46 protein-coding genes, 4 tRNA genes, 3 rRNA genes and 1 riboswitch (2 of these 54 only partly in view) are annotated in these 57,671 nt (G+C 55.7%); of the genes, 11 read left to right on the top strand and 42 right to left on the bottom strand.

Going from position 1 to position 57,671, the window contains the following annotated elements:
- The 11 genes from wzyE to trxA form a co-directional block, all read right to left on the bottom strand.
- On the bottom strand, positions 1–1,315 hold the 5' portion of the coding sequence (gene wzyE, locus U9O48_RS22010) for an ECA oligosaccharide polymerase (protein ID WP_285148780.1). 35 nt of this gene lie to the left of the window's left edge; 1,315 of the gene's 1,350 nt are visible here — the first part of the coding sequence; its start codon is at positions 1,313–1,315; its stop codon lies beyond the left edge, outside the window.
- Positions 1,312–2,391, bottom strand: coding sequence for a TDP-N-acetylfucosamine:lipid II N-acetylfucosaminyltransferase (locus U9O48_RS22015; RefSeq protein ID WP_324723207.1), 1,080 nt, complete (start codon positions 2,389–2,391; stop codon positions 1,312–1,314). The genes wzyE and U9O48_RS22015 overlap by 4 nt, the downstream gene beginning before the upstream one ends.
- Positions 2,388–3,638, bottom strand: a complete 1,251-nt coding sequence (wzxE, locus tag U9O48_RS22020; RefSeq protein ID WP_324723208.1) for a lipid III flippase WzxE — start codon at positions 3,636–3,638, stop codon at positions 2,388–2,390. Before wzxE ends, U9O48_RS22015 begins: the two co-directional genes overlap by 4 nt.
- Position 3,639: 1 nt before the next feature.
- Positions 3,640–4,770 (bottom strand): dTDP-4-amino-4,6-dideoxygalactose transaminase, encoded by a 1,131-nt coding sequence (rffA, locus tag U9O48_RS22025; protein WP_282493902.1) that lies wholly within the window; start codon positions 4,768–4,770, stop codon positions 3,640–3,642.
- A gap of 4 nt (positions 4,771–4,774) precedes the next feature.
- Complete coding sequence (rffC, locus tag U9O48_RS22030) at positions 4,775–5,452, bottom strand: dTDP-4-amino-4,6-dideoxy-D-galactose acyltransferase (RefSeq protein WP_324723209.1); 678 nt, start codon at positions 5,450–5,452, stop codon at positions 4,775–4,777.
- On the bottom strand, positions 5,449–6,711 hold the full coding sequence (gene wecC, locus U9O48_RS22035) for a UDP-N-acetyl-D-mannosamine dehydrogenase (RefSeq protein WP_324723210.1): 1,263 nt from the start codon (positions 6,709–6,711) through the stop codon (positions 5,449–5,451). Before wecC ends, rffC begins: the two co-directional genes overlap by 4 nt.
- Positions 6,708–7,838, bottom strand: coding sequence for a non-hydrolyzing UDP-N-acetylglucosamine 2-epimerase (gene wecB, locus U9O48_RS22040; protein WP_282493897.1), 1,131 nt, complete (start codon positions 7,836–7,838; stop codon positions 6,708–6,710). Before wecB ends, wecC begins: the two co-directional genes overlap by 4 nt.
- 56 nt (positions 7,839–7,894) lie before the next feature.
- The gene (gene wzzE, locus U9O48_RS22045) at positions 7,895–8,941 is read right to left on the bottom strand and encodes an ECA polysaccharide chain length modulation protein (RefSeq protein ID WP_282493896.1); all 1,047 of its coding nucleotides are present in this window, start codon (positions 8,939–8,941) and stop codon (positions 7,895–7,897) included.
- Between the two features lie 13 nt (positions 8,942–8,954).
- Positions 8,955–10,058, bottom strand: coding sequence for a UDP-N-acetylglucosamine--undecaprenyl-phosphate N-acetylglucosaminephosphotransferase (gene wecA, locus U9O48_RS22050; RefSeq protein WP_282493895.1), 1,104 nt, complete (start codon positions 10,056–10,058; stop codon positions 8,955–8,957).
- Positions 10,059–10,298: 240 nt separating this feature from the next.
- The gene (gene rho / locus U9O48_RS22055; RefSeq protein ID WP_061706582.1) at positions 10,299–11,558 is read right to left on the bottom strand and encodes a transcription termination factor Rho; all 1,260 of its coding nucleotides are present in this window, start codon (positions 11,556–11,558) and stop codon (positions 10,299–10,301) included.
- A gap of 331 nt (positions 11,559–11,889) precedes the next feature.
- A complete protein-coding gene (gene trxA, locus U9O48_RS22060) occupies positions 11,890–12,219 on the bottom strand; it encodes a thioredoxin TrxA (protein ID WP_002437994.1) in 330 nt (109 codons plus the stop codon).
- Positions 12,220–12,363: 144 nt separating this feature from the next.
- On the opposite strand from trxA, the gene rhlB reads away from it, so the two are divergent.
- Complete coding sequence (gene rhlB, locus U9O48_RS22065) at positions 12,364–13,632, top strand: ATP-dependent RNA helicase RhlB (protein ID WP_282493894.1); 1,269 nt, start codon at positions 12,364–12,366, stop codon at positions 13,630–13,632.
- A gap of 5 nt (positions 13,633–13,637) precedes the next feature.
- Positions 13,638–15,122: a guanosine-5'-triphosphate,3'-diphosphate diphosphatase gene (gene gppA / locus U9O48_RS22070; RefSeq protein ID WP_285148787.1), complete on the top strand. Its 1,485-nt coding sequence runs from the start codon at positions 13,638–13,640 to the stop codon at positions 15,120–15,122.
- Between the two features lie 8 nt (positions 15,123–15,130).
- On the opposite strand, the gene rep is transcribed toward gppA, so the two are convergent.
- Positions 15,131–17,152 (bottom strand): DNA helicase Rep, encoded by a 2,022-nt coding sequence (gene rep / locus U9O48_RS22075; RefSeq protein WP_285145531.1) that lies wholly within the window; start codon positions 17,150–17,152, stop codon positions 15,131–15,133.
- Positions 17,153–17,246: 94 nt separating this feature from the next.
- On the opposite strand from rep, the gene ppiC reads away from it, so the two are divergent.
- Positions 17,247–17,528 carry a peptidylprolyl isomerase PpiC gene (ppiC, locus tag U9O48_RS22080; protein WP_015960967.1) on the top strand — a complete coding sequence of 94 codons (282 nt, stop codon included), beginning with the start codon at positions 17,247–17,249 and terminating at the stop codon, positions 17,526–17,528.
- A gap of 185 nt (positions 17,529–17,713) precedes the next feature.
- Here ppiC and ilvC read toward each other — a convergent pair whose 3' ends face one another.
- Positions 17,714–19,189 carry a ketol-acid reductoisomerase gene (gene ilvC / locus U9O48_RS22085; protein ID WP_282493891.1) on the bottom strand — a complete coding sequence of 492 codons (1,476 nt, stop codon included), beginning with the start codon at positions 19,187–19,189 and terminating at the stop codon, positions 17,714–17,716.
- A gap of 148 nt (positions 19,190–19,337) precedes the next feature.
- Here ilvC and ilvY point away from each other — a divergent pair, with 148 nt between their 5' ends.
- Entirely contained in the window at positions 19,338–20,228 is an 891-nt protein-coding gene (gene ilvY, locus U9O48_RS22090) for an HTH-type transcriptional activator IlvY (protein WP_285148788.1), read from the top strand.
- 57 nt (positions 20,229–20,285) lie between these two features.
- Here ilvY and ilvA read toward each other — a convergent pair whose 3' ends face one another.
- The 7 genes from ilvA to ilvL all read right to left on the bottom strand — a co-directional run bounded on the left by ilvA (position 20,286) and on the right by ilvL (position 26,836).
- A complete protein-coding gene (gene ilvA, locus U9O48_RS22095; protein WP_282493951.1) occupies positions 20,286–21,830 on the bottom strand; it encodes a threonine ammonia-lyase, biosynthetic in 1,545 nt (514 codons plus the stop codon).
- A gap of 2 nt (positions 21,831–21,832) precedes the next feature.
- The gene (ilvD, locus tag U9O48_RS22100; protein WP_285145532.1) at positions 21,833–23,683 is read right to left on the bottom strand and encodes a dihydroxy-acid dehydratase; all 1,851 of its coding nucleotides are present in this window, start codon (positions 23,681–23,683) and stop codon (positions 21,833–21,835) included.
- A gap of 60 nt (positions 23,684–23,743) precedes the next feature.
- The gene (ilvE, locus tag U9O48_RS22105; protein WP_282493888.1) at positions 23,744–24,673 is read right to left on the bottom strand and encodes a branched-chain-amino-acid transaminase; all 930 of its coding nucleotides are present in this window, start codon (positions 24,671–24,673) and stop codon (positions 23,744–23,746) included.
- An 18-nt stretch (positions 24,674–24,691) separates the two neighbouring features.
- Complete coding sequence (gene ilvM, locus U9O48_RS22110; RefSeq protein ID WP_095283916.1) at positions 24,692–24,955, bottom strand: acetolactate synthase 2 small subunit; 264 nt, start codon at positions 24,953–24,955, stop codon at positions 24,692–24,694.
- Positions 24,952–26,598 (bottom strand): acetolactate synthase 2 catalytic subunit, encoded by a 1,647-nt coding sequence (ilvG, locus tag U9O48_RS22115; RefSeq protein WP_285145533.1) that lies wholly within the window; start codon positions 26,596–26,598, stop codon positions 24,952–24,954. Before ilvG ends, ilvM begins: the two co-directional genes overlap by 4 nt.
- Positions 26,595–26,651: a peptide IlvX gene (ilvX, locus tag U9O48_RS22120; RefSeq protein WP_194514210.1), complete on the bottom strand. Its 57-nt coding sequence runs from the start codon at positions 26,649–26,651 to the stop codon at positions 26,595–26,597. Before ilvX ends, ilvG begins: the two co-directional genes overlap by 4 nt.
- An 86-nt stretch (positions 26,652–26,737) precedes the next feature.
- Positions 26,738–26,836: an ilv operon leader peptide gene (gene ilvL, locus U9O48_RS22125; protein ID WP_023620831.1), complete on the bottom strand. Its 99-nt coding sequence runs from the start codon at positions 26,834–26,836 to the stop codon at positions 26,738–26,740.
- A 343-nt stretch (positions 26,837–27,179) separates the two neighbouring features.
- Between ilvL and U9O48_RS22130 the strand changes: the two genes are divergently transcribed.
- The gene (locus U9O48_RS22130) at positions 27,180–28,700 is read left to right on the top strand and encodes a YifB family Mg chelatase-like AAA ATPase (RefSeq protein ID WP_285145534.1); all 1,521 of its coding nucleotides are present in this window, start codon (positions 27,180–27,182) and stop codon (positions 28,698–28,700) included.
- Between the two features lie 31 nt (positions 28,701–28,731).
- Here U9O48_RS22130 and U9O48_RS22135 read toward each other — a convergent pair whose 3' ends face one another.
- Positions 28,732–29,070 carry a DUF413 domain-containing protein gene (locus U9O48_RS22135; RefSeq protein ID WP_100778408.1) on the bottom strand — a complete coding sequence of 113 codons (339 nt, stop codon included), beginning with the start codon at positions 29,068–29,070 and terminating at the stop codon, positions 28,732–28,734.
- A gap of 118 nt (positions 29,071–29,188) precedes the next feature.
- Here U9O48_RS22135 and hdfR point away from each other — a divergent pair, with 118 nt between their 5' ends.
- Entirely contained in the window at positions 29,189–30,010 is an 822-nt protein-coding gene (gene hdfR / locus U9O48_RS22140; protein WP_282493885.1) for an HTH-type transcriptional regulator HdfR, read from the top strand.
- An 89-nt stretch (positions 30,011–30,099) separates the two neighbouring features.
- Here the strand turns inward: hdfR and U9O48_RS22145 are convergent.
- The 9 genes from U9O48_RS22145 to btuB form a co-directional block, all read right to left on the bottom strand.
- Positions 30,100–30,175, bottom strand: a tRNA-Trp gene (locus tag U9O48_RS22145).
- Positions 30,176–30,228: 53 nt separating this feature from the next.
- A tRNA-Asp gene (locus U9O48_RS22150) sits at positions 30,229–30,305 on the bottom strand.
- A 55-nt stretch (positions 30,306–30,360) separates the two neighbouring features.
- Positions 30,361–30,476 (bottom strand): 5S ribosomal RNA (gene rrf / locus U9O48_RS22155).
- A 98-nt stretch (positions 30,477–30,574) separates the two neighbouring features.
- Positions 30,575–33,480, bottom strand: a 23S ribosomal RNA gene (locus U9O48_RS22160).
- A gap of 208 nt (positions 33,481–33,688) precedes the next feature.
- A tRNA-Ala gene (locus tag U9O48_RS22165) sits at positions 33,689–33,764 on the bottom strand.
- A 110-nt stretch (positions 33,765–33,874) separates the two neighbouring features.
- Positions 33,875–33,951 (bottom strand) — tRNA-Ile (locus U9O48_RS22170).
- Between the two features lie 71 nt (positions 33,952–34,022).
- Positions 34,023–35,562, bottom strand: a 16S ribosomal RNA gene (locus tag U9O48_RS22175).
- The 16S, 23S and 5S rRNA genes sit together here with 4 tRNA genes alongside, the layout of an rRNA operon.
- 383 nt (positions 35,563–35,945) lie before the next feature.
- Positions 35,946–36,797 carry a glutamate racemase gene (murI, locus tag U9O48_RS22180; RefSeq protein ID WP_285148515.1) on the bottom strand — a complete coding sequence of 284 codons (852 nt, stop codon included), beginning with the start codon at positions 36,795–36,797 and terminating at the stop codon, positions 35,946–35,948.
- Positions 36,742–38,589, bottom strand: coding sequence for a TonB-dependent vitamin B12 receptor BtuB (gene btuB, locus U9O48_RS22185; protein WP_282492121.1), 1,848 nt, complete (start codon positions 38,587–38,589; stop codon positions 36,742–36,744). Before btuB ends, murI begins: the two co-directional genes overlap by 56 nt.
- Positions 38,590–38,654: 65 nt before the next feature.
- Positions 38,655–38,832, bottom strand: a riboswitch (cobalamin riboswitch).
- 104 nt (positions 38,833–38,936) lie between these two features.
- Here btuB and trmA point away from each other — a divergent pair.
- A complete protein-coding gene (trmA, locus tag U9O48_RS22190) occupies positions 38,937–40,037 on the top strand; it encodes a tRNA (uridine(54)-C5)-methyltransferase TrmA (protein ID WP_282492122.1) in 1,101 nt (366 codons plus the stop codon).
- A 107-nt stretch (positions 40,038–40,144) separates the two neighbouring features.
- On the opposite strand, the gene U9O48_RS22195 is transcribed toward trmA, so the two are convergent.
- Both U9O48_RS22195 and fabR read right to left on the bottom strand, forming a co-directional pair.
- Positions 40,145–40,504 (bottom strand): YijD family membrane protein, encoded by a 360-nt coding sequence (locus tag U9O48_RS22195; protein WP_095283924.1) that lies wholly within the window; start codon positions 40,502–40,504, stop codon positions 40,145–40,147.
- A gap of 3 nt (positions 40,505–40,507) precedes the next feature.
- A complete protein-coding gene (gene fabR / locus U9O48_RS22200; protein ID WP_282492123.1) occupies positions 40,508–41,152 on the bottom strand; it encodes an HTH-type transcriptional repressor FabR in 645 nt (214 codons plus the stop codon).
- Positions 41,153–41,348: 196 nt separating this feature from the next.
- Between fabR and sthA the strand changes: the two genes are divergently transcribed.
- Positions 41,349–42,749 (top strand): Si-specific NAD(P)(+) transhydrogenase, encoded by a 1,401-nt coding sequence (gene sthA, locus U9O48_RS22205; RefSeq protein WP_282492124.1) that lies wholly within the window; start codon positions 41,349–41,351, stop codon positions 42,747–42,749.
- On the opposite strand, the gene oxyR is transcribed toward sthA, so the two are convergent.
- The 5 genes from oxyR to argC form a co-directional block, all read right to left on the bottom strand.
- Complete coding sequence (gene oxyR, locus U9O48_RS22210; protein WP_095283927.1) at positions 42,732–43,649, bottom strand: DNA-binding transcriptional regulator OxyR; 918 nt, start codon at positions 43,647–43,649, stop codon at positions 42,732–42,734. The two genes, sthA and oxyR, sit on opposite strands and share 18 nt — an antisense overlap.
- A gap of 288 nt (positions 43,650–43,937) precedes the next feature.
- Positions 43,938–44,900, bottom strand: coding sequence for an IS110 family transposase (locus tag U9O48_RS22215; RefSeq protein WP_285143723.1), 963 nt, complete (start codon positions 44,898–44,900; stop codon positions 43,938–43,940).
- A 253-nt stretch (positions 44,901–45,153) separates the two neighbouring features.
- On the bottom strand, positions 45,154–46,527 hold the full coding sequence (argH, locus tag U9O48_RS22220) for an argininosuccinate lyase (RefSeq protein ID WP_285148560.1): 1,374 nt from the start codon (positions 46,525–46,527) through the stop codon (positions 45,154–45,156).
- A 146-nt stretch (positions 46,528–46,673) separates the two neighbouring features.
- Positions 46,674–47,450, bottom strand: a complete 777-nt coding sequence (gene argB, locus U9O48_RS22225; RefSeq protein ID WP_095283929.1) for an acetylglutamate kinase — start codon at positions 47,448–47,450, stop codon at positions 46,674–46,676.
- A gap of 6 nt (positions 47,451–47,456) precedes the next feature.
- Positions 47,457–48,461 carry an N-acetyl-gamma-glutamyl-phosphate reductase gene (gene argC / locus U9O48_RS22230; RefSeq protein ID WP_285148561.1) on the bottom strand — a complete coding sequence of 335 codons (1,005 nt, stop codon included), beginning with the start codon at positions 48,459–48,461 and terminating at the stop codon, positions 47,457–47,459.
- An 88-nt stretch (positions 48,462–48,549) separates the two neighbouring features.
- On the opposite strand from argC, the gene argE reads away from it, so the two are divergent.
- The 3 genes from argE to U9O48_RS22245 all read left to right on the top strand — a co-directional run bounded on the left by argE (position 48,550) and on the right by U9O48_RS22245 (position 53,567).
- The gene (gene argE / locus U9O48_RS22235; protein WP_100778398.1) at positions 48,550–49,701 is read left to right on the top strand and encodes an acetylornithine deacetylase; all 1,152 of its coding nucleotides are present in this window, start codon (positions 48,550–48,552) and stop codon (positions 49,699–49,701) included.
- 271 nt (positions 49,702–49,972) lie between these two features.
- The gene (gene ppc / locus U9O48_RS22240; RefSeq protein ID WP_282492129.1) at positions 49,973–52,624 is read left to right on the top strand and encodes a phosphoenolpyruvate carboxylase; all 2,652 of its coding nucleotides are present in this window, start codon (positions 49,973–49,975) and stop codon (positions 52,622–52,624) included.
- Between the two features lie 94 nt (positions 52,625–52,718).
- Complete coding sequence (locus U9O48_RS22245; RefSeq protein ID WP_285146542.1) at positions 52,719–53,567, top strand: helix-turn-helix transcriptional regulator; 849 nt, start codon at positions 52,719–52,721, stop codon at positions 53,565–53,567.
- Here U9O48_RS22245 and U9O48_RS22250 read toward each other — a convergent pair.
- The 5 genes in view from U9O48_RS22250 to U9O48_RS22270 are tightly spaced (at most 51 nt apart) and all read right to left on the bottom strand, a layout consistent with a single transcriptional unit that may run on beyond the window.
- Positions 53,554–53,910: a PTS fructose-like transporter subunit IIB gene (locus tag U9O48_RS22250; protein ID WP_285146541.1), complete on the bottom strand. Its 357-nt coding sequence runs from the start codon at positions 53,908–53,910 to the stop codon at positions 53,554–53,556. The two genes, U9O48_RS22245 and U9O48_RS22250, sit on opposite strands and share 14 nt — an antisense overlap.
- Before the next feature lies 1 nt (position 53,911).
- Positions 53,912–54,787 carry a [formate-C-acetyltransferase]-activating enzyme gene (locus U9O48_RS22255; RefSeq protein WP_285146540.1) on the bottom strand — a complete coding sequence of 292 codons (876 nt, stop codon included), beginning with the start codon at positions 54,785–54,787 and terminating at the stop codon, positions 53,912–53,914.
- Positions 54,753–57,047 (bottom strand): formate C-acetyltransferase, encoded by a 2,295-nt coding sequence (locus U9O48_RS22260; protein ID WP_324723215.1) that lies wholly within the window; start codon positions 57,045–57,047, stop codon positions 54,753–54,755. The genes U9O48_RS22255 and U9O48_RS22260 overlap by 35 nt, the downstream gene beginning before the upstream one ends.
- 51 nt (positions 57,048–57,098) lie before the next feature.
- A complete protein-coding gene (locus U9O48_RS22265) occupies positions 57,099–57,419 on the bottom strand; it encodes a PTS fructose-like transporter subunit IIB (RefSeq protein ID WP_023326311.1) in 321 nt (106 codons plus the stop codon).
- A gap of 14 nt (positions 57,420–57,433) precedes the next feature.
- On the bottom strand, positions 57,434–57,671 hold the final stretch of the coding sequence (locus U9O48_RS22270; protein WP_285146538.1) for a PTS fructose transporter subunit EIIC. 842 nt of this gene lie beyond the right edge of the window; the window shows 238 of its 1,080 coding nt (coding positions 843–1,080); its start codon lies beyond the right edge, outside the window; it ends in the stop codon at positions 57,434–57,436.

Raw genomic sequence — 57,671 nt, forward strand, 5'->3', positions numbered from 1 at the left:
GGCGACGGTGAATCAGGCCCGCGCTGTCAAACAGCCAGTACAGCAGTTTCGCCAGTAGCAGGCAGAGACCGAAGACCACCATGAAAAAGACCACGCGCGAGACAAATGAATCCAGCCCCTCACGCGCCAGCACGATCATATTGAAAATGGCACCAAAACAGAAACTGTGCAAAATCGCCGCCTTGTAGCGGTTGGTCTCTTCGTTCCCGCGCACATACAGCCAGTCGAACCATTTGATGATAAGCCCTACAGCCACGGCGCCCGGCAGGATAAACCATACGCCGCCCATCACCACCAGCGAACCAATCAGCGTCGGAGAGATCGCAAGGCCGGAGTGGTTATTCAGCACTTCCCAGGTGAAGTAGTTCGCCGTGTTGAGCACCACGCCTGGCCGGTCTGGCCATAGCCATGTCGGGATAAAGACGTAGAAATCACGCACGATGGGAGCCAGCCCCTGGAAGTCGATTTTGTCGTAGTTTTGCAGGAGCAGCGCCAGGTTTTCCCACGGCGAGAAGGTGTCGCGGGTGAGGTACAGGAAGGTGTAAAACGCTTCGTCACCGCTCACATCCATACCGTAGCGTTTGAGCGCCAGCCAGAACATGCCGACGATGCCAAACACCCCTGCGGCCACCAGCATCCATAGCGAGATCCAGCCGCGGATGATGCCGATGAACAGAAAAATCGCGAAGGCAATGATGATGTTGGCGCGCGTCCCGCCCACGATCATGTAGGTCAGCAGACCAAACGCCACCGTGCTTACCAGGAAGAACAGCCAGGCTTTGCTGTCCTGGCGCAGGAAGTAGATGACCAGCATTGCCGGGATGAAGAAATAGAAGAAACGCTTAAGTGCCACGCCGGAGACTTCGGCGGAAAATATCTGGCTGTACGAATGCAGCTTGAACAGCAAAAAGCCGTTATGCATGAAGAAAATGCCGACGCTGACCAGGGCGATAATCATCAGCATCACCCAGGTCAGATGCGTTTCCACCCGGTTCATGGTGAACAGCGGGCGGCGCGGCGCGTGGTTCGCCGGGCGTAAGCGCGTTTTGTAGGTGACGTAATACACGGCATAGAAACAGGTGGCGGACAGCAGCGCCTGCATCAGAATTTCCGGCGGCGCGACGCTGACGTCAAAGCGGAAGACCAGAATGCTGGTCAGCGGGAAGCCGAAGAAGAAGGTCAGCAGGAACAGCAGCGAGAAGAAGACGTTGAAGTTAAAGCGCACGCGGCGGAACTCAAACCAGGTGAGCGTGGCGATAAACAGCGAGGCCAGAAGCCAGATCACCAACAGGCCGCTAAATTGCAACTGGCTCATGCCTTCTCTCCTGCAGCAATCCGCAGCGCCTGATGCCAGGGCGTGAGGAAATTCGGGCTGAAAAAGTCGATGGCATTTTTATCCACCAACGCCAGCTGGCGCTGTGCTTCACGCACCACGTCGTCATTCAGTTCGTCCGTGGTGAACAGCACCGGAATGTGCTGCTCGGCCATATCCTGCCAGAACGGATTCTCACGGTTAAGCACACACGGCACTCCGGCCTGAATCAGCAGACACAGCGTGCCAATCCCCTGCTGACGGGCAAAAATGAAGTACCCAAGATCGCATTTTCGCAGCAGAGCCAGGTAATCATCAAACTCCAGCTTATCGCTGAGGATCTGCAGATTCTCCGGGCTAAACAGCGCCAGTCCACTTTGACGCACCTCTGAAATGTACGCGTCATTATTTGCAGGATAGCCCATCGGCACGATCACGTTCACCGTATCGCCAAACTGTTGATGGACGGCCTTCAGCGCCGCGATGTGTTCATTGCTGCGATCGCCGGAGTTACCCACCAGAATGGTCAGTTTGCCTTCCCGCTGCGCCTCGTTCGCCATATTGTTCAGCGCCGGGTCCATGCGGGTCGGGAAATAGAGTAATTCGCCGCGCACGTTGGGGTGCTGCTTCGCAAAATAGTTCAGGTCACCCCGCGTCGCAAACACGCAGCCAACGCGGCCCTGAGCCATCCGGCGCAGAGGATAGAACAGGCGGAATTTCCAGCCGCGGGAGACTTCATACAGATCCGCGCCCCAGATATGCCAGTTAAACTGCGCGGGCTTGATGCCGCCTTTCAGCAGCGCCAGCCACAGGCCGGTATTAAACTGGCCGTGGAAGAAGAAACGCTGCTCGCGATTTGCTTTGGCTTTGGCGATCACCGCGTTTGCCAGCGCGGATTTGTCCGGCCAGAAGCTTATCGACAGCGCAGGACAGGCGGCACTCAGCCCATTATCCTGGCCTGCAACCATAAACTCGCGCGCGTCGGCGCTGCCAGTCGCCAGCGAGTCATTAAAAAACTGTAATACTGTGCGGTTGTGATGCGGAATATCCGAACCCAACACGTGAATCAGTGCAGTCATGCGCGTCTACGCCAAAGTAAAAATACGCCGCAACAGGCAGCGAAATAGACAATGTAAGTGGCCATGTATGCCTGAGCTGCGCCCAGCGCGCCATGCGTTGGGATCAGCCAGTGAGAGAACGCGGTCAGCAGCGTGAACTGGCTGATCTCCGCCAGGATATAGAGTCGCAGAGAAGCTTTGGCAATCACCAGATAGCCGAAAACGTAAGCACCCACTTTCAGTACATCACCCACCAGCTGCCAGGCGAACAGGTCGCGCATCGCGGTAAATTTCGCGGAGAACAGCAGCCAGATAGCGACGTCACGCAGCAGCCAGACGGTCAGACTCGCGGCGGCCACGGCAGGCAGCACAAAGCGCAGGGAGCGGCCGATTTCGCGGGTGATGTCTTCACGAGAGGTCAGGCGCGACAGCGTCGGCAGCAGGTAGACGCTAAACGAGGCGGTGATGAACTGGAGATAAGCGTCAGAAATACTGCTCACCCCTTGCCAGATCCCTACTTCATCCCAGCTGTAATGCGCCGCCAGCAGGTTTCGCATCATCACATAGGCCACGGGAAGCGTGACGGAGGTGATCAGCGCCATCAGGGTGAATTTCCCCAACTGCCCGGCCAGCATTTTGTCCCACTGCGGTTTGAGATAGCTCAGCGGAATGGTGCGTCTGCGCATCAGCATAAACGCGGCAGGAATAACCACCAGCGCCGGAACCAGCGCCAGGCCAAGCAGCGCGCCTTCATAGCCGCCGAGACGATAGCAGACGTAATAGGCGACGACGCCGATAAGGCTGCCCAGAATCAGCGCCAGTGCGTTTCCGGCGGCGTCGCGGAAGCCTTTCATCAGCGCTAACAGCAGGTTAGCCCAGGCGATCCCCATCTGCACCAGCGCGACCGCACGCACCAGCCCCTGGTAATGAGTATTGCCAAACAGCCCCTGGCTTATAGGCGCGGCCGCCAGTAAAAAGACGATGGCCAGCAGCGTGGAAAAACCCAAGACCATCGCCGAGGACGTCCCGACCACCCTGCGCAGCGCCGCCGCATCATCGTGATGCTGCGCCACGTATTTGGTGACACCGTTGAAGATTCCGGCCCCGGCGAGAACGCCGAGCACGGTCACAAGCTGGCGGAAGTTACCTGCCTGTCCGACACCGGACGGGCCAAAGGAGACCGCCAGCAGTTTAACCACCAGCAGCCCTGCGCCAATCTTGACAAGTGTGGACGCGGCGGTCCACACCGATGCTTTCGCCAGAGACATATCAGCGGAAGTAGCTCAGAAGGGTATTAATTACCGTGCGCTGATTGACCGGCGCGAGGTTGTAGAACAGCGGCAGACGAAGCAAACGCTCACTTTCTTTGGTGGTGTAGCGATCTTCACCGACAAACTGACCGAAGGCTTCACCCGCCGGGCTGGAGTGCAGCGGGATGTAATGGAATACCGCCATGATCTCCGCCTCTTTCAGGTAGGCGATCAGGTTGCTGCGGTCATCGTTGTCGCGCAGTTTGATGTAAAACATGTGCGCGTTGTGGACACAGTCTGCCGGAATGGTCGGCAGCTCGATGCGCCCTTGCTGCGCCAGCGGCGCGAAGGCATCGTAATAGGTCTGCCACAGGGACAAACGCTGCTGGTTGATGCGCTCGGCAGCTTCAAGCTGCGCCCAGAGATAAGCGGCCTGCAGATCGGCCATCAGATAGCTGGAGCCGATATCGCGCCAGGTGTATTTATCGACCTGCCCGCGGAAGAACTGGCTGCGGTTGGTGCCTTTCTCGCGGATCACTTCGGCGCGTTCCACCAGCGCACGGTCGTTGATCAGCGTCGCGCCACCTTCACCGCCCGCGGTGTAGTTTTTGGTTTCGTGGAAGCTAAAGCAGCCGATGTGGCCGATCGTGCCCAGCGCGCGGCCTTTGTAGGTGGACATCACGCCCTGCGCGGCATCTTCCACCACGAACAGGTTGTGCTTTTTGGCGATGGCCATGATGGTGTCCATCTCACACGCCACACCCGCGTAGTGAACCGGCACAATCGCCCGCGTTTTGTCGGTGATCGCCGCTTCAATCAGGGTTTCGTCGATGTTCATTGTGTCCGGTCGGACATCAACAAAGATAATTTTCGCGCCACGCAGAACGAACGCGTTCGCCGTCGAAACAAAGGTGTAGCTCGGCATGATGACTTCGTCACCCGGCTTGATGTCCAGCAGCAGCGCGGCCATCTCGAGGGACGCCGTGCAGGACGGCGTCAGCAGCACTTTGGCGCTGTGAAAACGCTGCTCCATCCACTGCTGACAGCGACGGGTAAACCCGCCGTCGCCGCAGAGTTTGCCGCTGCCCATGGCAGACTGCATGTAATCAAGTTCAGTGCCCACAACGGGAGGCGCGTTAAATGGAATCATCTTGTCACCTGTATAGCCAGTAAGCGGTCGCGTCAATGTTGCCACCGCTTGCAATGTAACGTTTAAGCGCGGCGGTGTTACCCAGTTGGGTCGCCACCCGCAATGTTGATACCTGACGCTGCGCGGCCCAGTGAAGCGCCGCCTGCATCAGTTTGTCACCCATCCCGCGACCGGCGAGCAGGCCGATACGCGCTTCGCTCTCACTCAGCAGACGCAGAGAGACAAATGCCTCAATCTCGCCGCTGCTGGCGCGGAAAACCAGGCACTCATGGTCGAAGGTGCCTTTAACGGCGTTTTCAATCCACTGCGCGTAAAACCGACCGCTGGCGTCGGGCGCATACCAGGGCGCACGAAAGCGGCTCTGGGCAAAGGCCAGCGCCGCCATCTGGCGCAGCGCGGGGATATCCCGCTCCGTTGCTACTTCAGCTTCTGTCGGGGCGTGCTGCGTGACGGTGATGGTCAGATCGACTTCACCTTCCACCAGCTGAAATCCCAGCTTTTGCAGGTCATCCAGCCAGTCGGCACGTCCCGCCGGGATTTTGGCCTGTACGCGCTGCCACGGCGTGAAATCCGCCGTCGTCAGTGCCGGAGCATCGTCGCGAAAGCGCACCACCGCCGAGGAGAGACCAAAAAAATCGGTCTCCCAGGTGAGCGGTTCCAGTACGCCGGGCAACTCACTCAACGCCACACCCCTTTGGTATCAACGATAAACTTCTGCTGCACCGCGTCGCCGCTGATGGCTTTGAACTCTTTGTGATCCACCAGCAGGACCAGCACATCGGCCGTTTTCAGAGCGTCATCGAGCGTGGCGAGCTGGCAATGCCCCGCCAGTTTCTTCGGCAGGGTATGAATGTTCGGCTCAACGACCAGCGTTTCGCCCGTGTGCCAGGTGGCAATCATCTCGGCGATGCCCATCGCCGGGCTTTCGCGCAAATCGTCGATGTTCGGTTTAAACGCCAGACCAAAGCAGGCAATTTTGACTTCGCTGGCGCGCTTGCCGCTTTCGGCGAGGCAATCCGCCACCGTGGCTTTCACCTGGTTCATCACCCAGTGCGGTTTGCCATCGTTTACTTCGCGGGCAGTACGGATAAGGCGCGCCTGATCGGGGTTTTGCGCCACGATGAACCATGGGTCTACGGCGATGCAGTGCCCGCCGACGCCTGGGCCTGGCTGGAGAATGTTGACGCGCGGATGGCGGTTCGCCAGGCGGATCAGTTCCCAGACGTTAATCCCCTGGTCGGCGCAAATCAGCGACAGTTCGTTGGCGAAAGCGATGTTCACGTCGCGGAAGCTGTTTTCGGTCAGCTTGCACATTTCCGCCGTGCGTGAGTTAGTGACCACACACTCGCCTTCGAGGAAGATGTTGTAGAGTTCGCTGGCGCGCGCAGAACAGATGGGCGTCATGCCGCCAATCACGCGGTCGTTTTTAATCAGCTCAACCATCACCTGGCCCGGCAGAACGCGCTCCGGGCAATAGGCGATATTGATATCAGCCTGCTCGCCCGCCTGCTGCGGGAAGGTCAAATCAGGGCGGGCTTCGGCCAGCCACTGCGCCATCTGCTCGGTCGCCCCGACAGGAGAGGTCGACTCCAGAATTACCAGTGCGCCTTTCTTCAGCACCGGCGCGATGGATTTGGCCGCCGCTTCGACATACACCATATCCGGCTCATGCTCGCCTTTAAACGGCGTTGGCACGGCAATCAGATAGGCATCCGCCTCGACAGGCTTAGTGCTGGCTTTCAGGAAACCGCCTTCGACGGCGGTTTTGACCACTTTGTCGAGATCCGGCTCCACGATATGAATTTCACCACGGTTAATGGTATCTACCGCATGCTGGTTGATATCCACCCCGATAACCTGCTTTTGACGTGAAGCAAAGGCGGCCGCAGTCGGCAGTCCAATGTAGCCAAGACCAATGACAGAGATGGTAGAAAAACTCATAGCGTTACCCGATTATGTTTAAGTGCATGCAAAATACGGCTGCAGGCCTGCCCGTCGCCATAAGGGTTATGGGCGTGGCTCATCGCCTGGTACTCTTTTTCATCGTGCAGCAGGCGTGTGACCTCTGCCACCAGATGTTTGGTGTCGGTTCCCACCAGGCGCACCGTTCCGGCTTTGATCGCCTCCGGGCGCTCGGTGGTTTCGCGCATCACCAGCACCGGTTTACCCAGTGAAGGGGCCTCTTCCTGAATACCGCCGGAATCCGTCAGGATCAGCCAGGCGTGGTTCATCAGCCAGACGAACGGCAGGTAGTCCTGCGGCTCAATCAGGATCACGTTCTCGATATGACCCAGAATACGATTGACCGGCTCGCTGACGTTGGGGTTGAGGTGGACCGGATAGACGATCTGCACGTCCGGGTTTTGCGCGGCGATTTCCGCCAGCGCATGGCAAATTTGCTCAAACCCGCGGCCAAAGCTCTCGCGGCGGTGGCCCGTCACCAGAATCATCTTTTTGCCCGCGGTAAGGAACGGATAGCGCACCGCCAGTTCTTCCCGCAGGTCGTCGCTCGCCATCACGCGATCGCGCACCCAAATCAGGGCATCAATCACCGTGTTGCCGGTGACGAAAATTTTGTCGTCGCGAATGTTTTCGCGCAGCAGGTTCTGCCGGGAGTTTTCGGTTGGCGCGAAGTGATACATCGCCAGATGGCCGGTGAGCGTGCGGTTGGCCTCTTCAGGCCATGGGGAATAGAGGTCGCCAGTGCGTAAACCGGCTTCAACGTGCCCGACCGGAATGCGCTGATAGAACGCGGCCAGACTGGTAGCGATAGTGGTGGTGGTATCGCCGTGAACCAGAACCACGTCTGGTTTAAAAGATTCCAGAATAGGTTTTAACCCTTCCAGAATGCGACAGGTAATTTCGGTCAATCCCTGTCCCGGTTTCATAATATTAAGATCGTAATCCGGAACAATGGAAAAGAGATTTAAAACCTGATCAAGCATCTCCCGATGCTGCGCGGTGACGCAAACTTTCGCCTCAAACCAGGGATCATTTGCCAGCGCATGGACCAGCGGCGCCATCTTGATGGCTTCCGGCCTTGTGCCAAATACGGTAAGTACTTTCACATCGATTCTCTTCGATTAGGTGATGAAGGCCGGAGCCTTCATCGTAGACGGCGTTCTTAATTTGTGCGACGACGTGTTAACGCCACGCCTGCGCCCGTCAGTGCGCCCACAATCCCCCACATAATCATCAGGAATGCGCGACGCGGACTATCGCGTTTTACAGGTTCTTCAGGCGTTCGCAAATAACGATAGGTCTGAAAACGCGGATCCAGTGTTGGACCCACATTCAGGGTGTTAAGCATGGCGCGGTTCTGGTCGTAGTCGAGATCGAAATCTGGCCCGACGGCCTGCAGGTTTTCAAGACGCGCCTGCAGCATCGGGCGGCCCAGCAGGAACATTTCGGAATCCGGCAGCTCGTCGGCCGGTACGTCCGTTTCGCTGCGGGAGATATTGCGCTGCTCGGCGATTTTCAGCGCCTGTTCAATATTATGGACGCGGCGGGAGAAAATGGCTTTTGCCACCTCTTCCTGACGTTTAACCTGCGCCTTCATTTGAATGGTGCGCGCGGCCCATGCGCCTTTCAGCTCATCATTTAGATGGCTCGCAGCACGCTGGCTGGCGAAGGCGACATACTGGCGAAGCAGATTGTTCGCGTCCGGCGCGGTTTCAGCAATCAGCTTAACGTTGTCGTTGATGTTGCGCAGCACATCGCCTGGCGTGAACTGGATGTTGTTGATCAGGTCATCCAGCAGGGCGGCATCGGCTTTACTGTTACCGACCATGCGTTGTTTGTAGTAGTCCGTCTGGGACCAGAAGTCGCGGCGAGTATCCCAGGACGCCAGCTGCATGATGAACTCTTTGTAGGATTCATCCATTACAGAGGGCTGGTCCGAAGAGGCCAGATTGGCTTTGATGTCGAGGTTACGCAGGAACTGCTGCTGCGAATAGAAACCGCCCAACATGTTTACCGTTGGTCGATCGGTGATCGCGGTTGCGCTCCACTCTTGTTTCGCAAAAAAGGTGTACGCCAGCGCCAGCAGCGCGAACCCCAGTGCGATTCCTGCAATCCACAGCTTGCCCGCCCATAAAACACGAAACAAACCACGAATATCCAGCTCGTTCTCAGTTACCACTGATTTCGTTCCCGCCAACGGTTGAGTCATCACAGTCCCGTTTTTACTTAGTTAATGTTGGATTTTTACCACTGTTTCTACGCATCCGGCGTTTTACACGTTTAATGAAGCGCGCGACTTTCCATGCGCGTTTAATGCAATAGCCGTACATGAAGAATGCTAGCAAGAATAATACCAACATTACCCATTCAGGAATAAAGTGCGCATATTCTGCGGCTACCCCAATGCCAGCCAGCAGCGCGGCGGCGAGGGTGATCAGCACAAATGCCTGACGTGAAGTAAAACCTGCGCGCATGATCAGGTGATGAATATGCTGGCGGTCCGGTGAGAAAGGACTCATACCCTTGCGCAGACGACGATACATGATTGCCACCATGTCCATCAGCGGAATAGCGATGATCCACAGCGCGGTGACCGGGCTGATAGGGTGCGTTTTGCCCTGAGTCGTTTCCAGCAGGATCCAGATGACCGTGAAACCAATCAGCGTACTGCCTGCATCGCCCATAAAGACTTTATAGCGACGCCCCAGCACACCGAGGTTAAGCAGGATATAAGGCAGGATGGCCGCAATCATGGCGAAACACCACATTGACAGGCTGTACTGACCATCAAACCATAAAATGATACCGATAGCGGCGAAGGAGACAGACGACAGGCCACCCAGCAGACCGTCAATCCCATCAACCATGTTGAAGGCGTTGATGGCAGCCCAAACAGCAAACAGCGTCAGGAAGAAACCGAACGGACCGAGAACCATCTCCCAGGTGCCAAAGATATAACCGAGGCTGCTCAGATAGAGCTTACCGACCACCATCATGATGATGCCGATCGCGGCCTGAACCGAAGCACGGAATTTTACGCTGATATCGAAGCGGTCATCGAGCGCGCCCACCAGCACCAGAACACCCGCACAGGCCAGATAGAGTGCAGCGTGAGGGATATAATAATCTGCGATTCCAAAGGTAAAGCAAATGCCCGCGTAAACGGAGATTCCCCCAACCAGCGGGATCAGGCCCTGATGGCGTTTACGATAATTGGGTTTATCCACTAACCCGACTCTTTTTGCCACCTTACGCGCAATGAACAAAAAACAGGTTGTGAATAAAAAAATACTGATTAGCTCAGTAACCGCAGTGAGTAGATTCACAATTCATGCTCTCAACAAATGTTAATCCTGGAAGTATAACTACGAAGCCATAGCTCCCGAAGGAATAAAGCCAGCCTCTTACAACTCCCTTTGTATGTTTTTCAATCAATTACTTTTTGACGTTACAAACATTCTAATTGTCGCACTGGTCGGTCAAAAATGGGAGTCTGCGGTTATAGCGTATAGTCCAAAAAAAGAAAACGCCACGTAAAAACGTGGCGTTAGCTGGGTTTATTTGTATTACGAGCGTTTCATCATGTCGAAGAATTCGTCGTTTGTCTTAGTCATAGCCAGCTTATTGATGAGGAATTCCATTGCGTCGATTTCGCCCATTGGGTGAATGATTTTGCGCAGGATCCACATTTTCTGCAGCTCTTCCTGGGTGGTGAGCAGCTCTTCTTTACGGGTACCGGAACGGTTGTAGTCGATTGCCGGGAAGACGCGCTTCTCTGCAATTTTACGAGAGAGGTGCAGTTCCATGTTACCTGTACCTTTAAACTCTTCGTAAATCACTTCGTCCATTTTGGAGCCGGTATCGATCAGCGCTGTTGCGATGATGGTCAGGCTTCCGCCCTCTTCGACGTTACGTGCAGCACCGAAGAAACGTTTTGGACGATGCAGGGCGTTCGCATCCACACCACCGGTCAGCACTTTACCGGAAGCCGGAACGACGGTGTTGTACGCACGCGCCAGACGAGTGATGGAGTCGAGCAGGATGATAACGTCTTTCTTGTGTTCAACCAGACGCTTCGCTTTCTCGATAACCATTTCAGCAACCTGAACGTGGCGAGAGGCTGGCTCATCAAAGGTAGAAGCAACCACTTCACCTTTAACCAGACGCTGCATCTCGGTCACTTCCTCTGGACGCTCATCGATCAGCAGAACCATCAGTACGCAGTCTGGGTGGTTGTAAGCAATGCTCTGTGCGATGTTCTGCAGCAGCATGGTTTTACCCGCTTTCGGCGGTGCCACAATCAGACCACGCTGGCCACGACCAATCGGAGAAGCCAGATCCAGAACGCGAGCGGTGAGGTCTTCGGTAGAACCGTTACCACGCTCCATGCGCAGACGCGAGTTCGCGTGCAGCGGCGTTAAGTTTTCGAACAGGATCTTGTTGCGCGAGTTTTCAGGTTTATCGTAGTTAACTTCGTTAACTTTCAACAGCGCAAAGTAGCGTTCACCCTCTTTCGGAGGACGAATCTTACCTGAAATGGTATCACCTGTGCGGAGGTTGAAACGGCGGATTTGGCTAGGGGAAACGTAGATGTCATCAGGACCGGCGAGGTAGGAGCTGTCTGCAGAACGGAGGAAACCAAATCCGTCTTGCAATATCTCCAGGACACCGTCGCCAAAGATATCTTCGCCACTCTTTGCGTGCTGCTTCAGGATGGCAAAAATAATGTCCTGCTTGCGCATACGAGCCTGGTTTTCCAGCCCCATATTTTCGCCGAGAGTGATCAGCTCAGAAACCGGCGTATTCTTTAATTCGGTAAGATTCATAATGGTGTGGGTTCTTAAACTCGGGGTGATACTCGAACTTAATGTTGTGAATGGTATGGCAGGGTCATCCATGCCTGTTAGCGGCCATCAACTCATGTCTGTTCGCTGTCTGGTCAAAGAGAAAGCACAGAACTGAAACGACAAGACGGATTGAGTGACAAGCCCGGAATCTATCTACCTCTCGCATCGTTCATTTAACAATGGGAAGTATCGGGTAAAACCAGAACGACAAGGTAGTGTGTAAATCGAAGTCATAGGTAACTTAGCACGACTAAAGCCGGGCGTCCAGAGATCCACAGAATTTCGGAATCCAGACGCCGGCCGAGAAACCTTACGCCAGATTAGCGTCCAGGAACTCTTTCAGCTGACCTTTGGACAGTGCGCCCACTTTGGTTGCAGCCACTTCGCCGTTTTTGAACAGCAGAAGGGTTGGGATGCCACGGATGCCGTATTTTGGCGCGGTGCCCGGGTTCTGGTCGATGTTCAGCTTGGCAATGGTCAGTTTGCCCTGATATTCGTCAGCGATTTCATCCAGAATCGGGGCGATCATTTTGCAAGGACCACACCATTCAGCCCAGAAATCGACGAGGATCAGCCCGTCAGCTTTAAGTACGTCCGTGTCAAAACTGTCGTCAGTCAGGTGAATAATTTTATCGCTCATATATAACTCCACAGGAATAAGCCTGGCGTGTTGGTGTAGGATTAATCAACGACGTGTTGATGTAGCATTAACCAACTAAAGGTTGACTTTATTTCACCGGATACGCTTTCGTAAAGCAATAGTAAGCTGATATTCTACCACACTATGAGCAAAACACATTTAACAGAACAGAAGTTTTCCGACTTCGCCCTGCACGCAAAAGTTATCGAAGCCCTTGAAAATAAAGGCTTTCATAACTGCACGCCCATTCAAGCCCTCGCCCTGCCGCTCACGCTGGCCGGTCGCGATGTTGCAGGGCAGGCGCAAACCGGTACTGGCAAAACGATGGCGTTTTTGACGTCAACGTTTCATTATTTACTTTCTCATCCAGCAATTGCTGACCGAAAAGTTAACCAACCGCGTGCGCTGATCATGGCTCCAACGCGAGAACTTGCGGTGCAGATCCATGCCGACGCGGAACCTCTGGCACAGACCACTGGCCTGAAATTAGGCCTGGCTTATGGCGGCGACGGCTACGATAAACAGCTGAAAGTGCTGGAAAGCGGCGTTGATATTCTGATCGGTACCACCGGTCGTCTGATCGACTACGCAAAACAAAACCACATTAACCTCGGTGCAATCCAGGTTGTGGTCCTCGACGAAGCCGATCGTATGTACGATCTGGGCTTTATCAAAGATATCCGCTGGCTGTTCCGTCGTATGCCACCGACCACGCAGCGCCTGAACATGCTGTTCTCTGCCACCCTCTCCTACCGCGTCCGTGAACTGGCGTTCGAACAGATGAACAACGCCGAATACGTGGAAGTCGAGCCGGAGCAGAAAACGGGCCATCGTATTAAAGAAGAGCTCTTCTATCCGTCTAACGAAGAGAAGATGCGTCTGCTGCAAACGCTGATCGAAGAAGAGTGGCCAGATCGCGCCATTATCTTTGCCAACACCAAGCATCGCTGCGAAGACATCTGGGGCCATTTGGCGGCAGACGGACATCGCGTTGGCCTGCTGACCGGTGACGTGGCACAGAAAAAACGTCTGCGTATTCTTGAAGAATTTACCCGTGGTGACCTCGATATCCTGGTCGCTACCGACGTGGCTGCGCGCGGTCTGCACATTCCTGCCGTCACACACGTCTTTAACTACGATCTGCCTGACGATTGTGAAGACTACGTTCACCGTATCGGCCGTACCGGTCGTGCTGGCGCAAGCGGTCACTCCATCAGCCTGGCCTGTGAAGAGTACGCTCTGAACCTGACGGCGATCGAAACCTATATCGGCCACTCTATTCCGCAGAGCAAATACAATCCCGATGCGCTGTTGAGTGAACTGCCACCGGCGAAGCGCCTCACTCGCGCCCGCTCCGGCAATGGCCCACGCCGCACCGGCGGAGCACCACGTAACCGTCGTCGTTCAGGTTAATTACTATGCTCAGTTCCACCTCGCTTTATGCAGCTATTGATTTAGGTTCGAATAGTTTTCATATGCTGGTTGTACGCGAGGTGGCGGGGAGCATTCAGACCCTGACGCGCATCAAGCGCAAGGTCCGCCTCGCGGCGGGCCTGAGCAGCGATAATCATCTCTCTCCTGAAGCGATGGAACGCGGCTGGCAATGCCTGCGTCTGTTTGCTGAACGTCTGCAGGATATTCCGCACAATCAAATCCGCGTTGTGGCTACCGCCACGCTGCGACTGGCCGTGAACTCCGTCGATTTTATCGCGAAAGCGCAGGAAATCCTCGGCTGCCCGGTGCAGGTCATCAGCGGTGAAGAAGAAGCGCGTCTGATTTATCAGGGTGTCGCCCACACCACCGGTGGCGACGATCGTCGTCTGGTGGTGGACATTGGCGGCGCCAGCACCGAGCTGGTCACGGGCACCGGTTCGCAGGCGACGTCACTGTTCAGCCTGTCGATGGGATGTGTGACCTGGCTCGAGCGCTACTTTACCGATCGTAATCTTGCCCAGGAGAACTTCGACGAGGCCGAAAAAGCCGCGCGCGAAGTGCTGCGTCCGGTGATGGATGAACTGCGTTATCACGGCTGGAAAGTGTGTGTCGGCGCGTCGGGTACGGTTCAGGCTCTGCAAGAGATCATGATGGCGCAGGGCATGGATGAGCGGATTACGCTGGCCAAACTGCAGCAGCTGAAACAGCGCGCCATTCAGTGCGGTCGTCTGGAAGAGCTGGAAATTGAAGGTTTGACGCTCGAGCGCGCGCTGGTGTTCCCGAGCGGTCTGGCAATTCTGATCGCCATCTTCACCGAATTAGATATTCAATGTATGACCCTGGCCGGCGGCGCACTGCGCGAAGGACTGGTCTACGGCATGCTGCATCTGGCGGTGGAACAAGACATTCGCAGCCGCACGCTGCGCAATGTTCAGCGCCGTTTTATTGTTGATACGGAGCAGGCACAGCGCGTGGCCCAACTGGCCTCCAGCTTTGCAGACCAGGTGGCGACCACCTGGGCGCTTGAACCTCTGAGCCGTGATCTCTTACTGAGTGCCTGCGCACTGCATGAAATTGGTCTGAGCATTGATTTCAAACAGGCACCGGTTCACGCCGCGTATCTGGTGCGGAATCTGGATCTGCCGGGTTTCACTCCGGCGCAGAAAAAGCTGCTGGCGACATTGCTACTGAACCAGACCAACACCGTCGATCTCTCGTCTTTGCATCAGCAAAATGCCGTCCCGCCGCGGGTTGCCGAACATCTCTGTCGACTGCTGCGTCTGGCGATTCTGTTCGCCAGCCGTCGCCGCGCCGACTTATTGCCTGCTATCACCCTCTCCGCGAATGGCGAAAACCTGACGCTCACGCTGCCGGATAACTGGCTGGATCGTCACCCGCTTGGGGCTGAGATGATTGAGCAGGAATGCCAGTGGCAGAGCTACGTCCACTGGGATCTGGAAGTGAAATAGCGCCGCCGTTACTTCTCTTTGGCTTTCGCCAGCATGGCGCGAATGTTCGCCACGTTGGCTTGCCCTTTGTGCATCCTTTCTTCAGCCGTAATCACCTTACGCTCTTGCTCCCAAATCAGATCGTCCTGCGGCAGTTCCAGCAGGAAGCGGCTCGGTTCCGGGCGTACCATTTCGCCATACTGACGGCGCTCTTTGCACAGCGTAAAGGTCAGCTCTTTTTGCGCACGGGTAATGCCCACGTAAGCCAGACGTCGTTCTTCATCGACGTTGTCCTCATCAATGCTGCTCTGATGCGGCAATAATCCCTCTTCCATTCCCACCAGATAAACATACGGGAATTCAAGGCCTTTGGACGCGTGCAGGGTCATCAGCTGAACCTGATCCGCTTCCTCTTCGCTCTCGCCGCGCTCCATCATGTCGCGCAGGGTAAAGCGGGTGACGACCTGCGTCAGGGTCATCGGTTCGTCGATTTCGGAGCCTTCCAGCATTTCGGTCATCCACGTAAACAGCTGGTTGACGTTTTTCATGCGCATTTCGGCCGCTTTTGGGCTGGCGGACGTTTCGTACAGCCAGGATTCGTAATCGACGCCGTGGATGAGATCGCGTACGGCGGCGATCGGCTCGCGCTCGGCGAGGCGCTGGATCTCTCCCAGCCACTGGGTAAAGCGCGTCAGCGACTCGTAGCCGCGCCCGGTGAGCGTCGTGCTCAGCCCCATATCGAAGCTGGCGGTGAACATACTTTTATTTCGGGTCATCGCCCATTCACCCAGCTTTTGCAGCGTCGCCGGGCCGATTTCACGCTTCGGCGTGTTGACGATGCGCAAGAACGCGCTGTCGTCGTCCGGGTTGGTCAGCACGCGCAAATAGGCGAGCAGATCTTTGATCTCAGGGCGGGAGAAGAACGAGGTCCCGCCGGAGATTTTGTAAGGGATGCGGTTTTGCATCAGCATCTTTTCAAAGACGCGCGACTGGTGGTTCCCGCGATAGAGGATGGCGTAATCCTTATACTCGGTTTTATTGACGAAGTGATGGGCAATCAGCTCACCCGCCACGCGCTCGGCCTCGTGCTCTTCGTTGTTGGCACTGAGGACTTTCAGCTCGGTGCCATACCCCAGCTCGGAGAAGAGGCGTTTTTCGAAGACGTGCGGGTTGTTGGCGATCAGAATATTTGCTGCTTTGAGAATGCGTCCTGATGACCGGTAATTCTGCTCGAGCTTGACCACCTGGAGCGCGGGAAAATCTTTGCTCAGCAGGACCAGGTTTTGCGGACGCGCCCCGCGCCAGGAGTAGATCGACTGGTCGTCGTCGCCCACCACGGTAAAGCGCGCGCGCTGCCCCACCAGCAGTTTCACCAGCTCATACTGGCTGGTGTTGGTATCCTGATATTCATCCACCAGCAGATAGCGGATCTTGTTCTGCCAGCGCTCGCGCACCTCTTCATTGCGCTGGAGCAGCAGCGTCGGCAGCAGGATCAGGTCGTCAAAATCGAGAACGTTACAGGCTTTGAGGTGGTCGTCATACAGGCTGTAACAGTGGGCGAAGATCCGATCGCGCTCACCTTTGGCGCTCGCCGCAGCCTGCGCCGGCGTCATCAGATCGTTTTTCCAGTTGGAGATCGTCGAGATCAACTGCTGGAGGATGGTTTTGTCTTCTTCGAGCCGCCCTTCGGTCAACTCTTTCAGGAGTGCGACCTGATCCGTATCGTCGAAGAGGGAGAAATTCGATTTCATCCCCAGCGCGGCGTATTCACGCTTGATGATGTCCAGCCCCAGCGTGTGGAAGGTGGAGATCATCAGCCCGCGCGCCTCTTTGCGCCCGAGCGTCTGCCCGACACGCTCTTTCATCTCGCGCGCCGCCTTGTTGGTGAAGGTCACCGCCGCGATATGGCGCGCCTGATAGCCACAGCCGCGGATCAGATGGGCGATTTTATTGGTGATCACGCGCGTCTTTCCGGAACCCGCACCCGCCAGCACCAGGCAAGGTCCGGTGACGAATTCGACGGCTTGTTGTTGTCCGGGGTTTAAACGCATAAGAAGTTCACTCAATGAAGGTCGGGAGGAGATAAAAAGGAAAAACGCGTGTGGTAGTATAGCGAGCCTAATCCATACCACTCAAGGCACGATCATGGCAAAAACAGCAGCAGCACTGCATATTCTTGTTAAAGAAGAGAAACTGGCACTGGATCTTCTGGAGCAGATCAAAAACGGCGCGGACTTCGAGAAACTGGCGAAGAAACACTCTACCTGCCCGTCAGGCAAAAAAGGCGGCCATTTAGGTGAATTCCGTCAGGGCCAGATGGTTCCGGCGTTTGATAAAGTGGTGTTCTCCTGCCCGGTGCTGGAGCCAACCGGCCCACTGCACACTCAGTTCGGTTATCACATCATTAAAGTGCTGTACCGGAATTAACAGCAAAGCCTTCTCATAGAGAAGGCTTTTTATGTTTGCACCCTCTCCCGTGGGAGAGGGCTGGGGTGAGGGCATCAGGCCGCACCTCCCCGCAAAACAAAAAGCCCGGTGGCGGCTTCGCCTTACCGGGCCTACGAACGGAAGATGGTAGGTCGGGTAAGCTTTAGCGCCACCCGACTTTTTTATTATCCTGCTACAGCAATACGCTTCATATCCTTCATGTATCCACGCAGCGTGTGGCCCACGCTCTCAATCGCATGGCTACGAATCGCTTCGTTCACGTCGCGCAACTGAGCGTTATCAACCGTGCCTTCGGCAATCGCTTTACCCAGATCGCCTGCCTGCAGGGTGGTCATGAACTCTTTCAACAGCGGTACGCAAGCGTAAGAGAACAGGTAGTTGCCGTATTCTGCGGTATCAGAGATTACCACGTTCATTTCATACAGACGCTTACGGGCGATGGTGTTCGCGATCAGCGGCAGCTCGTGCAGTGATTCGTAGTAAGCGGATTCTTCGATGATGCCGGAGTCGACCATGGTCTCGAACGCCAGCTCAACGCCCGCTTTCACCATCGCGATCATCAGAACGCCTTTATCGAAGTACTCCTGCTCGCTGATTTTACCGTCAAACTGAGCGGCGGTTTCGAACGCGGTTTTACCGGTCTCTTCACGCCAGGTCAGCAGTTTCTTATCGTCGTTCGCCCAGTCAGCCATCATGCCGGAGGAGAATTCACCGGAGATGATGTCGTCCATGTGTTTCTGGAACAACGGCGCCATGATCTCTTTCAGCTGTTCGGACAGCGCATAAGCACGCAGTTTTGCCGGGTTGGACAGACGGTCCATCATCAGCGTGATACCGCCCTGCTTCAGCGCTTCGGTGATGGTTTCCCAGCCGAACTGAATGAGTTTTTCTGCGTAAGACGGGTCGGTACCCTCTTCCACCAGCTTGTCGAAGCACAGCAGAGAACCGGCCTGCAGCATACCGCACAGGATAGTCTGCTCGCCCATCAGGTCAGATTTCACTTCTGCCACGAAGGAAGATTCCAGCACGCCCGCACGGTGACCGCCAGTTGCCGCAGCCCAGGCTTTGGCAATCGCCATGCCTTCGCCCTTCGGATCGTTTTCCGGGTGAACGGCGATCAGGGTCGGTACGCCGAAACCACGTTTGTACTCTTCACGCACTTCGGTGCCCGGGCACTTCGGTGCAACCATCACCACGGTGATGTCTTTACGAATCTGCTCGCCCACTTCAACGATGTTGAAACCGTGAGAGTAGCCCAGCGCCGCGCCGTCTTTCATCAGCGGCTGAACGGAGCGCACAACGTCGGAGTGCTGTTTGTCTGGGGTCAGGTTAACCACCAGATCCGCCTGTGGGATCAGCTCTTCGTAGGTACCCACTTTGAAGCCGTTTTCGGTCGCTTTACGCCAGGAAGCGCGCTTCTCAGCAATCGCTTCTTTACGCAGGGCGTAGGAGATATCCAGACCGGAGTCACGCATATTCAGGCCCTGGTTCAGACCCTGTGCGCCACAGCCGACGATGACCACTTTTTTACCCTGAAGGTAGCTCGCGCCATCGGCGAATTCATCGCGCGCCATAAAGCGGCATTTGCCCAGCTGGGCCAGCTGCTGACGCAGATTCAGTGTATTGAAGTAGTTAGCCATGGTGAACTCCGTGATGTTGTGTTGCTTGTTGTTCTGGTCGCTTATGCGAGTATGGACTTACTATATGACAGGAATTTTATTGCGGAAATTGATATATTCACAACGTCACATTGCAATTTCTGCAACGTAAAAACGTGGAGTGTGGTCTGTGGATTTACGCGATCTCAAAACCTTTCTGCATCTGGCGGAAAGCCGTCACTTTGGCCGCAGCGCGCGGGCCATGCACGTCAGCCCCTCCACGCTTTCCCGGCAGATCCAGCGCCTGGAAGAGGATCTCGGTCAGGCCCTGTTTGTGCGCGATAACCGCACCGTGACGCTCACCGAAGCGGGCGAAGAGCTGCGATCTTTTGCCCATCAGACGTTGCTCCAGTACCAGCGGCTGCGGCACACCATCGATCAGCAGGGGCCCTCCCTCTCCGGCGAGTTGCATATTTTCTGCTCCGTGACGGCCGCCTATAGCCACTTGCCGCCGATTCTGGACCGGTTTCGCGCCGAGCACCCGTCGGTAGAAATCAAGCTCACCACGGGGGACGCCGCTGATGCGATGGAGAAAGTGGTAACGGGCGAAGCCGATCTGGCGATTGCAGGCAAACCCGAAACGCTGCCCGGCGCAGTCGCGTTTTCGATGCTGGAGAATCTGGCGGTGGTGTTAATTGCCCCGGCGCTGCCGTGTCCGGTGCGCAATCAGGTGTCGGTCGATCATCCCGACTGGTCAACGGTGCCGTTTATCATGGCCGATCAGGGGCCGGTGCGCCGTCGTATCGAACTGTGGTTCCGTCGGCAAAAAATCAGTAATCCGTCGATCTATGCGACGGTGGGCGGGCATGAAGCCATGGTTTCGATGGTCGCCCTCGGGTGTGGCGTGGCGTTGCTGCCGGAAGTGGTGCTGGAGAACAGCCCGGAGCCGGTGCGCAATCGCGTGATGATTTTAGAGCGCAGCGATGAGAAGACGCCGTTTGAGCTTGGCGTGTGCGCACAAAAAAAGCGGCTGCATGAGCCGCTTATTGATGCGTTTTGGCAGATTTTGCCAAACCATTAAACCCATACCGGACGCATTGTAGGCCCGATAAGCGCAGCGCCATCGGGCATTTGGACGTTAGCCCGCCAGGAAGAACCTGAACGCCGGGTTATGAGTTTCGTCGTGGCAATCGTAGCCCAGCTCGTTCAGCCGGGTTTCGAAATCCGGTTCATGCTCACCCAGTTCGAACGCCGCCAACACGCGCCCGTAATCGGTGCCGTGGCTGCGATAGTGGAACAGCGAAATGTTCCAGTGGGTGCCCAGCGTGTGCAGGAACTTGAGCAAAGCCCCCGGTGATTCCGGAAACTCAAAGCTGAACAGACGCTCTCGCAACGGCTTCGACGGACGCCCGCCGACCATATAGCGCACGTGCAGTTTCGCCATCTCGTCATCGGAGAGATCCACCACGCTGTAACCGCCCTCATTCAGCAGGTGAAGGATCTCTTTGCGTTCCTCCAGCCCACGGCTCAGCCGCACACCGACAAAAATGCAGGCATCTTTGGCATCGGCAAAGCGATAGTTAAACTCGGTCACTGAGCGCCCGCCGAGCAGCTGGCAGAATTTGAGGAAACTGCCCTTCTCTTCAGGGATCGTCACCGCCAGCAGGGCTTCGCGTTGCTCACCCAGCTCGCAGCGTTCGGACACGTAACGCAGGCCGTGGAAATTGACGTTCGCGCCAGAGAGCACGTGTGCCAGGCGTTCCCCGCGGATGTTGTGCTGAGCGATATATTTTTTCATCCCCGCCAGCGCCAGCGCGCCAGACGGTTCTGCCACCGCGCGGACATCCTCGAACAGATCTTTCATCGCCGCGCAGATCGCATCGCTGTCGACGGTGATGATGTCGTCGAGATACTCCTGGCACACGCGGAACGTCTCATCGCCGATACGTTTCACCGCCACGCCTTCAGCAAATAATCCCACGCGCGGCAGATCCACCGGATGACCGGCGTCCAGCGCCGCTTTCAGGCAGGCGGAATCTTCCGCTTCCACCGCAATCACTTTGATCTGCGGCATCAGTTGTTTAATGAGCACCGCGACACCCGCTGCCAGACCGCCACCGCCGACCGGGACAAACACGCGATCGAGGTGGGCATCCTGCTGCAGCAGTTCCAGCGCCAGCGTACCTTGCCCGGCAATCACCATCGGGTGATCGAAAGGTGGCACCCAGGTAAAGCCCTGCTGCTGCGCCAGTTCGATGGCGCGCGCTTTGGCTTCATCAAAATTGGCCCCGTGGAGCAGGACCTCGCCGCCGAAGCCGCGTACCGCGTCGACTTTGATATCAGCAGTCGCGACCGGCATCACGATCAGCGCTTTCAGCCCTAAACGTGCGGCAGAAAACGCCACGCCCTGGGCGTGATTCCCCGCCGATGCGGTGATAACCCCGCGCGCTTTTTGCTCTTCGGTTAACCCGGCCATCATCGCGTAGGCGCCGCGGAGCTTAAAGCTGTGGACCGGCTGGCGGTCTTCGCGCTTCACCAGAATCACGTTATCGAGACGGGACGACAGCTTGTCCATTTTCTGCAGCGGCGTGACCTGCACCGCCTCGTAGACCGGCGCGCGTAGCACCGCTCTGAGATATTCCGCCCCCTCAGGGGCGGCGGATAAGGGTTGTGATTCGGCCATCATTAGCCCCCAAGTTTGGATTTATCGCGCACCGCGCCTTTGTCCGCACTGGTGGCAAGGGTGGCGTAGGCGCGCAGGGCGAAGGAGACTTCGCGCTGGCGATCTTTTGGCGTCCAGGCTTTATCGCCCCGGGCTTCCTGAGCTTCACGGCGTGCAGCAATTTCCTGCTCGCTCAGCTGCAGCTGAATGCCGCGATTTGGAATGTCGATCGCAATCATGTCGCCGTCTTCGATGATGGCAATGTTGCCGCCGCTCGCCGCTTCCGGAGAGACGTGACCGATGGAGAGACCGGACGTACCGCCGGAGAATCGACCGTCGGTGATCAGCGCGCAGGCTTTGCCGAGACCCATGGATTTCAGGAAGGTGGTCGGATAGAGCATCTCCTGCATGCCTGGCCCGCCTTTTGGCCCTTCGTAGCGGATAACCACAACATCGCCCGCGACCACTTTACCGCCCAGAATGGCTTCCACCGCCGCGTCCTGGCTTTCATACACTTTTGCAGGACCGGTGAATTTCAGAATGCTGTCGTCCACGCCTGCCGTTTTGACGATGCAGCCGTTTTCCGCAAAGTTGCCGTACAGCACGGCCAGACCGCCGTCTTTGCTGTAGGCATTCTCCAGAGAGCGGATACAACCTTCGGCGCGATCGTCATCCAGGGTGTCCCAGCGACAATCCTGCGAGAAGGCCTGGGTGGTGCGGATGCCTGCCGGGCCGGCGCGGAACATCTTTTTCACCGCTTCGTCTTTGGTCAGCATCACGTCGTACTGGTCCAGCGTTTGCGGCAGCGTCAGGCCGAGAATGTTTTTCACGTCACGATTCAACAGGCCGGCGCGCTCCAGCTCGCCGAGAATGCCCAGCACACCACCGGCACGGTGAACGTCTTCCATGTGGTATTTCTGGGTACTTGGCGCGACTTTACACAGCTGTGGCACCTTGCGGGAGAGCTTGTCGATGTCACTCATGGTGAAATCAATTTCAGCTTCCTGCGCTGCGGCCAGCAGGTGCAGAACGGTGTTGGTGGATCCGCCCATGGCGATATCCAGGGTCATGGCATTTTCGAACGCCGCTTTGTTGGCGATATTGCGCGGCAGCGCGCTGACGTCGTCTTGCTCGTAATAACGTTTGGTCAGCTCAACGATGCGCGTACCGGCATTGAGGAACAGCTGTTTGCGGTCAGCGTGAGTCGCCAGCAGCGAGCCGTTGCCCGGCTGTGAAAGACCCAGCGCTTCGGTCAGACAGTTCATGGAGTTGGCGGTGAACATCCCGGAACAGGAGCCGCAGGTCGGACAGGCAGAACGTTCAACCTGATCGCTCTGCTCGTCGGAGACTTTCGGGTCCGCGCCCTGAATCATCGCGTCGACCAGGTCGAGTTTGATGATTTTGTCGGAGAGCTTGGTTTTACCGGCTTCCATCGGGCCGCCAGAGACGAAGATCACCGGAATGTTCAGGCGCAGGGAGGCCATCAGCATCCCCGGGGTGATTTTGTCGCAGTTGGAGATGCAGACCATCGCATCGGCGCAGTGGGCGTTCACCATGTACTCGACCGAATCGGCGATCAGCTCGCGCGACGGCAGTGAATAGAGCATGCCCCCGTGGCCCATCGCGATACCGTCATCGACAGCGATGGTATTGAACTCTTTCGCCACGCCGCCTGCGGCTTCGATTTGCTCGGCGACCAGTTTACCCAGATCGCGCAGGTGAACGTGACCCGGCACAAACTGGGTGAAGGAGTTAACCACGGCGATAATCGGCTTACCGAAGTCAGCGTCGGTCATCCCGGTTGCGCGCCACAGCGCGCGGGCACCGGCCATATTGCGGCCATGGGTGGTGGTGGCGGAACGATACTTAGGCATGCTTTATTTACTCCCGTCTATCTAATAAATGGGACGGTGCGTGCCGTCCCAAAATTATGCTTATGAATTAACTTGATCCAACCAGCCCCATTTATCTTCCGTTTCACCGGTGAAGAGGCCAAAGAATGCATCCTGAATACGTTTGGTGACCGGGCCACGACGACCTTCGCCCACCTGAATACCGTCTACGCTGCGAACCGGCGTGATTTCTGCCGCGGTACCGGACATGAAGACTTCATCGGCCAGGTACAGAGATTCGCGGGACAGCACCTGCTCGCGCACTTCGATACCCAGATCTTTCGCCAGCTTAATGATCGCATCACGGGTGATGCCCGGCAGCGCGGAAGAGGTAAATGGCGGGGTGAACAGAATGCCGTCTTTCACTTCGAACAGGTTCTCACCGGCACCTTCAGAGATATAGCCGTTGACGTCCAGAGCGATACCTTCCTGATAACCGTGGCGGCGCGCTTCGCTACCGACCAACAGGGAAGAGAGGTAGTTACCGCCCGCTTTGGCTGCGGTTGGGATGGTGTTTGGCGCAACGCGATTCCAGGATGAAACCATTGCGTCGATCCCCTGCTCCAGCGCTTCTGCACCCAGATAAGCCCCCCACGGGAACGCGGCAATGATGACATCTGTGGAGTAACCGGCTGGCGGGTTCACGCCCATGCCCACATCACCCACGAAGACCAGCGGACGAATATAGGCGCTGGTCAGATTGTTTTTGCGCAGCACCGCGCGGCACGCTTCCATCAGCTCATCAACGCTTTGAGAAACCGGGAAACGATAGATTTTGGCTGAGTCATGCAGACGCTGCATGTGTTCACGATGGCGGAACACCACTGGTCCTTTGTGAGAATCGTAGCAACGGACACCTTCAAACACAGAGGTACCGTAATGCAGGGCGTGGGACATCACGTGTACCGTGGCATCTTCCCAACGAACCATCTCACCGTTGAACCAAATGTAATCAGCTTTCTTCGTCGTCATGTTTTCTTCCTGTCACGCTCAAGCGCGGATTTGTTGTGATGTGGTTGTGCTCTGGCAGATGGCCACGTGGGCGACATCAACCAGTTTACTTAACTGGCTAAACAGTAAGTCGACCGACCGTGGGCTGGCAACGGTCAATTCGATATTTATGTTCTGGGCATCGGTGGCGGTTTCCATATTCATGGCGCAGATCTGAAAACCACGGTGACGGACCACGCGTAAGACGCGTTCTAATGTTTCGGGATTGAAGCGGGCCTGAACGGCGACCTGATGTTGCATCATGATAATTTCTCCATCATTTGTGCGTTACTGGCGCCAGGTGGCACCAACGGCCAGACATTCTCAAGCTCGTCGATTGAGACATGAAGCAGGTATGGTCCTTCGCTGGACAGCATGGTGTCGAGTGCCGCTTCAACCTGGTCTTTACGGGTGATGTGCTGGCCAGGGATGCCGAAGGCGCTGGCCAGTACGAGGAAATCGGGGTTATCCGTGAGGGTGGTTTCGCTGTAGCGCTCCTGGAAAAACAGCTGCTGCCACTGGCGAACCATTCCCAAACGCTGGTTATCCAGCAACAAGATTTTCAGCGGCAGCTGCTTGCGTTTGACCGTGCCCAGCTCCTGCACGTTCATCATGAACGAGCCATCACCGGACACGCAGATGACCGTATCATTCGGGCGCGCAACCTGAGCGCCTACGGCTGCTGGCAGGCCGAAGCCCATGGTTCCCAATCCGCTGGAGGTGATGAAGTTTTCCGGGCGGGTATAGGTCATATGCTGGGCCGACCACATCTGGTGCTGGCCGACGTCGGTGGTGACGACAGAGTCTGCCGGTTTGCGATCTGACAGCTGTTTTAACAGCAGCGGGGCATAGATGGCCTCGCCAGGATGATCGTAACGCCAGGCGTTTTCCACACGCATCTGCGCGGTGTGCTGGCGCCAGCTGTCGACGGACAATGGCTGTTGCAGCGCCGGTAACAGGGCGTTCAGATCGCCCTGCAGCGCGACGTGCGCCTGACGCAGTTTGTTCATTTCGGCCGGGTCGATATCCATATGGATCACTTTGGCATGCGGTGCGAAGGTATTCAGCTTGCCCGTCACGCGGTCGTCAAAACGCGCGCCAACGGCAATCAGCAGGTCACACTCTTGCACCGCCAGGTTGGCGGCTTTGGTGCCGTGCATCCCCAGCATGCCGAGGTAGTTCGGATCATTGGCATCAACCGCACCCAGGCCCTTCAGCGTACAGGTGGAGGGTATTTGGGTGACGGCGATAAATTCGCGCAGCGCCGGAACCGCCTGCGCCATGCCCACTCCGCCGCCCACGTAAAGCATCGGCTGTTGCGCCTGAGCCAGCATCTGGCGGGCTTCTTCAACGGCTTCGTGCGGGAAAGAGTCATCGCTTTCAACGGTGGAGAAATGCGGCTCTAAATCGCCGATCGCCAGCTGAATGTCTTTTGGGATATCAATCAGAACCGGGCCAGGACGGCCTGAGTTTGCCACCTGGAAGGCTTCTGCCATGACGCGCGGCAGCTCTTCCAGCGACTGCACCAGGAAGCTATGTTTGGTGCAGGCCAGGGACAAACCGAGAACGTCCACTTCCTGAAACGCATCGGTACCGATGAACGGCGAGGCGACCTGCCCAGTAATCGCGACCACAGGGACAGAATCCAGCAGCGCATCGGCAAGTCCCGTGATCAGGTTAGTCGCACCCGGTCCGGACGTCGCCATGCACACGCCGGTTTTACCGGTGGCGCGCGCAAAACCAATCGCCGCCATGGCCGCACCCTGCTCGTGTCGACACAACAGGTGCTCCACGCCGCCGTCATACAGCGCATCGTAGATCGGCATGATTGCGCCACCCGGATAGCCGAAGACCGTTTCGACCCCCTGTGCTCGCAACGCATGTACTACCCATTGTGCCCCGTTCATAGTGAGTTCCCCGTCATAAATCTGGAGAAACAGAATTTTGTGCTAGTTGTCATATTCTGCTCCTCGTTTAAGTTTTTAGGTCATAAAAAAACCCCCGGACCTTTCGGTGCGGGGGTCTTAGTTCGTTAAGGCTTGTTTTTTAAGCCTTTCCTCGTCCAAGTGCAGCCCCGCACGGTGGGATAATAATCACCACCACGCTAATCACGACCAGGCTAATCACTAGTAGAAGGGCTGTCATTTTGAGTTCTTTTGGCATCTTGTTCGAAGGAATACCTAAAGAGTTATCACAGACATCGAATTAAACACAAGAAAAATTTATGACCCGATTCCTTAGGCTGCGAATACTTTCTCAAAAAATGTTTGTTTTATATGAGAAAAACAGGAAATGAATATTTTTCATTTTTTGTCAGCCGCCGATGGCCGCAAAAACTTCGCTTTTTGTCTTTTTGCGAGCGGGATCCAGCCAGAAAGTAACCATTTCCTCATTGCATCAAAATGCAGGAACATGCCTCGTAATAGCGCGATTTGTCGCTAAAAAACGAAGAAATGAACTGGCATAGTGACCTCCAAAGGAGACACCTATGTCACTGTCAGTTGTTTATACTCGCGCCGCTTTAGGGGTGCAGGCACCACTTATTTCCGTTGAGGTCCATCTGAGCAATGGGCTGCCCGGCTTAACGCTCGTTGGACTGCCTGAAACCACGGTGAAGGAGGCTCGGGATCGCGTGCGAAGTGCGATCATCAACAGCGGTTATACCTTCCCCGCTAAGAAGATCACCATTAATCTTGCGCCTGCCGATCTGCCGAAAGAAGGCGGGCGATATGATTTACCTATCGCCCTGGCGCTCCTCACCGCCTCTGAGCAGCTTAACGCGCCCAATTTGAGCAGGTATGAGTTTGTGGGCGAACTGGCGCTTACAGGCGCGTTAAGAGGCGTTCCCGGTGCAATATCTGGCGCGCTGGCAGCGTTAAAGGCTGGAAGACAAATTGTTGTTGCCGCTGAAAATGCCTCAGAAGTTAGCCTAATCGAAGAGAAGGGCTGCCTGATTGCCGTGCATTTACAGGAGGTCTGCGCCTTTCTGGAAGGCCGCCATGAGCTGGCTGAGCCAGAGGAGAATCGCATCGTTCCACCGGAGCACACCGAAGACCTGAGCGATATCATCGGCCAGGAGCAGGGAAAGCGGGCATTAGAGATCACCGCGGCGGGCGGGCATAACCTATTGCTAATAGGACCACCGGGGACGGGGAAAACGATGCTGGCCAGCCGGCTGAACGGTTTGCTACCGCCGTTGAGCAACCATGAGGCGCTGGAGAGTGCGGCAATCATCAGTCTGACGAATTCCACGTCATTACAGCAACACTGGCGCAGAAGGCCGTTCCGTTCGCCTCACCACAGTGCTTCACTTACCGCGATGGTGGGCGGCGGCTCGATTCCTGAACCCGGTGAGATCTCCCTCGCCCATCACGGCATTTTGTTTCTGGATGAGTTACCTGAGTTCGAGAGACGCGTGCTGGATGCGTTGCGAGAACCGATTGAGTCCGGGCAGATCCATATTTCCCGTACTCGCGCCAAGATCAGCTATCCGGCTCAGTTTCAGCTCATCGCTGCAATGAATCCAAGCCCTTCAGGCCATTATCAGGGTAATCACAACCGGAGCACGCCCGAGCAGACACTTCGCTATCTGGGGAGGCTGTCAGGGCCCTTTCTCGACCGTTTTGATCTCTCACTGGAAATCCCATTGCCGCCGCCGGGTGTGCTCAGCCAGACAAATGTGACTGGCGAGAGCAGCCGCATTGTACGGGACAGGGTGATTCACGCGCAGGAACGGCAGTATTTACGCCAGGACAAACTCAATGCGCGTCTCGATAACGCTCAGATCCGTCAGTTTTGCCACCTGGCAGAGAGTGATTCTCGCTGGCTGGAAGAGACGCTGACGCGGTTTGGGCTCTCAGTACGTGCCTGGCAACGGTTATTGAAGGTGGCGCGCACTATCGCTGATTTAGAGGGGGATGATGATATACAGCGGCGGCACCTGCAGGAGGCGTTGAGTTACCGCGCAATAGATCGATTGCTGCTGCATCTGCAAAAGATGCTGGCGTAAAAAAGGGGCCGTAGCCCCTTTTCACATCATATCAATCGTCAGATTCGGTGTAGTCTTCTGCACCTTCCATCTGCGGCTTACCGCCGGAGAGAGTATGGAAACGCTTTGGTCGCTTGATGCGAGCCATGTATTTGATCCATACGCGTTCTGCTTCAGATTCTGGCTCACGCTCACCACGGCAAACGGCAACAAACAGTTTTTCGTCTTCAGTTGCAGGCTCACGTTTCCCCAGATCCAGCTCGTTAAAGGCATAACCATGGCGCTCAAGCAGTTGCGCCTCTTTGATGGTGAAATCGCCATGACGAGAGAACCCGCGCGGATAATTTTTATTGTCGAAAAAACGATTAGTTGTCGTAAAGCTTTCCGCCATCCTACACGCTCCTAATTCTTTGGCCGAGCTATTTATGGCGCGGAGTATTAGTTACGCTTGACAGAGCGTCAAACAAAACATTTAAATCATAACGACAAATAATTTTGCGGAGAAAGATGTGGATACGGAATTGCTAAAAACTTTCCTCGAAGTGAGTAGAACGCGTCACTTTGGGCGAGCAGCGGAAGCACTTTACCTGACTCAGTCGGCGGTGAGTTTTCGTATTCGTCAGCTGGAAAATCAACTCGGTGTGAATCTTTTTACCCGCCATCGCAACAACATCCGGTTAACGGCGGCCGGAGAGAAGCTCTTACCCTACGCCGAAACGCTGATGAATACCTGGCAGGCTGCGCGAAAAGAGGTGGCGCATACGTCCAGATACAATGAGTTTTCCATCGGGGCAAGTGCGTCTTTGTGGGAGTGCATGTTGAGCCAGTGGCTCACGCGGCTGTATAAATCTCACGATAATCTACAATTTGAGGCCCGGATCGCGCAGCGGCAGTCCCTGGTGAAACAGCTTCACGAGCGTCAGTTGGATCTCCTGATCACCACAGAAGCGCCCAAGATGGATGAATTTAGCAGCCAGATCCTGGGGCAGTTTAGTCTTTCGCTCTATGCGTCTGAACCCTCAATGATGAAAGCGGATCTCAGTTATCTGAGACTCGAGTGGGGACCCGATTTCCAGCAGCATGAAGCCGGTTTGATCGCCGCCGATGATGTCCCTACGCTGACAACCAGCTCAGCTGAAATTGCCTGTCAGCAATTAGCCCTTCTGAAAGGTTGCACCTGGTTACCCACTCGCTGGGCAGATGAGAAACCGGGCCTGCATACTGTCGCTGATTCAACCACGCTTATCAGGCCACTTTATGCCATCTGGCTTCAGAACAGCGATAAACATGCTCAAATTAAAGATCTATTGAAAATCAATGTAATGGATTAGTTCAAAACGCTTGCAGGGACGCAAGAAAGAAGGGAAGTTTGAGGTTTTTGAAGCAAAAAAAATCCTTTGCCGAAGCAAAGGATTCTATATGGCAGGGGCGGAGAGACTCGAACTCGCGACACCCGGTTTTGGAGACCGGTGCTCTACCAACTGAGCTACGCCCCTAAATCTTCTTGCTATTAAGCCTGCTACGTAAGCAGGCTTAATATCTTAATAAGTGGCGGAACGGACGGGACTCGAACCCGCGACCCCCTGCGTGACAGGCAGGTATTCTAACCGACTGAACTACCGCTCCACCGAAGACTTCTGTAACTACCGGATTGATGCACCGGTTTACTACTTAATTTGATGCCTGGCAGTTCCCTACTCTCACATGGGGAGACCCCACACTACCATCGGCGCTACGGCGTTTCACTTCTGAGTTCGGCATGGGGTCAGGTGGGACCACCGCGCTAAAGCCGCCAGGCAAATTCTGTTACCAGCACGCATCTCTGCACGCTGATTAATCTGTTATCAGGCTGAAAATCTTAGTCTCTGCTTTCGCCAAAACATCTTCGGCGTTGTAAGGTTAAGCCTCACGGTTCATTAGTACTGGTTAGCTCAATACATCGCTGCACTTACACACCCAGCCTATCAACGTCGTAGTCTTCAACGTTCCTTCAGGACCCTTAAAGGGTCAGGGAGAACTCATCTCGGGGCAAGTTTCGTGCTTAGATGCTTTCAGCACTTATCTTTTCCGCATTTAGCTACCGGGCAATGCCATTGGCATGACAACCCGAACACCAGTGATGCGTCCACTCCGGTCCTCTCGTACTAGGAGCAGCCCCCCTCAATTCTCCAGCGCCCACGGCAGATAGGGACCGAACTGTCTCACGACGTTCTAAACCCAGCTCGCGTACCACTTTAAACGGCGAACAGCCGTACCCTTGGGACCTACTTCAGCCCCAGGATGTGATGAGCCGACATCGAGGTGCCAAACACCGCCGTCGATATGAACTCTTGGGCGGTATCAGCCTGTTATCCCCGGAGTACCTTTTATCCGTTGAGCGATGGCCCTTCCATTCAGAACCACCGGATCACTATGACCTGCTTTCGCACCTGCTCGAGCCGTCACTCTCGCAGTCAAGCTAGCTTATGCCATTGCACTAACCTCCTGATGTCCGACCAGGATTAGCTAACCTTCGTGCTCCTCCGTTACTCTTTAGGAGGAGACCGCCCCAGTCAAACTACCCACCAGACACTGTCCGCAACCCGGATTACGGGTCTACGTTAGAACACCAGCCATTAAAGGGTGGTATTTCAAGGTTGGCTCCACGCAGACTGGCGTCCACGCTTCAAAGCCTCCCACCTATCCTACACATCAAGGACCAGTGTTCAGTGTCAAGCTATAGTAAAGGTTCACGGGGTCTTTCCGTCTTGCCGCGGGTACACTGCATCTTCACAGCGAGTTCAATTTCACTGAGTCTCGGGTGGAGACAGCCTGGCCATCATTACGCCATTCGTGCAGGTCGGAACTTACCCGACAAGGAATTTCGCTACCTTAGGACCGTTATAGTTACGGCCGCCGTTTACCGGGGCTTCGATCAAGAGCTTCGCGTTGCCGCTAACCCCATCAATTAACCTTCCGGCACCGGGCAGGCGTCACACCGTATACGTCCACTTTCGTGTTTGCACAGTGCTGTGTTTTTAATAAACAGTTGCAGCCAGCTGGTATCTTCGACTGGTTTCAGCTCCGTCCGCAGGGACTTCACCTACACACCAGCGTGCCTTCTCCCGAAGTTACGGCACCATTTTGCCTAGTTCCTTCACCCGAGTTCTCTCAAGCGCCTTGGTATTCTCTACCTGACCACCTGTGTCGGTTTGGGGTACGATTTGATGTTACCTGATGCTTAGAGGCTTTTCCTGGAAGCAGGGCATTTGTTACTTCAGCACCGTAGTGCCTCGTCATCACACCTCAGCGTTAAAAAAGGTCCGGATTTACCTAAACCTTCCGCCTACATGCTTAAACCGGGACAACCGTCGCCCGGCTAACATAGCCTTCTCCGTCCCCCCTTCGCAGTAACACCGAGTACAGGAATATTAACCTGTTTCCCATCGACTACGCCTTTCGGCCTCGCCTTAGGGGTCGACTCACCCTGCCCCGATTAACGTTGGACAGGAACCCTTGGTCTTCCGGCGAGCGGGCTTTTCACCCGCTTTATCGTTACTTATGTCAGCATTCGCACTTCTGATACCTCCAGCACCCCTCACAGGACACCTTCAACGGCTTACAGAACGCTCCCCTACCCAACAACGCATAAGCGTCGCTGCCGCAGCTTCGGTGCATGGTTTAGCCCCGTTACATCTTCCGCGCAGGCCGACTCGACCAGTGAGCTATTACGCTTTCTTTAAATGATGGCTGCTTCTAAGCCAACATCCTGGCTGTCTGTGCCTTCCCACATCGTTTCCCACTTAACCATGACTTTGGGACCTTAGCTGGCGGTCTGGGTTGTTTCCCTCTTCACGACGGACGTTAGCACCCGCCGTGTGTCTCCCGTGATAACATTCTTCGGTATTCGTAGTTTGCATCGGGTTGGTAAGCCGGGATGGCCCCCTAGCCGAAACAGTGCTCTACCCCCGAAGATGAGTTCACGAGGCGCTACCTAAATAGCTTTCGGGGAGAACCAGCTATCTCCCGGTTTGATTGGCCTTTCACCCCCAGCCACAAGTCATCCGCTAATTTTTCAACATTAGTCGGTTCGGTCCTCCAGTTAGTGTTACCCAACCTTCAACCTGCCCATGGCTAGATCACCGGGTTTCGGGTCTATACCCTGCAACTTAACGCCCAGTTAAGACTCGGTTTCCCTTCGGCTCCCCTATACGGTTAACCTTGCTACAGAATATAAGTCGCTGACCCATTATACAAAAGGTACGCAGTCACCCCATAAAGAGGCTCCCACTGCTTGTACGTACACGGTTTCAGGTTCTTTTTCACTCCCCTCGCCGGGGTTCTTTTCGCCTTTCCCTCACGGTACTGGTTCACTATCGGTCAGTCAGGAGTATTTAGCCTTGGAGGATGGTCCCCCCATATTCAGACAGGATACCACGTGTCCCGCCCTACTCTTCGAGTTCACAACGTGTGCATTTTTGTGTACGGGACTATCACCCTGTACCGTCGGACTTTCCAGACCGTTCCACTAACACACGCGCTGATTCAGACTCTGGGCTCCTCCCCGTTCGCTCGCCGCTACTGGGGGAATCTCGGTTGATTTCTTTTCCTCGGGGTACTTAGATGTTTCAGTTCCCCCGGTTCGCCTCATGCCACTATGTATTCATGACATGATAGTGTGTCGAAACACACTGGGTTTCCCCATTCGGGTATCGCCGGGTCAAAGGTTCATATCACCTCGCCGACGCTTATCGCAGATTAGCACGCCCTTCATCGCCTCTGACTGCCAGGGCATCCACCGTGTACGCTTAGTCGCTTAACCTCACAACCCGAAGATGTTTCGTAAAACATCTCGTGTTGCGAAAATTTGAGAGACTCGAACACACCGTCACTCTGTTCTTATTACGGAGAACAGACGCAGCGTGTCGTTTCAATTTTCAGCTTGATCCAGATTTTTAAAGAGCAAAACTTCGCAGTGAACCTTTTCAGGTACACTCTGAAGTTTTCTTGTTTTTTCGCAGTAAAAAGGATGGTGGAGCTATGCGGGATCGAACCGCAGACCTCCTGCGTGCAAGGCAGGCGCTCTCCCAGCTGAGCTATAACCCCATCACAAATGCTAAATCTCATTACCGGTAATTTAGACTGAGACAAGGCGTGGAAAGGCGAAGCATACTGAAGTATGCGAGTCGTTTCACAACGCAGTATCAGGATAAATTTGGTAGGCCTGAGTGGACTTGAACCACCGACCTCACCCTTATCAGGGGTGCGCTCTAACCACCTGAGCTACAAGCCTGCAGAGATTTTTTACTGCTTATTTTTCATCAGACAATCTGTGTGAGCACTACAAAGGCAGGTTCTTTCAGGTAAGGAGGTGATCCAACCGCAGGTTCCCCTACGGTTACCTTGTTACGACTTCACCCCAGTCATGAATCACAAAGTGGTAAGCGCCCTCCCGAAGGTTAAGCTACCTACTTCTTTTGCAACCCACTCCCATGGTGTGACGGGCGGTGTGTACAAGGCCCGGGAACGTATTCACCGTAGCATTCTGATCTACGATTACTAGCGATTCCGACTTCATGGAGTCGAGTTGCAGACTCCAATCCGGACTACGACGCACTTTATGAGGTCCGCTTGCTCTCGCGAGGTCGCTTCTCTTTGTATGCGCCATTGTAGCACGTGTGTAGCCCTACTCGTAAGGGCCATGATGACTTGACGTCATCCCCACCTTCCTCCAGTTTATCACTGGCAGTCTCCTTTGAGTTCCCGGCCGAACCGCTGGCAACAAAGGATAAGGGTTGCGCTCGTTGCGGGACTTAACCCAACATTTCACAACACGAGCTGACGACAGCCATGCAGCACCTGTCTCACGGTTCCCGAAGGCACTAAAGCATCTCTGCTAAATTCCGTGGATGTCAAGAGTAGGTAAGGTTCTTCGCGTTGCATCGAATTAAACCACATGCTCCACCGCTTGTGCGGGCCCCCGTCAATTCATTTGAGTTTTAACCTTGCGGCCGTACTCCCCAGGCGGTCGACTTAACGCGTTAGCTCCGGAAGCCACTCCTCAAGGGAACAACCTCCAAGTCGACATCGTTTACGGCGTGGACTACCAGGGTATCTAATCCTGTTTGCTCCCCACGCTTTCGCACCTGAGCGTCAGTCTTTGTCCAGGGGGCCGCCTTCGCCACCGGTATTCCTCCAGATCTCTACGCATTTCACCGCTACACCTGGAATTCTACCCCCCTCTACAAGACTCTAGCCTGCCAGTTTCGAATGCAGTTCCCAGGTTGAGCCCGGGGATTTCACATCCGACTTGACAGACCGCCTGCGTGCGCTTTACGCCCAGTAATTCCGATTAACGCTTGCACCCTCCGTATTACCGCGGCTGCTGGCACGGAGTTAGCCGGTGCTTCTTCTGCGAGTAACGTCAATCACTGTGGTTATTAACCACAATGCCTTCCTCCTCGCTGAAAGTACTTTACAACCCGAAGGCCTTCTTCATACACGCGGCATGGCTGCATCAGGCTTGCGCCCATTGTGCAATATTCCCCACTGCTGCCTCCCGTAGGAGTCTGGACCGTGTCTCAGTTCCAGTGTGGCTGGTCATCCTCTCAGACCAGCTAGGGATCGTCGCCTAGGTGAGCCGTTACCCCACCTACTAGCTAATCCCATCTGGGCACATCTGATGGCAAGAGGCCCGAAGGTCCCCCTCTTTGGTCTTGCGACGTTATGCGGTATTAGCTACCGTTTCCAGTAGTTATCCCCCTCCATCAGGCAGTTTCCCAGACATTACTCACCCGTCCGCCGCTCGTCACCCGAGAGCAAGCTCTCTGTGCTACCGCTCGACTTGCATGTGTTAGGCCTGCCGCCAGCGTTCAATCTGAGCCATGATCAAACTCTTCAATTTAAGTTTGATGCTCGTGAATTAAACTTCGTAATGAATTACGTATGTTCACTCAGAGACTTTGGTATTCATTTAGCGTCTTGCGACGTTTAGAATCCATGTCACTTTGAGTGCCCACACAGATTGTCTGATAAATTGTTAAAGAGCAGTGCAACGCGGCTTTCGCTCACCGTTGCGAGGTCCCGTATAATACGTTTTCCTCATTCAGAGTCAAGCGTTTAATTTCGCTTTTCTCTGTCGGCGTTCATCGCTGAACCCCTGCTGCTACGGCGGCTTGCGTGCCGTTGTTCCGTGTCAGTGGAGGCGCATTATAGGGAGTTCTCAGACGTTGACAACCCCTCTTTTAAAAAAAACTTTCAACCGTCTTTTTTTTGCGCAAAACCGTGCTACAGCGCCAGTTTTTCGAGCGTTTCAAACCCATACCGACGTAAAACGGGCAAAAGCTGCACAGTCTCAGGAGTGAGCGCCATACAATAAGCCATATTCTGGTCACTGGATTTAGCATCCGGCGCTTCATGTTCAAGCAGCCAGGCAGTACGTCGGGCGATCGCGGCGCCAGAATCCACCAGACGCGTGCCTTCCGGCAACACCTCAAGCAGCTCTTCCTGTAATAGCGGGAAATGCGTGCACCCCAGCACAACCGTGTCCGGTGGCTCAGCCATCCGCAGCCACGGACGCAGAATGCGACGCAGCTCTTCCAGCGACACCGGCTGACCGTGCAGCTTCGCTTCCGCCATCTCCACCAGTTCGGCAGAGCCGAGCATAGCGATCTTGCATTCGTTAGCAAAACGGTCAATCAGCTCACGCGTATAAGGACGCTTTACCGTTCCGCGCGTCGCCAGTAAGCCAACAACGCCATTCGCCGTCAAACGGGCAGCAGGCTTGATCGCCGGAACGACGCCCACAACCGGGAACGGGAATTTTTCACGTAATGCAGGAAGGGAAACGGTGCTTGCGGTATTACAGGCAATCACGGCCAGCGCTAAAGGGTAGCGCTGTTGAACGGCAGTGACGATTTCCACAACGCGCTCAACGATAAAGTCTTCGCTCTTTTCCCCATAAGGAAAGGCGACGTTATCGAAGGCATAGATGTAATGAAGATCCGGCAGAAGATGCCGAATCTCATCATAGACCGAAAGCCCACCGACGCCGGAGTCAAACACCAGCACGGTGGGACGTGGATCAGAAGGTGTAGCTGCCAGACAAGGTGTATTCCCGTCCTGCAGTTTGGTAGCCATAAACTGTCTCGTAATCTTTATCGAACAGGTTGGCTATTTTACCACGAACTGTCAGGTGTGAGGTGACAGGATATGAAACTGCGACATCCCACAGGCTTACACCGCCCATTTTCACCTTCTCACTCGGGTAAGATCCGAAATCGGTATCGTAACGGGTGCCCAGATAGTGGTATGTCAGGCTCCAGTCGAAATCATAGACTTGCGTATCGAGTTGATATTTCACCTGCTGCTTAGCGCGGCGAGACAGAAGTTCGTTGGTGGTTGCATTGCGGGCATCAACATAGTCGTAGCCGACGGTATGCATCAACGGACCCGTATCAAACGACGCGGTCGCTTCAACGCCTTTAATTCGCGCTTTACCGACGTTGTAATACTGCTGGGTGTTATTGTTGAAGTCGATCAGGTTATCAACGTCATTACGATAAGCCGACACGCGCCAGGTCACGCCCGCTGACAACCCTTCGAAAGCCCCTTCCCACTGCTTGCTCTCTTCCGGATCCAGATGGTCGTTACCATAGAAACCGTAGAGCTGACCCAGGTTGGGTGCTTTATAGGCGGTGCCATAGGACGCGATGAAGCGATAGCCTTCAATGAACTCCCAGGCCGCGCTGCTCTGCCAGGTACCGTGGCGACCAAACTGTGAGTTGTCGTCGCTGCGGGCTGCCCCTTCCAGAGTGAAATCGCCAAACTTTTGCAGAGCCGTCAGGTAAACACCTGTGTTACGAATGTCGTAAGCATCCTGCACATAGTTAGTGCCCGGCTCGGTGCTCTGCTTCTGCCAGTCGACACCGGCACCAATATTGCCCTGCCCGACGTCAACAGAGTTTGTCCACTGCAGGTTGTATTGCTTAATTTCATCCAGCGTGGCGGTCGAGTCGTAGCGTCCCAGATGCGGATCGTAGTTATAGTCCTTGCTGTGGCTATAGCTTGAGAGCAGCTGCGAGTGGAAAATGTCGTCATTGAAGCGCAGCCCGGCATCCCAGGTCTGGTTATACAGCTGACGCGTATCCACTAAGACATTCGGCGTAAATGAGCTGTAATAAGCATCATAGGCGGTACGGTTGCTGTAGCCATAGCCACGAACAAATCCACTCCACTGATCGGAGAAAGCATGGTCCAGCGCGCCGTAGATAGTTTTATTCATAAAACCGTCGCGGTCGGGCTGAGCAAGTCCGCCATTGTTGCCGTCCGCCACCACATCAAAACCTTTGGTGTAGGTGTAATCACCCGCCAGCGTAACGCGCGTGCTGTCGCCAAGGGTCTGCTGCGTGCTGCCACCATAGTTTTGATAGCCGTGCGAGCCCACACCCGCATTCAGCGTCGTGCCGTCCTTCGCGCGCGTGGTGATGATGTTCACGACACCGCCAATCGCATCAGAACCATAAACCGCAGAACGTGGCCCACGAATATACTCGATGCGCTGAACCAGTGAGATCGGGAACTGGCTAAGATCGGATGAACCCGTCACGCCCGCCTGGTTAAGGCGAATCCCATCAACCAGAATCAGGACATGGCTGGAATTAGTGCCACGAATAAAGAGAGAGGAGAGTTGGCCCATACCGCCGTTTTGCGCGGTATCGACGCCGGGTAAGCGTCGCATCACGTCAAGCACCGTGGTCGACTGCCAGCGGTCAATATCTTCCCGGGTCACAATAGACGTTGGTGCCAGAACGGTACTTGCCGGTTGCTCAAAACGGTTTGCTGTCACCACCAACGAGTCAGCGCTTTCCTGCGCCCAGCCCGAAAAAGCCGTGACGGAAAGCGCCGTCATCAGCGATACTTTTTTAATCATTGTTAAAGCATCCACAATATAAGAAGGATGCCGCAGGCGTCATCTATAGCACGCGATGATGAAACCAATTGCGACGTAGTACCGGCAGGTCTTCGGGCTTGGTGGCGTGTACGGATGAAGACTTCCCACTCGAAAGCAGTGTCTACAACATTCATCCCGCCAGTCTTTACCGCTGCGCGTCAGCTCCAGATTTACACTGGATTCCCTTTTCACTTAAAGGAGACCGGAAACAGAATGCTACAATTAGAAACGTATGGATGTCCAGACAGCTATGCATGATTAAATCTGGACATCCCCTGTACAGTGCTTACAATCCCCGCGAAATTCTTTACCACTCAGGATGCATCATGACCCCCGAACACCTCCCGACAGAACAGTACGACGCGCAGCTGGCAGAGAAAGTGGTCCGTCTGCAAAGTATGATGACGCCTTTCGCGGCGCCCGTTCCCGAGGTGTTCCGCTCGCCGGTCAGCCACTATCGCATGCGCGCTGAGTTCCGCATCTGGCACGACGGCGACGACTTGTACCACATCATTTTCGATCAGCAGACCAAGTCCCGCATCCGTGTAAACACTTTCCCGGCGGCGAGTGAATTAATTAACCAATTGATGACGCTGATGATTGAAGGAGTGCGTGAAAACCCGATCCTGCGCCACAAACTGTTCCAGATTGATTACCTGACCACGCAAAGTAACCAGGCGATCGTCTCCCTGCTGTACCACAAAACCCTGACCGACGAATGGCGCCAGGAAGCCGAAGCGCTGCGCGACGCGCTGCGTGCGCAGAACATTAATGTGCATCTGATTGGCCGGGCGACCAAAACCAAAATCATGCTCGATCAGGACTATGTTGATGAGCGTCTGCCGGTGGCCGGTAAAGAGATGATCTATCGCCAGGTCGAGAACAGCTTCACCCAGCCGAACGCGGCGATGAATGTGCAGATGCTGGAGTGGGCGCTGAGCGCCACCGAAGGTTCAACGGGTGATTTGCTCGAACTGTACTGCGGAAACGGCAACTTCTCGCTGGCTCTGGCGCGCAACTTTGAGCGCGTTCTGGCCACCGAAATCGCCAAACCGTCCGTGGCCGCCGCGCAATACAACATTGCGGCGAACCACATCGACAACGTGCAGATTATCCGCATGGCGGCGGAAGAGTTTACTCAGGCGATGAACGGCGTGCGTGAATTCAACCGTTTGCAGGGAATCGATCTGAAGAGCTACCAGTGTGAGACGATTTTCGTCGATCCGCCGCGCAGCGGGCTGGACAGCGAAACCGAGAAGATGGTGCAGGCATATCCGCGGATTCTGTACATCTCCTGCAACCCGGAAACCCTGTGCAAGAATCTGGAAACATTAAGCCAGACGCACAACGTCGAACGTCTGGCCCTGTTCGACCAGTTCCCGTACACGCATCACATGGAGTGCGGCGTACTGCTCACAGCGAAGTAACAGAATCGTCGTTTCGTAGGGCAGGTAAGCGAAGCGCCACCTGCCAAAAAATGCCGGATGGCGCTTCGCTTATCCGGCCTACAAAACCACAAAACCACAAAACCTCGTTATTCCTGGATCTGATGCTTACGGTTACGCATCTTAATCCCGATCCAGAACACCAGCGCCACCGACAGCACCGCAGGCAGGAAGTTGGAGCCGATATCCGGATACTCAGCGCGCACCACGGTGCTATACAGCAGAACGCCCAGGATAAAGAACGCGGCAGCCAGGCCCGGTAAACCGACCGGCATGGTGCGGTTTTGATAGCGCTGATGCAGACAATAAACCGTCAGCACCAGGGCGATAATCGGAAAGATTGAGAATGGCACAATCGAGCTAAACACCGCTGCAAACGTCCCATTGATAGATAAGCCAGCGATCAATGCCAGCAACAACGTACCTTTATCCTGACCAGACTGTTTCATGACTCACTCACCTTCGTCGATGTAATGCGCCGACTTTTCTTGTTCCCGGCGATACCAGTAATACGCCCCTTTGGAAATCATCCGCAGCTGCAATACCAGTCGCTCTTCGAGTTGTTTGCGTTGTTCAACGCCGACATCCAGTGCTTCGGCACCCGCACTGAAAACAATAGTCACCATCGCCTCGGCCTGCGCTTCCGTGAAGGCTCGCGGCATATGGTTTTCGATTTCGAGATAGTCGGCAAGTTCCGCAATAAAATGCTGAATTTCACGCGCGACTGCAGCACGAAACGCGGCAGAAGTTCCCGAACGTTCGCGCAGTAACAGGCGAAAGGCGTTAGGGTTGTTGCCGATAAATTCCATAAAAGTCGATACGGACGTGCGGATCACGCTACCGCCTTTGGCGATACGCTGACGCGCCTGGCGCATGAGCTGGCGCAGCATCAGGCCGCTCTCATCCACCATGGTCAGACCCAGTTCATCCACATCACGGAAATGACGATAGAAGGACGTTGGCGCAATCCCGGCCTCGCGTGCGACTTCGCGCAGGCTCAAACTGGCAAAACTTCGCTCAGCACTCAGTTGACTGAATGCTGCTTCCACCAGCGAACGCCGGGTTTTCTCTTTTTGTTGTGCTCTTACGCCCATCACAATAGTTGAATCCTTCCAAAGGCCTTCAGGCACTATACCAGAGAATAAAATTAATCTGTTTGCATCGCTTTGTGAATGATTGTTTACGCGCGGTTTGTGCTCCACAGCCCGAAAAGAGCACAACGATAATTGGGTTATCCCGCTAATGATGTTACTATTCTGTTGCTTTTATGTATAAGAACAGGTAAGCCTTGCCATGTCACACACCTACGATTACGACGCAATAGTTATTGGTTCCGGCCCCGGCGGCGAAGGCGCTGCTATGGGGCTGGTGAAACAGGGAGCCAGAGTAGCGGTCATCGAGCGCTACCATAATGTTGGCGGCGGTTGCACCCACTGGGGCACCATCCCATCCAAAGCCCTCCGCCACGCCGTTAGCCGCATTATTGAATTTAATCAGAACCCTCTTTACAGCGACCACTCCCGACTTCTTCGTTCTTCCTTTGCCGACATCCTCAACCATGCTGATAACGTCATTAATCAGCAGACGCGGATGCGCCAGGGGTTCTACGAACGCAACCACTGCGAAATCTTGCAGGGCGACGCGCACTTCGTCGACGAGCACACCCTGGCGCTGAAGTGCCACGACGGCTCAGTCGAGACGATTACTGCCGAGAAATTTGTCATCGCCTGCGGCTCACGCCCATACCATCCGACCGACGTGGATTTCTCCCATCCGCGCGTCTACGACAGCGACTCGATCCTGAGCCTGCACCACGAACCGCGCCACGTGCTGATCTACGGCGCTGGGGTGATTGGCTGCGAATATGCGTCCATCTTCCGTGGAATGGATGTGAAAGTGGATCTGATCAACACCCGCGACCGTCTGCTGGCGTTTCTCGATCAGGAGATGTCCGACTCGCTCTCCTACCACTTCTGGAACAGCGGTGTGGTGATTCGTCACAACGAAGAGTATGAGAAAATCGAAGGCTGCGATGACGGGGTGATCATGCACCTGAAGTCCGGCAAAAAGCTCAAAGCCGACTGCCTGCTGTATGCCAATGGCCGCACGGGTAACACCGATTCACTGGCGCTGGAGAATATCGGCCTTGAAACCGACAGCCGCGGACAGCTGAAGGTCAACAGCATGTACCAGACTGCCCTGCCGCATATCTATGCCGTGGGTGATGTGATTGGTTATCCGAGCCTGGCCTCCGCCGCTTACGATCAGGGCCGCATTGCCGCACAGGCGCTGGTCAAAGGTGAAGCCACTGCCCATCTGATCGAAGACATTCCGACCGGGATTTACACCATTCCGGAGATCAGCTCCGTCGGCAAAACTGAGCAGCAGCTGACGTCAATGAAGGTGCCTTACGAGGTGGGTCGCGCGCAGTTTAAACACCTGGCGCGGGCACAAATCGTGGGAATGAGCGTGGGAACGCTGAAGATTTTGTTCCATCGCGAGACGAAAGAGATCCTCGGAATTCACTGCTTCGGTGAACGCGCGGCGGAAATCATTCATATCGGTCAGGCGATCATGGAGCAAAAAGGTGGCGGTAACACGATCGAGTACTTCGTTAACACCACCTTTAACTACCCGACGATGGCGGAAGCCTATCGGGTAGCGGCGCTGAACGGCTTAAACCGCCTGTTTTAACGCACCGTCAAAGTGGCCATCCATCGAACTCCGGATGGCCTCTGCCAGCTGCTCATAACGGCTGCGCAGCGGTGATCCTGGACGATAGACCAGACCAATGGTACGACGCGGTTCAGGCTTAATGCACGGCAGATAGACCACACCATCACGTTTACGCTCGCGCGGTACGGCCAGCGCAGGCAGCAGCGTAATACCACTTCCCGCCGCCACCATATTGCGCAGCGTTTCCAGGCTGGTTGCGCGGAAATGGGTATCTTCATCCGCACCCGCTTCAAAGCAGAAGCCCATCGCCTGATCGCGCAGGCAGTGGCCGTCTTCCAGCATCAGCAGCTTTTCGCCTGCCAGATCGGACATCGGCACGCGATCGCGGTTCGCCCACGGGTGATCCTCATAGATCGCCAGCATCATCGGCTCATCAAACAGCGGCACTTCGATAAAGGCTTCGCTCTCTTTGACCAGCGCCAGAATGGCACAGTCGAGCTTACCGCTATCCAGCTGCGCCAGCAGTTGATGCGTCTGGGCTTCGTGCAGATACATTTCAAGTTTCGGGAAGGTCTGGTGCAACATCGGGATAATTTGCGGCAGCAGGTACGGGCCAACGGTTGGGATCAGGCCAATATGCAGCGGGCCGGACATGGCTTCCCCCTGCTGGCTTGCCATTTCCTTGAGCACTTTGACCTCGCGCAGCACGGTGCGCGCCTGATCCACCAGCAGCAAACCGGCCTGGGTGAACAGTACTTTACGACTGGTGCGCTCCAGCAGCATCACGCCCAGCTCGTCTTCCAGCTTGCGGATCTGGCCGCTCAGCGTCGGCTGGCTGACGTGGCAGGAATCTGCCGCGCGGCGAAAGTGACGATGCTCAGCTAACGCTACCAGGTATTCAAGATCACGAATATTCATTATTCATCCTCCGTCGCCACGATAGTTCATGGCGATAGATAGCATAGCAACGAACGATTATCCCTATCAAGTGTTCTGATGAATAATACACCACATAGACGAGACGGTGACTGTTTGACCCTTGAAGCGCCGCCGCGTCATACGAGTTTCTCTCAAAACTCGAACAACTAAAGCCAACGTGAACTTTTGCGGACCCCTGTGTCCGCATTTTTTTTGCGTAAAAAAGCCCGGCAAAAGCCGAGCCTGGTTTTTCTCCCTCTCCCTGTGGGAGAGATACCGTCTTGTCGGTTATCCGGCAAGCGGTATTTCAGCATTAAATTCTCGTCCGGATTTCACCACGCCATAAGCCAGCTGGAGCAGTTTTCTCATCCCGGCACATACGCGTTCCTTCCCTGTCTTTCCTCTCGCTGCCAGCCTGTCCATCAGATTCTTCACCACCTCATTGCACCTTCCCGCCACCACTGCCGGCATATACAGCGCACTGCGCAGCTCTGCGTGACCCACTTTTGACAGCCTGCTTTTTCCTTTCCACATCCCCGACTCACAGCGCCGTGGATTCAGCCCGGCGTAAGCCACCAGTGCCTTACTGTCACTGAACCGTCTCAGATTACCCGCGAACGCCAGCAGGCTCACGCTCAGCATTTCACCGATCCCGGGGATGCTCTTCAGCAGTTCCCTGTCCCGCTTCAGGTCAGGGTTATCATCGATGTGCTGGCTGATTTTCTTTCGTGTTTCGTCAATCAGTTCATCCAGCATGGCGACGTGTTCATGCAGTGAGGGAACAATGACCTCGTCGGCTGCTTCAAGGCGGTTCATCTCCATCTGCCGCATCTCTTCCAGATTACGCAGGTGGCGTACCAGCGCCGTCAGCTGACGCTCGCTCAGCGGCGCAGGATACCAGGGGGCGGGTTGATACAGGGCGCAGTAGCGGGCTATCAGTGCCGCATCACTTTTGTCCGTTTTGTTGCGGGTCAGCTCCGTATTGCCAAACGCGTGTATGCGGGCGGGATTTTCGAGGCTGACACAGCAGCCGTTATCGGCCAGCAGGGTGGCAAGTTCAGTGCTGTAGCAGCCCGTCGCTTCCATGCAGACATGGCAGTCGCCAAAACGTGCCAGCCAGCTGAGGAACTCGCGGCATCCGGCAGAGGTGTTGGGGAATTTTTTGGTTTTGTATTTCTGATTAGGCAGCAGGACGGCGACATCAAATTTGAGTTTGGCGATATCAACGCCGACAGGAATAAGCTCCATCATGGCACTCCGTAACCTTATGAATAATATCGCCGGACCATCCTTATATGTGGGTGCTCAGGGCACAGGATACCGTTCGGTCTTGAGGCGACAGGGAAACAGGTTACCGGGGCATAATCTCTCCCACGGGCTCAGTGGCACCAGGGCCGGGTGATGCTCACCGGTAACCTCCCGATGATCAGTCGGGGATCTTCTCCGCAGAAGCGGAGAAGATCAAGACATAAGGGTCGGGGTGAGGGCATCAGCCCGCACGTCATTAAATCAACCGATCTTTCGCATCCGCAATCGCCTGTGCCACCTGCTTCGGCGACACACCGCCTTTCGCCGCACGCTTATCCAGACAGGATTGCAGGGACAAAATCGGATAGACATCCTCGCCAATCACCGCGCTGAATTTCTGCAGATCGGCAAGCGTAAGATCTTCCAGCGGTTTGCCCTGACGAATCGCCTCCACCACCGCTTCGCCCACAATGTGGTGCGCTTCACGGAACGGCACGCCTTTGGCGACCAGATAATCCGCCAGCTCCGTGGAGTTCGCATAACCCTGCTGCGCCGCTTCCTGGCAGCGCGGACGTTTCACCTGAATGCCGTCCAGCACCAATGCGCCCATATGCAGGCAATCCAGCCAGGTGTCGAGGGCGTCGAACAGCCCTTCTTTATCTTCCTGCATATCTTTGTTGTAGGCCAACGGCAGACCTTTCAGGGTCATCATCATGCCGGTCAGCGCGCCCTGCACGCGGCCACATTTGCCGCGGATCAGCTCCAGCGCATCCGGGTTTTTCTTCTGTGGCATCAGGGAAGAGCCGGATGTCACACGGTCGGACAGCTCAACAAACCCGGCTTCACCCGAGTTGAAGAAAATCAGATCTTCGGCAAAGCGCGACAGATGCACCATGCCAATAGAGGCGTTCGACAGCAGCTCCAGCACGTGGTCGCGATCGGAAACGCTATCCAGGCTGTTGCGAGTGGCAGAGGCAAAGCCCAACCAGCCGGCCAGCTGTTCACGGTCGATTTCATAGGCGGTTCCGGCCAGCGCGCCGCTGCCGAGCGGGCTCACGTCCAGACGCTTCAGGGTATCCTGCAAACGGCTCTCGTCACGCGCCAGCATCTCAACGTACGCCAGACACCAGTGCGCAAAGGTCACCGGCTGCGCGCGCTGCAGGTGGGTATAGCCCGGCATCACCGCGTCCTGGTTGTTGTGCGCAGTTTCCACCAGCGCACTCTGCAGCTGACGGTTCGCCGACAGCAGTTCTACCACGGTATCTTTGCACCACAGCTTCAGGTCAGTCGCGACCTGATCGTTACGGCTACGCCCGGTGTGCAGCTTTTTGCCCAACTGGCCGACTTTGTCGATCAGTTTGCCTTCCACCCAGCTGTGAATATCTTCAGCATCGCTTTCGAGGATCTGCTGCGGGTTCAGGCGAACCTCTTCCAGCAGATTATTCAGCGCCTCTTCGAGCTGCACTTGTTCGTCTGCCGTCAGCACGCCCACGGAGACCAGCGCTTTAGACCAGGCCACAGAGCCGACGATATCCTGTTCGGCCAGGCGGTAGTCGAAGCGCAAAGAGTCATTGAACTGTTTGAACCGCTGATCCGCTGCCTGTGTAAAACGCCCACCCCAAAGTGCCATAACATGCTTCCTTAAATTCGGTTAGTTCTGTCGGGTGGCGCTTCGCACACCCAACCTGGTATTGGATTTTATTGCCGGATGGCGCTTCGCCTACACGGCGACAAAACCGTAGGCCGGATAAGCGAAGCGCCATCCGGCACAGAATGTTAAGCCAGAATACGCGTCCCAATCGGCGTGCCGTTAAACAGCGCCGGGAGTTGTTCCGCGTGACGCCACGAAGCGATATCCACAGGACGGCCCAGCGTGCGCGCCGCATCCAGCGCGGCGTTTACCTTCACAATCATGCCGTCGGTGATAATGCCCTGGTCGATCAGCTGCTCGGCTTTCGCCGCCGTCATCTCGGCAATGCGCTGACCTTTTCCATCCAGAATCCCGCTCACATCGGAGAGCAGAATCAGATCCGCGCCCAGCGTCGCCGCCAGTGCCGTGGCCGCCTGGTCGGCGTTCACGTTCATCAGCTGTCCCTCTTCGGTCACCCCGATAGAGCTCACAACCGGCAGGAAACCGCCTTCCAGCAGGGTGTTAATCAGCTTAGGTGAACCCGGCTGCGCCAGTCCAACGTGACCCAGTTCTTCGTCGAGCTGAGTCACATTTACGCTGTCACCGTCGCCCAGATACAGGCCCACGGACGCGATATGATGTTTCTTCGCCCACGCCAGCAGCGTTTTGTTCGCCGTACCCGCCAGCGCACCGGTAATGATGTCGATCTGATCGGCAGGCGTCACGCGCAGGCCATTTTTCTTCTTCACCGGCAGGTTCAGGCCTTTCATCAACTCGTCCACCACGCAGCCGCCGCCGTGGACAATCACCAGCGGACGTTGGTGTGATTCACGATAGTTCACCAGGGCAGTAAACAGACGCTCCAGGGCTTCTTCGCTGTCCAGCAGCACACCACCGAGTTTGATAATTAATGGATTCATCATCACACCTTAAATAAGAGACTGCGTTTCGGCGAAGCCAAAACGAATATTTGCACACTGCACTGCCTGTGCGGCAGCGCCTTTGAGGAGGTTATCTTCCGCAGCCACCACGATCAGGTGTTCGCCCTGAACGGCAAAACCGATATCGCAGAATGGCAGTCCGACCACGTTTTTCAGCGCCGGAACGCCTTTGTCGTACAGACGCACCAGCGGTTTGTCGGCATACGCCTGCTGGAAGACCTCAGCCACCTGCTCTTTGGTCACGCCCGGTTTCAGGCGGCAGGTGATGGTTTCCAGGATCCCGCGCGGGAAGTTGCCCAGATGCGGGGTGAAAATCACCTCCGCACCCAGGTGAGTGGTGATTTCCGGGTGATGACGGTGATTAAACACGCCATACGGCTGCAGGCTCACTTCGCAGAAACTGTTGGAAATCGTCGCCTTGCGCCCGGCACCGCTCACGCCACTGGTGGCGTTGATCACCGGCCACTGATTCAGATCCAGCAGGCCCGCGTCGATCAAAGGTTTGAGGGAAAGCTGCGCCGCCGTCGGGTAGCACCCTGGCACGGCAATCAGATTAGCTTCTTTCAGCTTCTCCGCGCTCCACTCCGCCAGACCATAAACCGCTTTTTTAAGCAGATCCGGGTGCTGGTGAGTAAAGCCGTAATATTTTTCATAGAAGGCACTGTCGTTGACGCGGAACGCGCCAGAGAGATCAAAGACCACACAGCCGGCTGCGAGGAACTGCGGCGCGAGGTCATGGCTGACTTCGTGCGCGGTGGCTAAAAACACCACGTCCACACCGTCGGTAAACTCGCTGATGTCGGACATCGGCTGCAACGGCAGATCCACGATTCCCTTAAGCTGCGGATGCAAATCGGAAATTAATTTTCCCGCATCATTGCTTTGCGCTGATACGGTCAAAGCGGTTATGGTCATATGAGGATGGCGATTCACGTAGCTTACTAGCTCTGCGCCCGCATAACCGCTAGCGCCCACAATCAGCGTATTCAACATCGGGTTCCTTTACGATCAACGTTAGTGTATTTTTATTCACATTTAGTGCATGAATATTGATACTATCACGACCTAAGGTATGTCAACAATGAAAATGAATTTACCACCCTTTATCGAGATTTACCGCGCCCTGATTGCCACGCCGTCCATCAGTGCGACCGAAGAAGCGCTCGACCAGAGCAATGAGTCTTTAATCAATTTACTGGCTGGCTGGTTTAGCGAACTCGGGTTTAAGGTGGAAGTTCAACCCGTTCCAGGCACCCGCAATAAATTCAATCTGCTGGCCAGCACCGGAGAAGGCGCAGGCGGCCTGCTGCTCGCCGGGCATACGGATACCGTTCCCTTCGATGATGGCCGCTGGACGCGCGATCCCTTCACCCTGACTGAGCATGACAACAAGCTCTACGGGCTGGGCACGGCGGACATGAAAGGCTTCTTCGCCTTTATTCTCGATGCCCTGCGTGACGTTGACGTGAAGACCCTGAAAAAGCCGCTCTATATTCTGGCGACCGCCGATGAAGAGACCAGCATGGCAGGCGCGCGCTATTTCTCTGAAAACACCGCCCTGCGCCCGGACTGCGCCATCATCGGCGAGCCGACTTCCCTGCAGCCGATTCGCGCCCACAAAGGCCATATTTCTACCGCCGTACGCGTGATGGGCCAGTCCGGCCACTCCAGCGATCCGGCCCGCGGCGTCAACGCCATCGAACTGATGCACGATGCGATTGGCCGCATCATGCAGCTGCGCGACTCCCTGAAAGAGCGTTATCACCACGACTCTTTCACCGTGCCGTACCCGACGCTGAACCTCGGCAGCCTGCACGGCGGGGATGCCTCCAACCGTATCTGCGCCTGCTGCGAACTGCATATGGATATCCGCCCGCTGCCGGGTATGACCCTGAGCGATCTGGATGGTCTGCTGACAGAAGCGCTGGCTCCGGTAAGCGAGCGCTGGCCTGGCCGTCTGACCATTTCCGAGCTGCACCCGCCGATCCCAGGCTACGAATGCCCGCCGGACCACCAGCTGGTTCAGGTAGTGGAAAAACTGCTCGGCGCGCAAACCGACGTAGTGAACTACTGCACCGAAGCGCCGTTTATCCAGACCCTGTGCCCGACGCTGGTGCTCGGCCCTGGCTCCATCAATCAGGCGCACCAGCCGGATGAATATCTGGAAACCCGCTTTATTAAGCCGACCCGCGAGTTAATTACCCAGGTTGTGCATCATTTCTGCTGGCATTAACGCCCCCCGCTTTTATTCCCTCTCCCTGTGGGAGAGGGTTAGGGTGAGGGCACCAAAACGCATGATCCCCATCACATTCTCATAAGCATCTCTTATCTGACGCGAAGCGAATTAAATTTCGTAAATTGCCCACATTTATTCGTTTGCTGAACCGTTTTCGCAGCAATTGACGACGGGGGTTTTACGTGGCTTTATAAAGGGAGATGACAAATAAATGTCCAAAAGTTTTCTGAATGGGCATAAACAAAAATGATGGGGTGACTGGGTTTTTATGAACGAACAATATTCCGCGTTGCGTAGTAATGTCAGTATGCTCGGCAAAGTGCTGGGAGATACCATCAAGGACGCGCTGGGAGAGAACATTCTCGACCGCGTTGAAACCATCCGTAAGCTGTCCAAATCCTCCCGTGCAGGAAATGAAGCGAACCGCCAGGAGCTGCTCACCACCCTGCAGAACCTGTCCAACGACGAGCTGCTGCCCGTCGCGCGCGCGTTCAGCCAGTTCCTGAATCTGGCTAACACCGCCGAGCAGTACCACAGCATTTCGCCAAACGGCGAGGCTGCCAGCAACCCGGAAGTGATTGCCCGCACCCTCAGAAAACTCAAAGACCAGCCCGACCTCAACGAAGAGACCATCAAAAAAGCGGTGGAATCCCTGTCGCTGGAACTGGTGCTGACCGCACACCCGACCGAGATCACCCGTCGTACGCTGATCCACAAAATGGTGGAAGTGAACAACTGCCTGAAGCAGCTGGACAACAAAGAGATCGCCGATTACGAGCGTAACCAGCTGATGCGTCGTCTGCGCCAGCTGATTGCCCAGTCCTGGCACACGGATGAAATTCGTAAATACCGCCCAAGCCCGGTCGATGAAGCCAAATGGGGCTTTGCGGTCGTGGAAAACAGCCTGTGGGAAGGCGTGCCAAACTACCTGCGTGAGCTCAACGAACAGCTCGAAGAGAACCTGGGCTATCGCCTGCCGGTCGATTTTGTCCCGGTCCGCTTCACCTCCTGGATGGGTGGTGACCGCGACGGTAACCCGAACGTCACCGCGGAAATCACCCGCCACGTCCTGCTCCTGAGCCGCTGGAAAGCCACCGACCTGTTCCTGAAAGATATTCAGATCCTAATCTCTGAGCTGTCGATGGTGGAAGCTACGCCAGAGCTGCTGGAGCTGGTCGGCGAAGAGGGCGCCAGTGAGCCGTACCGCTATCTGATGAAAAACCTGCGCAGTCAGCTGCTGGCCACCCAAGCCTGGCTGGAAGCGCGTCTGAAAGGCCAGCGTCTGCCAAAACCGGCGGGCCTGCTGAGCCAGAACGAACAGCTGTGGGACCCGCTGTACGCCTGCTATAAATCACTGCAGGCCTGCGGCATGGGCATCATCGCCAACGGCGAGCTGCTCGACACCCTGCGCCGCGTGAAGTGTTTCGGCGTGCCGCTGGTGCGAATCGATGTGCGCCAGGAAAGCACCCGCCACACCGAAGCGCTAGGTGAACTGACCCGCTATCTCGGCATCGGCGACTATGAAAGCTGGTCCGAAGCCGACAAGCAGGCCTTCCTGATCCGCGAACTGAACTCCAAGCGCCCGCTTCTGCCGCGCAGCTGGGAACCCAGCGAAGAGACCAGCGAAGTGCTCAACACCTGCAAGGCGATCGTCGACGCGCCGAAAGGATCCGTTGCCGCCTATGTGATCTCCATGGCGAAGACGCCGTCCGACGTGCTGGCCGTGCATCTGTTACTGAAAGAAGCTGGTATCAGCTTTGCGCTGCCGGTGGCGCCGCTGTTTGAAACCCTCGACGACCTGAACAACGCTAACGACGTGATGACCCAGCTGCTGAACATCGACTGGTATCGCGGCTTTATTCAGGGCAAACAGATGGTGATGATTGGCTATTCCGACTCCGCAAAAGACGCGGGCGTGATGGCAGCCTCCTGGGCGCAGTATCAGGCGCAGGATGCACTGATCAAAACCTGCGAAAAAGCGGGTATCGAACTGACGCTGTTCCACGGTCGCGGTGGCTCTATCGGTCGCGGCGGTGCTCCGGCTCACGCAGCACTGCTGTCGCAACCGCCGGGCAGCCTGAAGGGCGGCCTGCGCGTCACCGAGCAGGGCGAGATGATCCGCTTCAAATACGGTCTGCCGGAAGTGACCATCAGCAGTCTGTCGCTCTACACCAGCGCGATTCTGGAAGCCAACCTGCTGCCACCGCCGGAGCCAAAAGACGCCTGGCGTCATATCATGGACGAGCTGTCGGACATCTCCTGCGATCTGTATCGTGGCTACGTGCGTGAAAACAAAGACTTCGTGCCGTACTTCCGCTCAGCAACGCCTGAGCAGGAGCTGGGCAAACTGCCGCTCGGTTCACGTCCGGCGAAACGTCGTCCTACCGGCGGGGTGGAATCCCTGCGCGCCATTCCGTGGATCTTCGCCTGGACGCAAAACCGTCTGATGCTGCCCGCCTGGCTGGGTGCCGGTGCGGCGCTGCAAAAAGTGGTCGAAGACGGCAAGCAAAGCGAGCTGGAAACCATGTGCCGCGACTGGCCGTTCTTCTCTACCCGTCTGGGGATGCTGGAGATGGTGTTCTCGAAAGCCGACCTGTGGCTGGCGGAATACTACGACCAGCGCCTTGTTAAACAGGAACTCTGGGGTCTGGGTAAAGAGCTGCGCGAACTGCTGGAAGGTGATATTAAAGTGGTGCTGGCGATCGCCAACGATTCACATCTGATGGAAGATTTACCGTGGATTGCCGAGTCCATCCAGCTGCGTAATATTTACACCGACCCGCTGAACGTACTCCAGGCAGAGCTGCTGCACCGCTCCCGTCAGGCGGAAGAAGCAGGCAAAGAACCGGACCCTCGCGTGGAGCAAGCGCTGATGGTCACCATCGCCGGCGTCGCCGCTGGCATGCGTAACACGGGCTAATCAGTTTGCCGGATGGCGCTTGCGCTTATCCGGCCTACGGCTTTGTAGGCCCGGCAAGCGCAGCGCTGCCGGGCAATACTTCGGTATTCACACCATGCAATACGATATCAGCCAGATCCTGACCGACCTGATAAACGGCGGTTTACCGCTCCAACAAGTGCATTTCGCTAACCCCACGTCTCCCCCACCAGAGCTGGCCCTGCAGGTCGATTTTCCGCGTCTGGAGATCCTACTCGAAGGCTCCGTGCAGGACGCCTCGACGGGCGTTTTGCACCCAAATGATGTTCTGTACGTCCCGGCGGGCGGCTGGAACTTCCCGCAATGGCAGCAGCCTGCAACCGCCCTGAGCATTCTGTTCGGCAAGCAGCAGCTGGGTTTTAGCCTGGTGCAGTGGGATGGTGTTGCCCTGCTTAATCTGGCGAAACAACACGTGGCCCGCCGTGGCCCACGCATTGGCTCTTTCCTGCTGCAAACGCTGCATGAAATGCAGATGCAACCCCAGGAGCAGCAAACCGCACGCCTGATTACCTTAAGTCTGCTGAGCCATTGTACCGACCTGCTGGGCAGTCAGATCCAGACCGCCTCTCGCAGCGAAGCCTTATTCGGTGCTGTACGCGACTATATTGATGAGCACTACGCGTCACCCCTCACCCGAGAATCTGTCGCCAAAGCGTTCTATATCTCGCCCAACTATCTGTCGCATCTTTTCCAGAAGACCGGCGCGGTAGGGTTTAACGAGTATCTGACGCAAACCCGGCTGGAGCACGCGCGCCAGTTATTGAAGGGATATGATCTGAAAGTAAAAGAGATCGCGCACAGCTGCGGATTTATTGACAGTAACTATTTTTGCCGACTGTTTCGCAAGAATACGGAACGTTCGCCGTCGGAGTATCGCCGCCAGTACCACAGCCAGCTTACCGGTAAGACGGCTAATCCAGAATAAGCTGGGTGTGCTGCGGGGCCGATAGCATTTTACGCGCTGCGCTCATCACTTTTTGCGGATCGCGCAGGAACGCGTTAATCCCGCACTTCACATAGCGACACTGGTCGAATCGCTCCATTCCCGCCAGCTCGATATCGGTAATCAGCAGCACCACTTCCGCATGACGAATGTCTTCGCCAGTCAGCTCGCATTCAATACCGAGCGCCCCCTGCGTTTCGATGCGAACAGCCCATTTTTCCTGGCCGCACAGTTTTTCCAGCCGTTCGGCGGCCATGTAGGTATGGGCGACACCGCTGACACAGGCGGTGACGGCGGCAATTCGGTGTCCCGCGATCGCTGTCATATTAACCTCCAAGGGTGACCAAAAATCCTGCCCGCTCGGCCATCTGTCGCAGGGTAGCGATCTCCTCTTCCGTGGGGACGGCCACCTGATTCATGGTCCATTCGTGTCCGAGCAGCCGGTATTTCGGCTCCCCGTACTGATGAAATGGCAACAGATGCAGTTGCCGTATTCCTGAGGGTATCAGAAATGCCAGCACGCGATTCATATTCGCCTCACTCAGCGTAAAACCTGGAATAAGCGGCACACGCGGGATCACGTTGATACCCTCCTCCGCCAGACGCAGAAAATTATCCAGTACCCGCGGCAGATTCATCTTCACCACCGTTTTCGCCTGTTCCGCATCCATGATTTTCAGATCGAATAGCACCTCATCGCACTGCTTAGCTAATGGGAGCAAACGAGACAGCGGCGCATCGCCTGCGGTCTCGATGGCGGTGTGAATCCCCCATCGGCGCAGGCGTTGCAGGAGCGCAGTGGCAAACGGCGCCTGCATCAACACTTCGCCGCCAGAGAGCGTGACGCCCCCGCCGGAGGAGCGAAAGAAGACCTCGTCTTTCATCACTTCGCGCTCGAGTTCCTCCAGCGTCACGTCGCGCCCAATGTGCTCAAATGCACCGGAAGGACACTCCTCGGCGTCCCGCAGACAGGGTGCGCAGTGCAGGCATTTGCTCTCTCGGCGAACAGTTTCAATCTTCGGCGATATCGATTCCGGGTTCGCACACCACGGGCAGGTGTGGGGGCAGCCTTTAAAAAAAACCACCGTGCGAATGCCGCGCCCGTCGTTCAGGGAGTAACGCTGGATATTGAAGATCCGCGCCACATCGGCGCGGGTCTCGATCACTTCACAACTGATGCGCGGTGCGGCGGATAATGTCATCCTGAATCTCCTTCGACAGCTCGACAAAGAAGGCGCTGTACCCGGCCACGCGGACCACCAGCCCGGCGAAATCCTGCGGACGCTGCTGGGCTTCGCGAAGCGTATCCGCATTCACCACGTTGAACTGAACATGCTGCAGTTTTAGCTGAGTAAAGGCGCGCAGGAAATCGGCCAGTTTGTGTAATCCCGCCTCCCCCTCCAGCGTCGCCGGTGTGAATTTCACGTTCAGCAAAGTGCCATTCGAGAGCAGATAGTTATCCAGCTTACTCACGGATTTCAGCACCGCCGTCGGGCCCTGCATGTCCTGGCCGAGCATCGGCGACAGCCCGCCGTCCGCCAGCTGTTCACCAGCAAAACGCCCGTCCGGAGTGGCCCCAACGACAGCCCCGAGCGGCACATGCGCGGAGACGGTATAGGAGCCCGGCGTGAATTGCCCCCCGCGCGGGTTGCGATATTTTTCGACCTCTTTGCAGTAATGGCGCAGAAGTTCGGCGCTGATATTGTCGACCTCGTCGATATCATTGCCATATTTTTCAAATCGATTGATCAGCCTGGCGCGAATTTTTTCGCCTTCTGGCGTGGCGAAGTTTGCCTTCAGTACCGCCAGCAGCTCATCAAAGCTTAAGCGCTGCTGTTCAAACACCAGCCCTTTCAGGGCATGCAGCGAGTCGCTCAAGTTGGCGATACCAATGCCCTGCACGCCGGAGAAATTATACCGCGCGCCACCGTCGGTGATGTCTTTGCCGCTGCCGAGGCAGTCGCTGATAAACGATGAGAGCAGCGGAACCGGTGCCCAGTCGCGATGGCCAATGTCACAGATATTGCTGCCTTCCACCATGAGCGCGATGTAGTGGTTAATTTTATGGCGGATATGGTCGAGCAGTGCGTCATAACTGAGATCCGCATTGCCTTCGTTCTCCTGCATGGCGATTTCCATCACTTTCAGCAGGTTAAACATGGCGATATCGTGCAGCCCGTAGGTTTTGCCCGGAATGGAGAGTTCCACGCAGCCGACCACCGCATAATCGCGCGCATCTTCCAGCGACACGCCGCGGTTCAGGAACGCAGGCACCACCACTTCGTCATTGAAGATCTGCGGAATACCGGTGCCCAGACGGATGGTTTCCGCCGTCTTGAGCAGGAAGGGTCTGTCGATAAACTCATTCACCCGCACGCCGAGGTTCGGCTGAGGAAGCTGGATGCTCTGATACGCATCGAGACACAGGAATGAGAGCACGTTGACCGCGCTGCGACCATTTTCCGTCAGGCCACCTAACAGCGCGGTGTAGCCCGTCGGGAAACCGGCAAAATAGCGGGCGCTGCTGGTCGAGCGCAGCAGTACCACGTCGTTGCATTTCACCCACAGGGATTCTAATACCTCTTTGAGGAACGCCGGATCTTCGCCCTGAGTCAGCGAGGCCTGATAAAACGGCAGCATATACTGATCGAAACGTCCGATAGAGAGCGAGCTGGCGTTAGATTCATACTGCAAAATGACGTTCATGTACCAGAACAGCTGACACGCCTGCCAGAAGGTTTGCGGCTTATGCTGAGCGTTGTGGCGCGAGTTTGCGGCGATGGTCAGCAGCTCCTGGCGACGCGTTTCGTCATAACCTTCAGCCATCTCTTCCGCCAGTGCCGCATAGCGCAGGATATGGCGCTGTGAGGCTTCAAGCAGCATTAACGCGGCCTGATAAAAGTCGTTCTGCGGCTCGCGCTGGCAGTGTTCGTTCATCTCTGCCACCAGCGCGCCCAGCCCGTTATTGAGCAGGCGCGGGTAATCAATAATGATGTGCCCCTGGCCTTTGTCCGTCTGGTTAACGCTAAAAATTTGCGTGCTGACCGCGGCTTTCACTTCATCCGTCATCTGGCTGTTGATGAAGTCCTTCATCGAGCGTTTTTCCCAGTACGGATAAAGCACATCGCGATAGAGGCGTTTGTCCTCTTCGCTGATGGTAAAGCGATCCTGCGGTCGGGTGGCGAATTGCTCCAGCTCTTTCAGCAGCCAGTACGGGTCCATTTCGGGCGACATAATTCCGGCACGCGGCTTCACCGTACGGTTACCGGCAATCAGTTCGTCATCACGAATCGCGATCTCAACGTGGTCGAGAATATACGCCGTCGCTTTCGCCCGACGCAGAATGACCGGTTCGCCTTCCGTCTGCTGATGGCTTTCGGTATAGAGCAGCGCACGTTCAAGGGATATTTCACGCGGGCTGGCGAACAAAGCGTCTTTCAGGCGCTGAATACGATTCGTCATGAGGGAACTCCTGTAGCTGAAAACAAGCCCGCCCCGAAGGGCGGGAGGACGTCAGGCGGTTTGCGCCAGGTGGGCATCAATTTTGTTCATGATCGCGTCAGCGCGTTTCACCGCATCGCTAATGTTGACGCGCACGATGGTTTTCCCGGCGAAGCGCTCTTCAAACTTAATGCCGATATCTTTGGTCAGGATGACCATATCCGCCGCCGCGACGTCTTCAGCGGTCAGTTCATTTTCCAGACCGATAGACCCCTGGGTTTCAACTTTGACTTCCCAGCCTTTGGCTTTGGCGGCGCTTTCCAGCGCTTCGGCGGCCATGTAGGTATGGGCAACGCCAGACGGACAGGCAGTGACTGCAATAATTCGGGCCATATTCTCTTCCTCACTCAGTTAATTTCGAAATCCAGATCCAGGTCGTCTTCTTTTTCCTCGACCTGCTTCGTGTTCTTACGCGCAATACTTTTGAGCACGTTGACGCTGATCGCCGTGACGACCGCACCCACAGCGACGGCGGCGATATACCCGAGCTTGCCTTCCACCACGGGCAGAACAATCAGGCCGCCCCATCCGGCATAACACTGCGCGCCAAACACCGCGGCGGTGACTGCCCCACAGGCGGAGCCG

It is taken from the genome of Lelliottia sp. JS-SCA-14 (assembly GCF_035593345.1).
GTDB lineage: Bacteria > Pseudomonadota > Gammaproteobacteria > Enterobacterales > Enterobacteriaceae > Enterobacter > Enterobacter wanjuensis.

What these genes read in the sequence shown, in the direction of transcription:
- U9O48_RS22015 (WP_324723207.1), bottom strand. Translation starts at nt 2,391, where the DNA reads ATGACTGCACTGATTCACGTGTTGGGTTCGGATATTCCGCATCACAAC.
- wzxE (WP_324723208.1), bottom strand. Translation starts at nt 3,638, where the DNA reads ATGTCTCTGGCGAAAGCATCGGTGTGGACCGCCGCGTCCACACTTGTC.
- rffA (WP_282493902.1), bottom strand. Translation starts at nt 4,770, where the DNA reads ATGATTCCATTTAACGCGCCTCCCGTTGTGGGCACTGAACTTGATTAC.
- wecC (WP_324723210.1), bottom strand. Translation starts at nt 6,711, where the DNA reads ATGAGTTTTTCTACCATCTCTGTCATTGGTCTTGGCTACATTGGACTG.
- wzzE (WP_282493896.1), bottom strand. Translation starts at nt 8,941, where the DNA reads ATGACTCAACCGTTGGCGGGAACGAAATCAGTGGTAACTGAGAACGAG.
- rho (WP_061706582.1), bottom strand. Translation starts at nt 11,558, where the DNA reads ATGAATCTTACCGAATTAAAGAATACGCCGGTTTCTGAGCTGATCACT.
- trxA (WP_002437994.1), bottom strand. Translation starts at nt 12,219, where the DNA reads ATGAGCGATAAAATTATTCACCTGACTGACGACAGTTTTGACACGGAC.
- rhlB (WP_282493894.1), top strand. Translation starts at nt 12,364, where the DNA reads ATGAGCAAAACACATTTAACAGAACAGAAGTTTTCCGACTTCGCCCTG.
- gppA (WP_285148787.1), top strand. Translation starts at nt 13,638, where the DNA reads ATGCTCAGTTCCACCTCGCTTTATGCAGCTATTGATTTAGGTTCGAAT.
- rep (WP_285145531.1), bottom strand. Translation starts at nt 17,152, where the DNA reads ATGCGTTTAAACCCCGGACAACAACAAGCCGTCGAATTCGTCACCGGA.
- ppiC (WP_015960967.1), top strand. Translation starts at nt 17,247, where the DNA reads ATGGCAAAAACAGCAGCAGCACTGCATATTCTTGTTAAAGAAGAGAAA.
- ilvC (WP_282493891.1), bottom strand. Translation starts at nt 19,189, where the DNA reads ATGGCTAACTACTTCAATACACTGAATCTGCGTCAGCAGCTGGCCCAG.
- ilvA (WP_282493951.1), bottom strand. Translation starts at nt 21,830, where the DNA reads ATGGCCGAATCACAACCCTTATCCGCCGCCCCTGAGGGGGCGGAATAT.
- ilvD (WP_285145532.1), bottom strand. Translation starts at nt 23,683, where the DNA reads ATGCCTAAGTATCGTTCCGCCACCACCACCCATGGCCGCAATATGGCC.
- ilvE (WP_282493888.1), bottom strand. Translation starts at nt 24,673, where the DNA reads ATGACGACGAAGAAAGCTGATTACATTTGGTTCAACGGTGAGATGGTT.
- ilvM (WP_095283916.1), bottom strand. Translation starts at nt 24,955, where the DNA reads ATGATGCAACATCAGGTCGCCGTTCAGGCCCGCTTCAATCCCGAAACA.
- ilvG (WP_285145533.1), bottom strand. Translation starts at nt 26,598, where the DNA reads ATGAACGGGGCACAATGGGTAGTACATGCGTTGCGAGCACAGGGGGTC.
- ilvL (WP_023620831.1), bottom strand. Translation starts at nt 26,836, where the DNA reads ATGACAGCCCTTCTACTAGTGATTAGCCTGGTCGTGATTAGCGTGGTG.
- U9O48_RS22130 (WP_285145534.1), top strand. Translation starts at nt 27,180, where the DNA reads ATGTCACTGTCAGTTGTTTATACTCGCGCCGCTTTAGGGGTGCAGGCA.
- U9O48_RS22135 (WP_100778408.1), bottom strand. Translation starts at nt 29,070, where the DNA reads ATGGCGGAAAGCTTTACGACAACTAATCGTTTTTTCGACAATAAAAAT.
- murI (WP_285148515.1), bottom strand. Translation starts at nt 36,797, where the DNA reads ATGGCTACCAAACTGCAGGACGGGAATACACCTTGTCTGGCAGCTACA.
- btuB (WP_282492121.1), bottom strand. Translation starts at nt 38,589, where the DNA reads ATGATTAAAAAAGTATCGCTGATGACGGCGCTTTCCGTCACGGCTTTT.
- trmA (WP_282492122.1), top strand. Translation starts at nt 38,937, where the DNA reads ATGACCCCCGAACACCTCCCGACAGAACAGTACGACGCGCAGCTGGCA.
- U9O48_RS22195 (WP_095283924.1), bottom strand. Translation starts at nt 40,504, where the DNA reads ATGAAACAGTCTGGTCAGGATAAAGGTACGTTGTTGCTGGCATTGATC.
- sthA (WP_282492124.1), top strand. Translation starts at nt 41,349, where the DNA reads ATGTCACACACCTACGATTACGACGCAATAGTTATTGGTTCCGGCCCC.
- oxyR (WP_095283927.1), bottom strand. Translation starts at nt 43,649, where the DNA reads ATGAATATTCGTGATCTTGAATACCTGGTAGCGTTAGCTGAGCATCGT.
- U9O48_RS22215 (WP_285143723.1), bottom strand. Translation starts at nt 44,900, where the DNA reads ATGATGGAGCTTATTCCTGTCGGCGTTGATATCGCCAAACTCAAATTT.
- argH (WP_285148560.1), bottom strand. Translation starts at nt 46,527, where the DNA reads ATGGCACTTTGGGGTGGGCGTTTTACACAGGCAGCGGATCAGCGGTTC.
- argB (WP_095283929.1), bottom strand. Translation starts at nt 47,450, where the DNA reads ATGATGAATCCATTAATTATCAAACTCGGTGGTGTGCTGCTGGACAGC.
- argC (WP_285148561.1), bottom strand. Translation starts at nt 48,461, where the DNA reads ATGTTGAATACGCTGATTGTGGGCGCTAGCGGTTATGCGGGCGCAGAG.
- argE (WP_100778398.1), top strand. Translation starts at nt 48,550, where the DNA reads ATGAAAATGAATTTACCACCCTTTATCGAGATTTACCGCGCCCTGATT.
- ppc (WP_282492129.1), top strand. Translation starts at nt 49,973, where the DNA reads ATGAACGAACAATATTCCGCGTTGCGTAGTAATGTCAGTATGCTCGGC.
- U9O48_RS22245 (WP_285146542.1), top strand. Translation starts at nt 52,719, where the DNA reads ATGCAATACGATATCAGCCAGATCCTGACCGACCTGATAAACGGCGGT.
- U9O48_RS22250 (WP_285146541.1), bottom strand. Translation starts at nt 53,910, where the DNA reads ATGACAGCGATCGCGGGACACCGAATTGCCGCCGTCACCGCCTGTGTC.
- U9O48_RS22255 (WP_285146540.1), bottom strand. Translation starts at nt 54,787, where the DNA reads ATGACATTATCCGCCGCACCGCGCATCAGTTGTGAAGTGATCGAGACC.
- U9O48_RS22260 (WP_324723215.1), bottom strand. Translation starts at nt 57,047, where the DNA reads ATGACGAATCGTATTCAGCGCCTGAAAGACGCTTTGTTCGCCAGCCCG.
- U9O48_RS22265 (WP_023326311.1), bottom strand. Translation starts at nt 57,419, where the DNA reads ATGGCCCGAATTATTGCAGTCACTGCCTGTCCGTCTGGCGTTGCCCAT.